The 57,671-nt window shown below is 35.4% G+C and carries 48 protein-coding genes and 2 tRNA genes (1 of these 50 running past the window's edge); 33 read left to right on the forward strand and 17 right to left on the reverse strand.

What is annotated here, in order from left to right:
- Positions 1-32: 32 nt before the first annotated feature.
- Both IRZ78_RS23640 and IRZ78_RS23645 read right to left on the reverse strand, forming a co-directional pair.
- Positions 33-107, reverse strand: a tRNA-Pro gene (locus IRZ78_RS23640).
- Between the two features lie 93 nt (positions 108-200).
- Positions 201-284: transfer RNA gene (locus tag IRZ78_RS23645), tRNA-Ser, on the reverse strand.
- Between the two features lie 239 nt (positions 285-523).
- Between IRZ78_RS23645 and IRZ78_RS23650 the strand changes: the two genes are divergently transcribed.
- The 3 genes from IRZ78_RS23650 to IRZ78_RS23660 all read left to right on the forward strand — a co-directional run bounded on the left by IRZ78_RS23650 (position 524) and on the right by IRZ78_RS23660 (position 3,616).
- Complete coding sequence (locus tag IRZ78_RS23650) at positions 524-1,702, forward strand: acetyl-CoA C-acyltransferase (protein ID WP_194619583.1); 1,179 nt, start codon at positions 524-526, stop codon at positions 1,700-1,702.
- Between the two features lie 67 nt (positions 1,703-1,769).
- Positions 1,770-2,531 (forward strand): C40 family peptidase, encoded by a 762-nt coding sequence (locus tag IRZ78_RS23655; RefSeq protein WP_194619585.1) that lies wholly within the window; start codon positions 1,770-1,772, stop codon positions 2,529-2,531.
- 26 nt (positions 2,532-2,557) lie between these two features.
- Positions 2,558-3,616, forward strand: coding sequence for an SMI1/KNR4 family protein (locus tag IRZ78_RS23660; protein WP_194619587.1), 1,059 nt, complete (start codon positions 2,558-2,560; stop codon positions 3,614-3,616).
- A 58-nt stretch (positions 3,617-3,674) separates the two neighbouring features.
- Here IRZ78_RS23660 and IRZ78_RS23665 read toward each other — a convergent pair whose 3' ends face one another.
- Positions 3,675-4,520 carry an AraC family transcriptional regulator gene (locus IRZ78_RS23665; protein WP_194619589.1) on the reverse strand — a complete coding sequence of 282 codons (846 nt, stop codon included), beginning with the start codon at positions 4,518-4,520 and terminating at the stop codon, positions 3,675-3,677.
- Between the two features lie 120 nt (positions 4,521-4,640).
- Here IRZ78_RS23665 and IRZ78_RS23670 point away from each other — a divergent pair, with 120 nt between their 5' ends.
- The 4 genes from IRZ78_RS23670 (at position 4,641) to IRZ78_RS23685 (ending at position 7,874) form a co-directional block, all read left to right on the forward strand.
- Positions 4,641-5,627, forward strand: coding sequence for an aldo/keto reductase (locus IRZ78_RS23670; RefSeq protein ID WP_194619591.1), 987 nt, complete (start codon positions 4,641-4,643; stop codon positions 5,625-5,627).
- A 354-nt stretch (positions 5,628-5,981) separates the two neighbouring features.
- Entirely contained in the window at positions 5,982-6,584 is a 603-nt protein-coding gene (locus IRZ78_RS23675; protein WP_194619593.1) for an NAD(P)H-dependent oxidoreductase, read from the forward strand.
- 19 nt (positions 6,585-6,603) lie between these two features.
- Positions 6,604-6,882 (forward strand): putative quinol monooxygenase, encoded by a 279-nt coding sequence (locus IRZ78_RS23680; RefSeq protein WP_194619594.1) that lies wholly within the window; start codon positions 6,604-6,606, stop codon positions 6,880-6,882.
- An 8-nt stretch (positions 6,883-6,890) separates the two neighbouring features.
- Positions 6,891-7,874 (forward strand): zinc-dependent alcohol dehydrogenase family protein, encoded by a 984-nt coding sequence (locus IRZ78_RS23685; protein ID WP_194619596.1) that lies wholly within the window; start codon positions 6,891-6,893, stop codon positions 7,872-7,874.
- Positions 7,875-7,970: 96 nt separating this feature from the next.
- On the opposite strand, the gene IRZ78_RS23690 is transcribed toward IRZ78_RS23685, so the two are convergent.
- A complete protein-coding gene (locus tag IRZ78_RS23690) occupies positions 7,971-8,678 on the reverse strand; it encodes a class I SAM-dependent methyltransferase (RefSeq protein WP_194619598.1) in 708 nt (235 codons plus the stop codon).
- 216 nt (positions 8,679-8,894) lie between these two features.
- On the opposite strand from IRZ78_RS23690, the gene IRZ78_RS23695 reads away from it, so the two are divergent.
- Together IRZ78_RS23695 and IRZ78_RS23700 are read left to right on the forward strand one after the other, a co-directional pair.
- Positions 8,895-9,779 (forward strand): LysR family transcriptional regulator, encoded by an 885-nt coding sequence (locus tag IRZ78_RS23695; RefSeq protein WP_194619600.1) that lies wholly within the window; start codon positions 8,895-8,897, stop codon positions 9,777-9,779.
- Between the two features lie 360 nt (positions 9,780-10,139).
- Positions 10,140-11,420 carry a DUF2130 domain-containing protein gene (locus IRZ78_RS23700; protein ID WP_194619602.1) on the forward strand — a complete coding sequence of 427 codons (1,281 nt, stop codon included), beginning with the start codon at positions 10,140-10,142 and terminating at the stop codon, positions 11,418-11,420.
- Positions 11,421-11,721: 301 nt separating this feature from the next.
- Here IRZ78_RS23700 and IRZ78_RS23705 read toward each other — a convergent pair whose 3' ends face one another.
- From IRZ78_RS23705 to IRZ78_RS23715, 3 genes are all read right to left on the reverse strand, one after another.
- Complete coding sequence (locus tag IRZ78_RS23705) at positions 11,722-11,940, reverse strand: META domain-containing protein (RefSeq protein ID WP_347349848.1); 219 nt, start codon at positions 11,938-11,940, stop codon at positions 11,722-11,724.
- 15 nt (positions 11,941-11,955) lie between these two features.
- A complete protein-coding gene (locus IRZ78_RS23710; RefSeq protein WP_194619606.1) occupies positions 11,956-12,093 on the reverse strand; it encodes a hypothetical protein in 138 nt (45 codons plus the stop codon).
- Between the two features lie 113 nt (positions 12,094-12,206).
- Positions 12,207-12,989: an META domain-containing protein gene (locus IRZ78_RS23715; protein WP_194619608.1), complete on the reverse strand. Its 783-nt coding sequence runs from the start codon at positions 12,987-12,989 to the stop codon at positions 12,207-12,209.
- A 267-nt stretch (positions 12,990-13,256) separates the two neighbouring features.
- Here IRZ78_RS23715 and nirB point away from each other — a divergent pair, with 267 nt between their 5' ends.
- From nirB to IRZ78_RS23765, 10 genes are all read left to right on the forward strand, one after another.
- Complete coding sequence (gene nirB, locus IRZ78_RS23720; protein WP_194619610.1) at positions 13,257-15,770, forward strand: nitrite reductase large subunit NirB; 2,514 nt, start codon at positions 13,257-13,259, stop codon at positions 15,768-15,770.
- 259 nt (positions 15,771-16,029) lie between these two features.
- The gene (nirD, locus tag IRZ78_RS23725; protein ID WP_194619612.1) at positions 16,030-16,407 is read left to right on the forward strand and encodes a nitrite reductase small subunit NirD; all 378 of its coding nucleotides are present in this window, start codon (positions 16,030-16,032) and stop codon (positions 16,405-16,407) included.
- A gap of 224 nt (positions 16,408-16,631) precedes the next feature.
- Positions 16,632-17,216, forward strand: coding sequence for a DUF4202 domain-containing protein (locus IRZ78_RS23730; protein WP_194619615.1), 585 nt, complete (start codon positions 16,632-16,634; stop codon positions 17,214-17,216).
- Between the two features lie 61 nt (positions 17,217-17,277).
- Entirely contained in the window at positions 17,278-19,083 is a 1,806-nt protein-coding gene (locus IRZ78_RS23735; RefSeq protein WP_194619617.1) for an ATP-binding protein, read from the forward strand.
- A 618-nt stretch (positions 19,084-19,701) separates the two neighbouring features.
- Positions 19,702-20,361 carry a response regulator transcription factor gene (locus tag IRZ78_RS23740; protein ID WP_194619619.1) on the forward strand — a complete coding sequence of 220 codons (660 nt, stop codon included), beginning with the start codon at positions 19,702-19,704 and terminating at the stop codon, positions 20,359-20,361.
- Positions 20,362-20,371: 10 nt separating this feature from the next.
- On the forward strand, positions 20,372-20,815 hold the full coding sequence (locus IRZ78_RS23745) for a hypothetical protein (RefSeq protein WP_194619621.1): 444 nt from the start codon (positions 20,372-20,374) through the stop codon (positions 20,813-20,815).
- Between the two features lie 76 nt (positions 20,816-20,891).
- Positions 20,892-22,370, forward strand: coding sequence for an MFS transporter (locus IRZ78_RS23750; protein ID WP_194619623.1), 1,479 nt, complete (start codon positions 20,892-20,894; stop codon positions 22,368-22,370).
- Between the two features lie 104 nt (positions 22,371-22,474).
- Positions 22,475-23,737, forward strand: coding sequence for an alginate export family protein (locus IRZ78_RS23755; protein ID WP_194619625.1), 1,263 nt, complete (start codon positions 22,475-22,477; stop codon positions 23,735-23,737).
- A gap of 200 nt (positions 23,738-23,937) precedes the next feature.
- The gene (locus IRZ78_RS23760) at positions 23,938-24,561 is read left to right on the forward strand and encodes a class I SAM-dependent methyltransferase (RefSeq protein ID WP_194619627.1); all 624 of its coding nucleotides are present in this window, start codon (positions 23,938-23,940) and stop codon (positions 24,559-24,561) included.
- A 257-nt stretch (positions 24,562-24,818) separates the two neighbouring features.
- The gene (locus IRZ78_RS23765; protein ID WP_194619629.1) at positions 24,819-25,589 is read left to right on the forward strand and encodes an alpha/beta hydrolase; all 771 of its coding nucleotides are present in this window, start codon (positions 24,819-24,821) and stop codon (positions 25,587-25,589) included.
- Between the two features lie 76 nt (positions 25,590-25,665).
- Here IRZ78_RS23765 and IRZ78_RS23770 read toward each other — a convergent pair whose 3' ends face one another.
- The gene (locus tag IRZ78_RS23770; protein ID WP_194619631.1) at positions 25,666-26,376 is read right to left on the reverse strand and encodes a Crp/Fnr family transcriptional regulator; all 711 of its coding nucleotides are present in this window, start codon (positions 26,374-26,376) and stop codon (positions 25,666-25,668) included.
- A 183-nt stretch (positions 26,377-26,559) separates the two neighbouring features.
- Here IRZ78_RS23770 and IRZ78_RS23775 point away from each other — a divergent pair, with 183 nt between their 5' ends.
- From IRZ78_RS23775 to IRZ78_RS23785, 3 genes are all read left to right on the forward strand, one after another.
- Positions 26,560-30,078: a nitrate reductase gene (locus IRZ78_RS23775; RefSeq protein ID WP_194619633.1), complete on the forward strand. Its 3,519-nt coding sequence runs from the start codon at positions 26,560-26,562 to the stop codon at positions 30,076-30,078.
- 150 nt (positions 30,079-30,228) lie between these two features.
- A complete protein-coding gene (locus IRZ78_RS23780; RefSeq protein ID WP_194619635.1) occupies positions 30,229-31,659 on the forward strand; it encodes a rubredoxin in 1,431 nt (476 codons plus the stop codon).
- A gap of 377 nt (positions 31,660-32,036) precedes the next feature.
- A complete protein-coding gene (locus IRZ78_RS23785) occupies positions 32,037-32,675 on the forward strand; it encodes a hypothetical protein (RefSeq protein WP_194619638.1) in 639 nt (212 codons plus the stop codon).
- A gap of 191 nt (positions 32,676-32,866) precedes the next feature.
- Here the strand turns inward: IRZ78_RS23785 and moaA are convergent, their stop codons facing one another.
- From moaA to glp, 9 genes are all read right to left on the reverse strand, one after another.
- Complete coding sequence (moaA, locus tag IRZ78_RS23790; protein ID WP_194619640.1) at positions 32,867-33,874, reverse strand: GTP 3',8-cyclase MoaA; 1,008 nt, start codon at positions 33,872-33,874, stop codon at positions 32,867-32,869.
- Positions 33,861-34,775 (reverse strand): bifunctional molybdenum cofactor biosynthesis protein MoaC/MoaB, encoded by a 915-nt coding sequence (gene moaCB, locus IRZ78_RS23795; RefSeq protein WP_194619642.1) that lies wholly within the window; start codon positions 34,773-34,775, stop codon positions 33,861-33,863. The genes moaA and moaCB overlap by 14 nt, the downstream gene beginning before the upstream one ends.
- A complete protein-coding gene (locus IRZ78_RS23800) occupies positions 34,768-35,205 on the reverse strand; it encodes a molybdenum cofactor biosynthesis protein MoaE (RefSeq protein ID WP_194619644.1) in 438 nt (145 codons plus the stop codon). The genes moaCB and IRZ78_RS23800 overlap by 8 nt, the downstream gene beginning before the upstream one ends.
- A gap of 103 nt (positions 35,206-35,308) precedes the next feature.
- Complete coding sequence (locus IRZ78_RS23805) at positions 35,309-36,379, reverse strand: HesA/MoeB/ThiF family protein (protein ID WP_194619646.1); 1,071 nt, start codon at positions 36,377-36,379, stop codon at positions 35,309-35,311.
- An 11-nt stretch (positions 36,380-36,390) separates the two neighbouring features.
- A complete protein-coding gene (locus IRZ78_RS23810; protein ID WP_194619648.1) occupies positions 36,391-36,627 on the reverse strand; it encodes a MoaD/ThiS family protein in 237 nt (78 codons plus the stop codon).
- Entirely contained in the window at positions 36,627-37,418 is a 792-nt protein-coding gene (cobA, locus tag IRZ78_RS23815) for a uroporphyrinogen-III C-methyltransferase (protein ID WP_194619650.1), read from the reverse strand. The genes IRZ78_RS23810 and cobA overlap by 1 nt, the downstream gene beginning before the upstream one ends.
- 5 nt (positions 37,419-37,423) lie before the next feature.
- A complete protein-coding gene (locus tag IRZ78_RS23820) occupies positions 37,424-37,996 on the reverse strand; it encodes a molybdenum cofactor guanylyltransferase (protein ID WP_194619652.1) in 573 nt (190 codons plus the stop codon).
- 175 nt (positions 37,997-38,171) lie between these two features.
- Positions 38,172-38,918, reverse strand: a complete 747-nt coding sequence (locus IRZ78_RS23825) for a sulfite exporter TauE/SafE family protein (protein WP_194619654.1) — start codon at positions 38,916-38,918, stop codon at positions 38,172-38,174.
- A gap of 155 nt (positions 38,919-39,073) precedes the next feature.
- Positions 39,074-40,246, reverse strand: a complete 1,173-nt coding sequence (gene glp / locus IRZ78_RS23830; RefSeq protein WP_194619656.1) for a gephyrin-like molybdotransferase Glp — start codon at positions 40,244-40,246, stop codon at positions 39,074-39,076.
- Positions 40,247-41,380: 1,134 nt separating this feature from the next.
- Between glp and IRZ78_RS23835 the strand changes: the two genes are divergently transcribed.
- The 11 genes from IRZ78_RS23835 to IRZ78_RS23885 all read left to right on the forward strand — a co-directional run.
- Positions 41,381-44,512: a TonB-dependent receptor gene (locus tag IRZ78_RS23835; RefSeq protein WP_194619658.1), complete on the forward strand. Its 3,132-nt coding sequence runs from the start codon at positions 41,381-41,383 to the stop codon at positions 44,510-44,512.
- 16 nt (positions 44,513-44,528) lie between these two features.
- Positions 44,529-46,001 (forward strand): RagB/SusD family nutrient uptake outer membrane protein, encoded by a 1,473-nt coding sequence (locus tag IRZ78_RS23840; protein ID WP_194619660.1) that lies wholly within the window; start codon positions 44,529-44,531, stop codon positions 45,999-46,001.
- Positions 46,002-46,040: 39 nt separating this feature from the next.
- Complete coding sequence (locus tag IRZ78_RS23845) at positions 46,041-47,597, forward strand: arylsulfatase (protein WP_228520604.1); 1,557 nt, start codon at positions 46,041-46,043, stop codon at positions 47,595-47,597.
- 42 nt (positions 47,598-47,639) lie between these two features.
- A complete protein-coding gene (locus IRZ78_RS23850) occupies positions 47,640-49,568 on the forward strand; it encodes an arylsulfatase (protein WP_194619664.1) in 1,929 nt (642 codons plus the stop codon).
- A 64-nt stretch (positions 49,569-49,632) separates the two neighbouring features.
- Positions 49,633-50,184, forward strand: coding sequence for a DUF1254 domain-containing protein (locus tag IRZ78_RS23855; protein WP_194619666.1), 552 nt, complete (start codon positions 49,633-49,635; stop codon positions 50,182-50,184).
- Between the two features lie 250 nt (positions 50,185-50,434).
- Positions 50,435-51,028, forward strand: a complete 594-nt coding sequence (locus IRZ78_RS23860; RefSeq protein ID WP_194619668.1) for a DUF1214 domain-containing protein — start codon at positions 50,435-50,437, stop codon at positions 51,026-51,028.
- A gap of 367 nt (positions 51,029-51,395) precedes the next feature.
- On the forward strand, positions 51,396-52,472 hold the full coding sequence (locus tag IRZ78_RS23865) for a sterol desaturase family protein (protein WP_194619670.1): 1,077 nt from the start codon (positions 51,396-51,398) through the stop codon (positions 52,470-52,472).
- 4 nt (positions 52,473-52,476) lie between these two features.
- Positions 52,477-54,429, forward strand: a complete 1,953-nt coding sequence (locus tag IRZ78_RS23870; RefSeq protein ID WP_194619672.1) for an alkyl sulfatase dimerization domain-containing protein — start codon at positions 52,477-52,479, stop codon at positions 54,427-54,429.
- Positions 54,430-54,439: 10 nt separating this feature from the next.
- On the forward strand, positions 54,440-55,159 hold the full coding sequence (locus tag IRZ78_RS23875; RefSeq protein ID WP_194619674.1) for a rhodanese-like domain-containing protein: 720 nt from the start codon (positions 54,440-54,442) through the stop codon (positions 55,157-55,159).
- Between the two features lie 318 nt (positions 55,160-55,477).
- Complete coding sequence (locus IRZ78_RS23880) at positions 55,478-57,094, forward strand: sulfatase-like hydrolase/transferase (protein WP_194619676.1); 1,617 nt, start codon at positions 55,478-55,480, stop codon at positions 57,092-57,094.
- 229 nt (positions 57,095-57,323) lie between these two features.
- On the forward strand, positions 57,324-57,671 hold the beginning of the coding sequence (locus IRZ78_RS23885; protein ID WP_194619678.1) for a putative sulfate exporter family transporter. The gene runs 915 nt beyond the window's last position; 348 of the gene's 1,263 nt are visible here — the first part of the coding sequence; it begins with the start codon at positions 57,324-57,326; the stop codon falls past the right edge of the window.

Here is a 57,671-nt window from a genome sequence, read left to right on the forward strand (position 1 = left end):
ATTTGTTTTAAAACTTTATGGCAAAGTTTTCGTCGGGGTGGCAGGATTCGAACCTGCGGCCTCCTGCTCCCAAAGCAGGCGCGATAACCGGGCTACGCTACACCCCGAGCTTTATTTTAAATTTTGTATCACTGTCAATCTAATCAAACTTAGATAACGATAACTGGATTAAGCTAAAACCCAAAAAGCAAATTATTAAGCGGAGAGACAGGGACTCGAACCCTGGCGACGGTTACCCGTCGACAGATTAGCAATCTGCTCCATTACCGCTCTGGCACCTCTCCAAGCTCAAGAAACGTGTTCTGTTTTGCGGTTGCAAATGTAAGACAACATTCCATATCTCACAACTATTTCTGCGCTTTTTTTAATCTTTTTTCAATCTTTTTTTTAAAACACTTAACAATCAAACAAATAGAATTAACAAAAAATTCATATTAAATTTAAAATCCAATCGAATTGCCCCAAAATTTGAATTTATTCAAATAAAGAGTAAATTTGCTTGATTAACTAATATTAACAGAAAATGAACAAAAGAGTTGTTATCGTTTCTGCCGTTAGAACACCTATCGGAAGTTTCATGGGAGGTTTATCTACCGTACCCGCACCAAAATTAGGTGCTGCCGCTATTAAAGGCGCACTTCAAAAAATTAACCTTGACCCAAAATTAGTTGATGAAGTATTCATGGGGAATGTGGTACAAGCAGGAGTTGGACAAGCTCCCGCACGTCAGGCTGCACTTTTCGCAGGTCTCTCTGAAGAAGTTGCTGCAACAACAGTAAACAAAGTTTGTGCCTCAGGAATGAAAGCTGTAATGTTTGCTGCTCAGGCCATCGCTTGTGGTGATGCTGAAATTGTCGTTGCCGGTGGAATGGAAAACATGAGTTTGATTCCACATTACGTACAAATGCGTAACGGAACTAAATTTGGCCCTGCTACAATGCTTGACGGAATGCAGAAAGATGGTTTGACAGATGCTTACGATAATAACGCAATGGGAGTTTGCGCTGATTTATGTGCGTCTGAATACAACATTAGCCGTGAAGAACAAGACAATTTTGCCATTCAGTCTTACGAAAGAAGTGCAAAAGCATGGGATGCCGGAAAATTCGACAACGAAATTGTTCCAGTAGAAGTTCCGCAAAGACGTGGCGAACCAGTTATTGTTTCTAAAGATGAAGAATACACCAATGTAAAATTGGACAAAATCCCTTCTTTAAGCGCAGTTTTCACCAAAGACGGAACTGTTACGGCCGCAAACGCCTCAACAATCAATGACGGAGCTGCAGCTTTGGTTTTAATGTCTGAAGAAAAAGCAATCGCATTAGGATTAAAACCCCTAGCCTACATAAAAAGTTATGCTGATGCTGCTCAGGAACCAAAATGGTTCACAACGAGCCCTGCAAAAGCATTACCAAAAGCCTTAGACAAAGCAGGAATTGCAATTGGCGATGTTGATTATTTCGAATTCAACGAAGCTTTTGCCGTTGTTGGATTAGCCAATTCAAAAATCCTTGGTCTTGATAACAATAAAGTAAACGTAAATGGCGGAGCTGTTTCATTAGGCCATCCCCTAGGATGTTCGGGAGCAAGAATCATCGTAACTTTGCTAAATGTTTTAGAACAAAATAATGCCAAAACCGGAGCTGCTGCAATTTGCAACGGTGGCGGTGGCGCATCAGCAATTGTTATTGAAAGAGCTTAAATAATATTAAATTTGGAGTTGTTTATAAATCAAACAACTCCAAATTTTCAACTAATAAATTACCTAAATGTTCGGAATTTGCAATCTAGCCATAGTACCCGTTCGATCTGAGCCAAGTGACAGAAGTGAAATCGTTACACAACTTTTGTTTGGTGAACATATCGAGATTTTAGAACGCCAAAATCAATGGGCCCGAATAAAAATACAATTCGATGACTACGAAGGTTGGGTCGATTCGAAACAATATCAGGTAATTTCAGAAGCAAATTATAATCAGCTAAGCAATGACGCCATTATTCTTAATGCTGATTTGATTGATTATATCAGCGCACCCGAGAATTTATTATTACCAATTCCGCTTGGTGCGTCTTTATCCTTTTTAAATAATAACGAAATCAATACTGCTAATTTCGAATTCGAAGGCACAAAAACAAGTGGCGTAAAACCTAAAAGCGCTTTAATAAATACCGCTTTCATGTACTTAAACGCACCCTATCTTTGGGGCGGAAAAACACCTTTTGGCATTGACTGTTCAGGTTTCACACAAATGGTCTACAAACTAAACGGATACAAAATTCACCGCGATGCTTCACAACAAGCACTTGAAGGAGAAGCTTTAAGTTTTATCGAAGAAAGCGAAGCAGGAGATTTAGCCTTTTTTGATAATGACGAAGGAAACATCATTCACGTAGGCATTATTATGGACAACAATTACATCATTCACGCAAGTGGAAAAGTCCGCATTGACCGTTTAGACCACTTAGGAATCTACAATCCAGAAACAAACAAACACACTCATAAGCTACGTGTGATAAAGAAGATCATTTAATACCATTATCCCTAAAACCTAACCTTTTGGCAAAATTTTCATTATCTAAAACACATTTTCAAATAAATGAAGTTTCTATTGAGTTCCCTGTTGAGATTGCTATTTTAGAAAAAGTTCTTGGAGATTATCGATTAAAAAAGAGTAAACATAACTATGTTTATACCTGGGATGCCCATGGTATTATTGCATTTTCTAAAGAAGGATTAAAAGCAGAGAATTTATTACTTGATTTAAATTATGGCACTTATGATTACTGCTCAAAACAGCCATTTTCAGGAGAATTTATATTTGAAGATCAAAATCTATTTGAATTTTATGCAGCCAATAAAAAGCAACTTGTAAAACTTTTTAAAGGAGATGACAGTGGCGCTTTTATTCTTAATGGCATAAGCGTTTGGTTCAATAAAGAAAATGATACCATAACAGCGATCGACATAGCTGCATACGAGGAAAAAATTAAAAAGCCTCAACTGCCTGTTGACAAAGAATTTAAACAATTCGAATTTCTATGGCAAGAATGGATCATTGAAATCAATAAAATTATTGAAGCAGACAATCGTTATTACAATCTCACAAATGGCATTTCTGCAGAAGATTTAAAAGAACATTCCCTTTTAGAAGATGAAATTACAATTCCGCCGGCACTTCAAAATTTTTACAAAGTTCAAAATGTAGAATACGATGCCGTAACTTCTGCTTTTCAGTTTTTAATCAGTGATTGGACGTATGATCTTATTCCGTTTGAGGACATTAAGGAAGAATGGAATTCGATACAAGATTTACAATTTGACCAAGACGACCTTCCGGAACAGGAAATAGATTTTGAAAAAATCAAAACCAACAACTATGCAAATCCAAAATGGATTCCTTTTGCAACCGGACGAAATGGAGATTATTTACTATTTGACACAGATCCCGCCACAAAAGGAAAATTCGGCCAAATCATAGAACTTCAAAACGAATCCTGGGAACGAAACATCGTGGCTGAATCTTTAGAAGAGCTTCTAAAAAATGAAATCAACAACCTAAAAACCGGCAAAAACCAGCATTTCGATTTTATAATCGGCAAAGAAGAAATAGATTAAAAAAAACCGCGACAATCCGTGTTTTCGCTTGCGAATCCGCGTGATCCGCGTGCTAAATTTACGCACTGACACGAATCACTTTTCGAAACTCCGAAGGACTATTCCCTCTCTGTTTCTTAAAGAACTTATTAAAGTGGCTTTCATCGGTAAAACCAAACTCATACGCAATTTCATTAATACGTTTATCACTAAACTGCAAACGATGTTCGATCAGTTTCGTTTTATAATTACTTATATATTGCTGCATTGTTTCATTGGCATGCTTCTTAAAATAACGGCCTAAATACGTATTCGAAATCCCAAAATAATCACTAATCGATTCCGCTTTAATCCTTTCAGGATAGTAAATATTATTCTGGATGTATTGCAAAATATCCATCGCTTTAGCCTCACAACCAATATTTACCTGCTCTGGCAAATACTTTGCAATGTTGCGCGCCACAATAATAATCAAAGTATTCACCAATTGCTGAATCAACTCCTTATTATAAACATCTTTATCCTGGCGTTCGCGAATAATCGCTTCCACCATCACTTTTACCAGACATTTATCAGCATCATTCTTTAAAATACAACCCGGCTGATGATTCGCATTTTGTAGAATATATTCTAAACGCTGAATATTCTCATTCTGCAAACTCGAATTCTTCAAATAAATATCATTAAACCTTAAAAAGAAAAACTTCGTTTTTGTTTCAATCGTAAAATTATGACAATCCTCAGGCGTCAATAAAAACATATGTCCCGCATCATACTCAAAAATATTTTTGTTGATACATTGCCTTCCCGTTCCTTCCAGAATATAAACCAGTTCAAAGAAATTATGACGATCTCCAACATCTGGATATTCATCCAGAGTTTCAAAGGAAACAGTAAACGGCTCGTATAAATTTTCTTTCTTCATGACGTTCTTTATTAATTCGGCTACAAATTTACATAAAAAAGACAAATATATACAACTTAAAGCTCTTAAAAATGGTATAATTTTGCCAAAAAAAAAATTAAAGTATTAAAATATAATATTATGGAATATAGAAAATTAGGCAACACAGAACTTGAATTATCAACTGTTACATACGGTGCATTTGCCATTGGCGGAAACATGTGGGGCGGAAACGAAAAGAAAGATTCAATCGATTCTATTCACGCTTCAATCGATCATGGCGTAACTACAATTGACACTGCTCCTTTCTACGGATTCGGTTTAAGCGAAGAAATGATTGGCGAAGCCCTAAAATCACAAGACAGATCAAAAGTACAATTATTAACCAAATTTGGTTTAGTTTGGGACGGAAGCAACAACGGAAAAGGAGAATTCTTTTTTAATGCCCAAGACAACAGAAAAGAAATCCCGATTTACAAATACGCATCAAAAAGCAACATTATCAAAGAAGTCGAAGACAGTTTAAGACGTCTTCAAACCGATTATATTGACTTATTACAAATTCACTGGCCAGACTCCACTACTCCAATTCACGAAACTATGGAAGCCTTGGAAACCTTAATAAAACAAGGAAAAATCAGAGCAGCCGGAGTTAGTAATTATAGTGCAGATCAAATCAAAGAAGCGCAAAAAACCATTCAACTGGCATCAAACCAGGTTCCGTACAGTATGCTAAATCGCAGTATCGAAGCAGATTTAATACCATACACAACTGCAGAAAATATCGGAATCATTGCTTACAGCCCGATGGAAAGAGGTTTGTTAACCGGAAAATATTTCACAGACAACAAACTAAAAGACAACGACCACAGAAACGGATATTTCGGTCAGTTTGATCTTCAAAAAGTAAAAACTTTAGTCGAAGAATTAAGCTCATTGGCAAACACAAAACACATCTCAATTTCACAATTAGTATTGCGTTGGACTACTTTACAAAAAGGAATCACAATTGTTTTAGCCGGAGCAAGAAACGCAGAGCAAGCCATTTCAAACGCAAAAACATTGGATTTTGATTTATCAATTTCAGAATTAGATTTTATTAATCAGGCTATTGCGAAAGTAAAATAATCGCATTCTTAAAAAATATTTAAACACATAGAAACATAGCCAATAGGAATGTATAAAGGCGTTTCACTTATTTAAATTCACATAGCTGTAACGAAAAGCCTGTTATGAGCTTTGACAAAGCTTGTCACTCACTGTGTGTTAGAAACTAGTTTCTTTTTACATTCTCTAAACACAAAGCAAAAACCTATGTTTCTATGTGTTTAAAATTCTACGCAATAAATAAAAAACAATAAAAATAATTAGGGTGTGTCCCAAGGGCCGGGCTATTCATTACAATCTTTTATGCCGAACCCCGGCACAAAAAGATTTCCACTTCTATCCCTCACACTCACAAATTCATAAGAAAACAAAAAAATGAAAAAAATATTCATCATCAACGGAAGTCAAAATTTTGCGCATTCAGGCGGAAAATTCAACGAAACCGTTACCGACTGGACAATCGAATACTTAACCAACAGCAAGCAATTCGAAATAAAAACAACCGACATCAAACAAGATTTTGATCTTGATGAAGAAGTAGAAAAATTCGTTTGGGCCGATGTAATCATTTATCACACACCAGTTTGGTGGTTTCAATTACCTAATCTTTTCAAAAAATACATCGATGACGTTTTTACAGCCGGACACAACAAAGGAATTTACAAAAGCGACGGAAGAACCCGAACAAATCCAGATATTAATTACGGAACCGGCGGACAATTACACGGTCGTAAATACATGCTTACCACAAGCTGGAATGCGCCTGCAGCCGCTTTTACACTTCCGGGAGAATTCTTCGAAGAAACATCTGTAGATGATGGAGCGATGTTTGGCTTTCATAAAATGAATAAATTTACAGGTATGGAAAAATTAGACGGTTTCCACTTTCACGACGTTGAAAAAGGTGCAACTGCAGAAAACATTGACATCTTTAAAGAAAATTACACCAAACACTTAGAAAAAACTTTTAACTTCTAACCTTTAACTTTTTACAATTATGATCTCAATTACAGCATTATTTAAAAGCAAACCCGAAAATATAGAGCAATTACAAAGCATGCTTAATCATTTGGTGACCGAAACCAGAAAAGAAGCAGCTTGTGTACGTTACGACCTTCATCATTCTGAAAATGTTTTTATCATTTGGGAAGAATGGCAAGATCAGCCAGGTCTTGACATTCATAATAATCAACCCTATTTATTGGATTTTATTGCCAAAAGCGAAAGTTTAGTTTCAACACCAATTCAGGTTTACAAAACGTTTCAAATATTATAATTCAAAAAATGAAAGCACTTTTCACAAACACATACGAATCTGATTTTGTAACTACAGAAACAGCAAAACCAACTCCAAAAAAAGGAGAAGTTTTAATAAAAATTCACGCAAGTGGCGTAAACCCTATCGATAACAAAATCAGATTAGGACTTTCGCCTTATGCATCTCCTGTTTTACCAGCTATTTTAGGAACAGATCTTGCCGGAGTTATCGAAACAATTGGCGAAGGCATTACTAATTTTAAAGTTGGCGACGAAGTTTACGGACTTGCCGGAGGCGTTCTTGGAGTTCAGGGAACTTTAGCCGAATACACCGCTGTTGATGCAGATTTATTGGCCATAAAACCAAAAAACCTAAGCATGAAAGAAGCTGCTGCAATTCCGTTAGTCTTACTTACCGCCTGGGAAGGTCTGATTGACAGAGCTAAAGTACAAAAAGGCGATAAAGTTTTAGTGCATGCCGGAGCTGGCGGCGTTGGTCATATGGTAGTTCAGCTTGCTAAAATTTTTGGCGCCGATGTTTATGCAACCGTTTCTGAGCAAAAATCAGCAATTGTAAAAGGATTTGGAGCAACACCAATTGATAAAAACACTCCCGTGGAGAATTATGTAAATCAATATACAGACGGAAAAGGATTTGATCTTATTTACGATACACTTGGTGGTCAATCACTTGATGATTCTTTCAAAGCCATTCGTCATTACGGACAAATTGCCAGTTGTTACGCTTTCGGGACACATACTTTAGCCACGAGTTCGCTTCGTTCTGCCAGTATTCATGGTGTTTTTGTTTTACGCCCGATGATTGGTAATGAAAATGAAGGAAGAAAACATCACGGAGATATCCTAAAACAAACCACAAAACTAATCGAAGAAGGAAAATTAAAACCTTTAATCGACCCTAGAAAATTCACTTTAGACAACGCTATGGAAGCGCATAAAGCTGTAAGTGATGGTTCTGCAATTGGTAAAATTGTTGTAGATATCGTTTAAGTTTTTTTTTTGCCACGAATTACACTAATCAACACGAATTTATTTACTCTTGATGCTTTAAAATTAGTGCAAATTCGTGAAATTGGTGGCAAACTATTATTTAATTCCGCCAAAAGCGCCAAAACACATATTCTTATGTAAAATTTCAACGCTTTTAAAACCAACTTTTTTCATTAAATCCAATTGGTAATTCATTGATCTTGGCGTATCTTCTTTTTCGATATAATCAAATACATTCTGGCGATATTCTGCCCCGCCAATACCTTCTAAATAATCACCATAACGCTGCCAGGTATATTCATTCAATAATTCGGTATCCTGCGTAATTAAGTCCGAAATCATAAAACATCCTCCCGGTTTTAATAATTTGAAAATCTTAGCAAAAGTCGTTTCCCAATCCTGATCATCACGCAAATGATGCAAAACAGCTCCCGCCAAAATAATATCAAAATGATTTTCCGGTAAATCGACTTCACGAATATCACCCTGCTTCACTTCTACACTTCCATTCGTTGCTTCCGACACCCTTTCAAAAGCCCTGTCTAGCATTGGCAAACTCAAATCAACTAAAGTACAATTCAGAGTAGGTGTTTTAGACAACATTTTCAAAGTATAATTTCCCGCTCCACAGCCAATATCCAAAACAGCTGAAGCATTCGGAACAATCCTTTTAGAGGCTTCTGTAATTAATTCTAAGGATATTGTCGCATCAATTGTCGCAACCTGTCCTGTTTCTAAATTCGAAAATCGTTCGACGTCTTTATCGAATCTTTCTTTGATTTCTGTGATAGTTGATTTTTTCATACCTTTTTATTTTGGGTTTAACGCAGATTTTAAAAAGATTAAAGCAGATTTAAAATGATCTTTTATTTTTAAATCGGCACAATTAAAAAATAAATTTGCGTCAATCAGCTTAAATCTGACAAAATCTGCGTGAAACAATTTTTTATCAAAACTACCACTTTGATATATACTTCAAAAATACTTATTTTGTCAATTATTAATACCTAATAAGTATTTATGGAATTAAGACACTTGAAATATTTTTTGGCTGTAGCCGAAGAATTAAACTTTACCAAAGCGGCTGAGAAACTTTTTATTTCTCAACCTCCTTTAAGCCGGCAAATCATAGAACTGGAAGAAGAAGTCCAGGCGCGTTTATTCATCCGGAACAATAAAAAAGTAGAACTCACTGAAGCCGGAAAATATTTCGAAAAAGAGGCACGAGAACTTTTTCACAATCTGGAACGCATTACTGTGAAAACAAAAAAAATTGCAGAGAATGTTTCTGGAGAATTCAGGATCGCCTACATCAGTTCTATTTATTCTTCTGTAATTTCAGATTTGATTAAACATTTAAAAGATCAATTTCCATATGTCAATTTCAAACTTTTTGAAGTCTCTACAACCAAACAAATTGACGCTCTGGAACAAGGCAAAATTGATTTGGGAATAATTCGATCTCCCATAAAATCTCCTAAAATAAAATCGCAATTGTGGTTTCAGGACGGATTTTCGGTAGTTTATAATAAGAGTTTAATTCAAATTAATTCCGAGATAGAAATCCCGAACCTGAAAGACGAAACTTTTGTATTCTTCAACAAAGATTATGCACCGCATTATCATGAGGTTTTGTTAGAATTATGTGCCTTTTATGGCTTTACACCAAAAGTAGTTCATGAATCGAACAATATCAACTCAATTGTACAATTGGTTAAAAACGGATTAGGGATTTCGATTGTTCCATCAAATATTGCCAAAAATAATCACGATCCGGATATAGGCTTTATCGAATTAAAAAAAGTCAATTTATATACCGATGTTTCATTAATTACTTCAAAAGAAGACAATTCAGAAATCACAAAATCAGCCGTTGATTTTTTATTGCATTTTTCTAAGAAGTAAATTTGCCACGAATGGCACGAATTAATTTAAAACGATGGAAATCCGTAAAAGTTAAATTTTAAAAGAATTTAAATTGCATGCTTTAAAAATAATCGCGCAATCCCGATAGCTATCGGGAGCAAAAGTGCAAAGTTTTTTGTTTCACGCAGATTTCTCAGATTTAGGTAGATTTTTTTAATCCTTCTAATCTTTATAATCTGTGGCTTTAAATTAATTCTTTGCGACTTTGAGATTAATATAAATTCGTGAATTTGTGGCTAAAAAAATTCCTTACAATTTATCACACGAATCTCAATCATAAAAAGAGAACTTTTAAATACCTTAGCAGATTATTACATTACCTAAATAAAATCAATAAAAATGGCAGAGCAATCTTCAATTCAGTGCCCAAATTGCGGAACAACTATCGATGTAAATGACATTCTAAAACATCAGTTAGAAGATAGTATACGTAAAGAATTTCAACAAAAGGCAAATGCTCAGGCCAAAGAACTGGAACTTAAAAACGAGCAATTCGAAAAAGCAAAAACCGAATTTGAAGCCAAAAAGAAGCAGGAAAATGAACTTTTTGCAGAACGTTTAGAACGTGAAAAAAAGGTAGCCGAAAAAGAAATTACCGAAAAATTAAAAACCAAACTCGACGAAGAAAACAAAGATCGTTTGCTTTCTATGGAAAAAGAACTTTCTGAGAAATCAGAAAAACTTCGTGAACTAAATAAAATGACAGGCGAAATTGCAAAGCTACAGCGTGAAAAACTGGAGATGAAAGAAGCAATCGAAGCCGAAGCTCAAAAACAATTGAACGCTACTTTGGTACTCGAGCGTGATAAAATTCGTAAGCAGGAAGAAGAAAAAAATGAGTTAAAAATCAAAGAATACCAAAAACAATCCGACGATCAAAAAAAGCTGATCGAAGAAATGAAACGCAAGCAGGAACAAGGTTCTATGCAATTGCAAGGCGAAGTAATGGAGTTAGCGATCGAAGAATGGCTGGCAAATAACTTTCCGCTTGATAGTATCGATGAAATTAAAAAAGGCGCAAACGGAGCCGATTGCCTTCAGATTGTAAATACCCGCGAATTGCAAAATTGCGGTTCAATTTATTATGAAAGCAAGCGTACAAAAGCGTTTCAACCCGCCTGGATTGAGAAATTTAAAAATGACATTAGAACAAAAAGAGCCAATATTGGAGTTTTAGTTACTGAAGTGATGCCTGCCGGAATGGACAGAATGGGAATGCGTGATGGAATCTGGATTTGTACCTATGAAGAATTTAAAGGTTTAAGTGCTGTTTTACGTCAGTCGTTAATTCAGATTAGTCAGGCCGTTCAGGCGCAGGAAAACAAAGGCGATAAAATGTCGATGTTGTATGACTTTTTAACCAGCAATGAATTCCGTCTGCAGATTGAAGGAATTGTAGAAGGTTTCACACAAATGCAAGGCGATCTTGATGCCGAAAAAAGAGCGATGCAGCGTATCTGGAAACAACGCGAAAAACAAATCGAAAAAGTGGTTCACAATACATTAGGAATGTACGGTTCGATTCGTGGTATCGCCGGAAACGCGGTTCAAACTGTGAGAGCTTTAGAGTTGGATTTTATTGAAGAGGATAAAGAAGATTCTAAAGAATTACTTGAATAGCAACGTGAAATGGCACGCGGATTAGACGGATTCGCTAAAGCGAAAACGCGGATTTACACGGATTTTTTATATTTATAATAATTAAACACAATATTTGTCATTGCGAGCAACGAAGCAACCTCACTAATAATAATCACTTACTGATTTAGCAAATGAGATTGATTCGTTCCTCGCAAAAACAAAATTATGCAAAAAAAGGCTTCCACTATTAATTAGTCGAAGCCTTTTATATTTAGTTCGCTTTTTTGAAAACCATTGTAGGTCCAAACTGATTCGAAAGCGATAACTTATCATTATCAATTTAATAGCTTGTTGTTGTTTTCAATAACTTTACAAATTCTTCTTCTTTTTTAGCCGTAGAACACTTTTTAGTTTCTGATGTAAGATTCAGGAACTGAATTTCTTTTGAACCTTTAGAGAATAAATTTCCATTGATCGCATTACATTCTGTAGAGCCACTAAAAGTTGACAATTTTAATTCAATCTTTGGAACATTTTTCTGAAAATCGGCTGAAGTTATTTTCTTTTCGTTTAATTATTCCAAAGTCCAGGTTTGTTGTATTTTCTTTTCAATTGTCTTTGAAGTCACACTTGTTGCTGTATTTCCTTCTTTAGTAGATTTACAGCTGTATGTTAATGAAACAATAATAAATAACATTAAAATCCTTTTCATGTAAAATATATTTTATACGTTTTATTTTACAAAAATAATTTTACAGACTATTATAAAAGGAAGCTACAAGTTATTCTTTAATCATATTAAGACATATTTTATTCGCTACAATCTCAATCCACTTTTCTAAAAACCAAAAGTTTTCCTGAAGGATTAGACAAGGTCAATCTGTTATCTCCAATAGAATACGTGGTGGTACTTTGCAGTGCTTTTGTAAATTGATCTTCTTTATTTCCCGGCGCACAAGCCATCATAGTTGCCGCTACTTTAGAGAATCTTAGCACATCTTTTTCATAAAAAATACTGCCACTGATGGCATTACAGCCACCGTAACCCATAAATTTATTTTCTGATGAATTGATTTCAATCCTTGGCAATTCCTTTTGAAAATCGGTTACAAAAACTTTAAATCCGTTTAATTCCTCCAGAACCCAAATATCGTGCAGACGATAATCGGTATTATAATTTCCGCATCCGCTTAATTTTGTAAAAGTAAGTTCGCTATTATTTTTAATTTCAACTGAAACTTTATAAGGAGAGATTACACCCGACATCGAATTTTGACATTCTAGCTGCTGAATCGTAATTGTCGCAGTTGATATTTCATTACTTACCTTATACATTTTCACATTAGCATCCATTGCCTTTATTGCTTCGGTTGCAGGGAAAACAAGTTTTTCTTTTCCAGAAATTAAAGAAGTAAACTCAATATTCTCATTCCCCATTTTTATTCCCCAAAAAGGCTCGTTTCCGGTTCCTGTAAAGTAATATTTCATCTGATCTTCCTGAGTTCCGTATTCAGAAGCAGTTGTTGTAGTATCTGAAATTTTGCCCGCTGTAGATTTACAACCTACTATCAATGATAGTAATAGCAAAAAGAAAAGTGATTTTTTCATAGAATTTATGTTAAGAATATTCCCTTTAAATAAAACACATATAAAATTCTTATGAATTTACGACATTTTTTGGAAATCCTTATTTAGAATCTTTTCAAATTTATAGCAACTATAACTTTCTTAATTCTTTGAAAACCCGCACTACGTAAAAGATTACGATAAAATACGTAATTACAAACGCATTTTTATTCTAAAAAAACAAAATATTAAGTAATCAAATAAGTATAAATACTTATATTCGCATAATAATACTTAATTAAAGAAATCATGATAAGAGTAATAGTAGTTGGAAACGGCATGGTTGGTTATAAATTTTGTGAAAAATTCATTGCAAAATCAGGACAGGAAAAGTATCAGATAACCGTTTTTGGCGAAGAACCAAGACGTGCTTACGATCGTGTTCACTTAAGTGAATACTTTGGCGGAAAAACTGCAGACGATTTATCACTCTCAACAACCGAATGGTACTTAGAAAATAATATTACTCTCAACACATCAGAATTAATTACAGATATTAATCGTACAGAAAAAACAGTACACACCCATTTAGGAAATACACATACGTACGATTACTTAGTACTGGCAACAGGATCCTCTGCTTTTGTTCCGCCAATTGACGGAGTCGAAAAAGAAGGTGTTTTTGTGTACAGAACCATCGAAGATTTAGATGCGATTATGGGGTACGCCAAAAAAATAAAACAAAAAGGTGCAACAGAAGCTGCTGTTTTAGGCGGTGGTTTATTAGGACTGGAAGCTGCAAAAGCTGTTCGAGATTTAGGTTTGAATCCGCATGTAGTAGAATTTGCTCCGCGTTTAATGCCAAGACAATTAGATAAAGGCGCAAGCGATATGCTGCAATCTAAAATCGAAGAATTAAATATTGGTATTCATCTTAACAAAGCCACGCAATATATTGACGGAACGACATGCATAACAGGAATGATGTTTGCCGATAACGAATTATTAAAAGTAGACATGTTGGTTATATCTGCCGGGATTAAACCTCGCGACGAACTGGCCCGCGTTTCAGGACTTGAGGTGGGTTTACGAGGCGGCGTTGTGGTAAACAATCAAATGCAGACATCAGATCCTTCTATTTATGCAATTGGTGAAGTAGCACTTTACAACCAAAACATATACGGACTTGTTGCTCCCGGTTACGAAATGGCCGATGTTGCGGCTGAACAAATCTTAAAGGGTTCTAAAACCATGAGAGAAACTATCGATATGTCGACACAATTAAAATTAATTGGCGTTGAAGTAGCGAGTTTTGGTGATCCTTTCGTAGAAAATAATGATGTAACTGCCATTATCTACGAGAATAAACTAAACGGAATTTACAAAAGAATCAACGTTACCAAAGATTCTAAAACCTTATTGGGCGGAATTTTAGTTGGAGATTCGAGCGATTACAATTCTCTTTTTCAGATTTTCAGTAATGCCATGGCGCTGCCAAAAAATCCTGAAGATTTAATTTTAGGTTCCAGAGACGGTTCTGAAGGTTCAAGTCTGGGAAGCGTTATGGATTTACCTGATACAGCTGTAATTTGTTCTTGCGAAAATGTTACGAAAGGTGCTATTTGCTGTTCACTTTTAGACGAAACCTGTTCTAATTTTTCAGATGTTGTCAAACATACCAAAGCTACTTCTGGTTGCGGAGGCTGCAAACCAATGGTTTCTGATTTGGTAAAAGCCACTCAAAAATCTCTTGGTAAAGAAATAAAAGATGTGATCTGTGAGCATTTTAGCTATACACGTCAGGAATTATACGATTTGGTAAAAATTAACAAATACGAGAATTTTTATGAAGTAATTGATCATCATGGCAAAGGCGATGGTTGTGAGGTTTGCAAACCTGTCGTAGCTTCTATTTTCTCTAGTATTTATAATGATACTGCGAATAAACACCTCACAACTCAAGATACAAACGACAGATTTTTGGCCAATATTCAACGAAACGGAACCTATTCTGTAGTACCAAGAGTTGCCGGAGGCGAGATTACTGCCGAGAAACTAATCGTAATTGGCGAAGTAGCCAAAGAATTCGATTTATATACTAAAATTACCGGAGCACAACGTGTCGATTTATTTGGCGCGCATTTGAGTGATTTGCCAAAAATCTGGAAAATCTTAATCGATAATGGTTTCGAAAGTGGTCACGCTTACGGCAAATCGCTTCGAGCCGTAAAAAGCTGCGTTGGAAATGCGTGGTGCCGTTACGGAATGGACGACAGCGCCGGATTTGCAATAGAACTCGAAAACAGATACAAAGGCATTCGTTCTCCTCATAAATTAAAAGGCGGTGTTTCGGCTTGTATTCGCGAATGCGCAGAAGCCCGAGGAAAGGATTTCGGATTGATTGCCGTTGAAGGCGGCTGGAATTTATACATCGCCGGAAACGGTGGTGCAAACCCAAAACACGCTGTTTTATTAGCCGAAAAAATCGACAAAGAAACAGTTATCAAATATCTCGATCGTTTTTTAATGTATTACATACGTACAGCTGGACCGCTAATCAGAACTGCAACCTGGTTAGAAAAACTGGACGGAGGTTTAGAATACCTAAAAGAAGTAATCATCGAAGACAGCTTAGGAATCTGTGAAACCCTTGAAGCCGAAATGCAGACTCTCGTAAATACGTTTGAATGCGAATGGAAACAAGTGCTGGAAAAACCAAGATTATTAAAACGTTTCAACCACTTTGTAAACTCTGAAGAGAAAGACGACAATGTTGTTTTTGTTCCGTTAAGAGATCAAAAAGCGCCAAAAGCTTGGACTTAACTTTATAAATAATTTTTCAACACATAGAAACATAGAATAATTGAACTTAAAAAAGGCGTTCCACTTGCATTAACACACATAGCTTTCAAAGATTTTTAATTTTTAATTCTCAATTTTTAATTAAACAATTCAGCTCCAAAAAAAAGAAAAAAAATATCACAAAACGTTTGCTGTCCTCTTTCCCTCTTTTTTACTGCGCCATCAAACTCTCTTGATTGTAAAAAGAGGGATAAGAAACAGAAACACAAAACTTATCAAAATGGAAGAAATCTTAAATCAATACGAAACAGTTCATCCAAACGATGCAACAATTTGGTTCAAAGCCGGAAAAGTAGAAGATTTCCCTACCAATCGTGGCGGTTGCATCAAATACAAAAACAAACAAATTGCCATTTTTAATTTCGCACGCCGCAACGAATGGTACGCTTGCCAAAATGCCTGCCCGCATAAAATGGAAATGGTTCTCGCAAGAGGCATGACAGGATCTACAGATGATATCCCAAAAATTGCCTGTCCAATGCACAAAAAAACATTCTCATTAGTAGATGGTTCTAACCTAAATGGCGATGATTATAAAATAGCAACTTACCCTATTAAAGTGATTGAAAACGAAGTATTTGTAGGTTTTACAGATTAATTAATTTCCAGACTAAAACAATTTAAACACATAGGAACATAGCCTTTAGAAACCCTAAAAAGGCATTTCACTTGCATTAACAAACATAGCTATGTGTTAGAAACTAGTTTCTTTTTAATTTTCTTTTTTCTTAAAAAGTCAAAAACCTATGTTTCTATGCGTTTAAAAATTAAGCTTTATTAGTTAATTATGTATCTTTGAAATTCTATTATCTTACCAAAAAAATGAACACACCTTTTCAAAAAGCAAGCGAATGGATTGATGCTGAAAACGCACAGGATCCGAATATCGAAATCGACCAGAATACCGAATATCCAAAGGAATTATTGTACTCCAACAGAATGTACGAAAGACTGATGCAGTTTGAACCTGAAGCTTCAGAACAAATTCAGATTGCCTCAAAAGCACAGCACATTTGCCGATGGAAAGTCGCTCGCGAATCCTACCCAATGGATCGTGTGGGTTATTTGAGATGGAGAGAAGACCTGAAAAAATTTCACGCCAAAACCACCGCCGAAATTTTAGAAAAAGCAGGATATAATCAGGATTTTATCGATCGCGTTTCTTTTTTAATCGAAAAGAAATTATTGAAGAAAGATGCCGAAACTCAATTGCTTGAAGACATAATTTGTCTGGTATTTTTAGAATATTACCTGGATCCGTTTGTTCATAAACACGATGATGAAAAACTAAAAAACATCATCAAAAAAACCTGGGATAAAATGTCTGACAAAGGACATCAGGAAGCCTTAAAAATTAATTATTCTGAAGAAAATCTCAACTTAATAAAAGCCTCTTTAGGATTGTAATCTGAGGATGAAATGAGCTAAAGACGAATTTCATTTTCCGATAAAAGACAAATCTCTTCGAATGAAAAAAAGCAATCAGGAAGCTGCAGATAAAATCAATTTCAAAAATTTACGCCGTTGGTATTTTTTTGCCCTCTGGACTATTGCTATAACCGTTATTCTAAGCCAGATCCTGGTTCAGTACAATTTAAAACAACAATTAAGCGATTCTAAAATCATAAACATTTCAGGCAAACAGCGAATGCTGAGCCAGAAAATTGTAAAAGAAGTTTTGATTTTAAATTATGTTTCAGACACCGTTTCCCAAAAACAAATTTTGCATTTAAAGAATGTTCTCGAACTCTGGAAAACCACTCAAAATGCACTTGAAAATGGCAACGACAGTTTAGCTTTCCCTAAAGAAAAAAGCGAAACCTTAAATAAATTGTATGCCGAGATCAATCCGGTTTTCAGCACTATCAGCCAATCGACAGATTCTTTTCTATTAAACTTAAAACAAAAAAGCAATTTAGCCCAGAATCAAAAACTGGTTCAGACGATCCTGAAAAACGAAGGGCTCTTCCTTTCAAAAATGAATCGAATTGTAAGTCAGTACGATCTTGAAGCCCACGAAAAAGTAACCGAACAACGCAAAATAGAATATTGGATTTTTGCCTTTACACTTTTCGTTTTGCTAATGGAGTTTTTCTTCATCTTTAAACCTACCAACAAAAAAATAGAAAAACTGATTGCCAAACTTTTATCTTCTGAAAAGAAAGCTTTAAAACTCGCTTATGACACTGAAATTATTAGCGAAATAAAAGAAAACTCTGTAAAAGAATTAAAGTCCCTGAATTACGCCATGGAAAATACGCTGCTGTATTGCCGTATTGCACCCGATGGCTCGATTATTCATATTGGAGAAAAATTTGCCAAACTTTTAAATTATACCCGATTCTCCTCTGATAAAAAATTCTCTGAAGTGCTAACAACCGACGAGAAAGAACAACTCAATATTGACCGAATCATCTTTGAGAAACACAGAAGTGGCTGGCAGGGCGAAATTAAAATCATCAATAAAGAAGCCCAGACTTTTTGGCTTGATTTGTCTATGGTTCCAGTCACAATCAAAAAAGAAGAATCAGAACTTTTAATAATTTGTTTCAATATTACCGAGCGTAAAAAAGCACAGCGCGAAGTCGAACGTCTGAATATCGAAAACAGCACCGAAAAAATCAATCAGCAAAAAATCATTTCGAGTAAAATCGTTGAAAATCAGGAAAACGAACAAAACCGAATCGCAAAAGAAATTCACGACGGAATTGGGCAAATGCTTACCGGATTAAAATTTAGTCTGGAAAGTATCAATCTCGACGACAAAGAAAAATCAGCTCAAAAAATAGAATACCTAAAGAAACTATCTCTTGACATTATAAAAGGCGTTCGCACCGCCACTTTCAACTTAATGCCTCCGGAACTCAGCGATCACGGCATAGTTTCCTCTTTGGCAAAACTTACCCAGGAACTTTCTAAACTAACCGGAAAAGAAATTCTGTTTTACAACAAAACCGACTTTAATCAGCGTTTAGATTCTCTAATCGAAATCAACATTTACCGACTAACACAGGAAGCCATCAATAATGCCATAAAATATGCCGAATCATCGCATATAATTGTCCAGCTTTCGCACAGTAATACTTTGTTAAGCATTATCGTAGACGACAACGGAAAAGGCTTTGATATTCATGCCGTAGACAAAAAACGCAATAGCGAATCCGGAATGGGATTATTGTTTATGAAAGAGCGAATTCAATACGTAAACGGTCGCGTATTTATTAATTCTATTCCGGGCGAAGGAACGAGAATTACTTTTAATATTCCGATTTAGAAAAAGGAAATTCCAAATTCCAATTACACACAATCTTGTCAGGCTGAGCGAAGTCGAAGCCTCGAAACGTAAAATCTATCAAATAATAATAATTTGGGCGAGACACCATCCCGATAAGAGGGCAAATTTACTTTGCGCTTATTCGCCCTCTTACAGGCATGCTGTCGGGCTATCCGGTCCACTGCAGCGGATTCCTCTTATCCCTCTCGCGGCAATCGCTTTCAAAAGAGCTTCTGATTTACTCAAAATTTACCAGAAATGATAAACTTCATGAAAAAACTTTGTCAAAGTTCAGCGCAAGACGATTCGCAATCTTATCATCCTGAGCCAAGTCGAAGGAACACAATCTTAATCACCAATCTTTGATAAATGAATAATGTAATTCGCAGCAAACTTTGTCAAAGTTCTAAACTTTGACAAAGTTCAACCCAAGACCATCTCAAATAGCAACATATAACTTATGATATGATTCATTTTTTAATGATATTTTAATGTTGGCTTTAATATTAGAATTTGCAATTTTAAAAATTTAGAAATTAAAATCTAAAAATTACGTATATTAGCGTCTTCTTTGTAGATGAATATACGTAAAAATCCAAAATAAAATTTAAGTAAATTATGAGTAATATCATTCGTGTAGTACTGGCAGATGATCATGTTTTTGTAAGAGATGGAATTAAATCATTACTTGAAAACGAAGCAAACATCGAGGTTGTAGGAGAAGCAATCGATGGTGCAGATGCTCTTGAAGTGGTTGCAACCAGCAAACCTGATTTACTTATAGTAGATATTCGTATGCCTAACTTAACCGGTATCGAGGTAGTAGAAAAACTTAGAGGCGAAAATAATAATGTAAAGATAATCATGCTTTCTATGCACGAGTCTGAAGAATACGTATTAAAGTCTATAAAAGCCGGAGCCGATGGTTATTTATTAAAAGGATCAAGCAAAGAAGAATTCCTAAAAGCACTGCATACCGTTGCTGCCGGCGGAAAATATTTTAGTGGCGATATTTCGTCTATATTAATTAGCCAATTAACCAACTCTTCGACATCATTAGAACCGAAACAAAGCTTGTCCGAAGAAATGATGATTACCAAAAGAGAAAAAGAAATCCTCACACTTTTATTGTCCGGAAAAGGGAACAAAGAAATCGCTGAAGCACTTGATATCAGTAAGCGTACTGCCGAAGTACATCGTTTTAACTTAATGAAAAAGTTAAAAGTTAAAAATTTAATGGAACTTTCGAATAAAGCGACTGAGTATTCTTTACTGTAATAACTTCTCAATGAGAAACCTATTAAAATTTACTCTTCTAATTTTTATCTTAAGCCTAAAAACTTATTCACAAAATTGTTCTGATTCAATTAGAAAAAACTGGAAATATTTTAAGCTAAAATCAAACACACAAGCCTTTATAGTTGATCACTTGCCGAGTCCTGCATTATGTGGACCACTTGCTTTTGCTTCTGTTACCATAGTAAAGACAGAAGATGGAGAAACTTTTCGTGTCTTAGATTTATGCAATTCCAAAACTTATACAACTCATCAAAAAATCAAAATAATTCCAGGTATTAAACCAAAATTTAATGTAATATTTCTATCACAATCTGTAATAAAACAGAATGCTGACAATAAATTAGAACCTGAATACGATTATAAAATTCTAAAAACAACTTGGGCTACAATAGAGCAATATAAGTCAAATAAAAATGTACGTATAAATACGTAATTATTTTTCAAAAACTGTGTTTTAGCAGTTTTTAACTAAGTTATAGTACTTATTTTTATCAAAAATTATAAGTGCTATGAAAACTACAAACTCATTATCTCAATCTCACAAAATTTTAATTTTGAACACATTGGCATTTACAGTGTGTTTTGCCTGCTGGACACTAAACGGTGTTTTAGTAACCTTTTTAGTCGATAACGGAATTTTTCACTGGAGCGTTGTTCAGGTGGGCTGGCTTCTGGGTATTCCCATATTAACCGGTTCGATCATGCGTCTGCCAATTGGAATTTTAACGGATAAATATGGCGGAAAATACGTTTTTTCACTTTTACTCCTCCTCTGCTCGATTCCTTTATTTCTGCTTCCTTATGCCGACAGTTTTTTTATGTTTGCTTTATTGAGTTTTTTCTTCGGAATGGTCGGAACAAGTTTTGCTGTCGGGATTGGATATACCTCGATTTGGTATCCAAAAGAATGGCAAGGCCGTGCCCTGGGAATCTTCGGGATGGGGAACGCCGGAGCCGCAATAACCACTTTTCTCGCACCTTCCTTATTAAATTATTTCTCTGTTGATGATCCTGAAAATGGCTGGAAAATATTGCCTGTTATTTATGCCATCTCACTATTGGTCATAGGAGTCGCTTTTTTAATATTCGCCAAAAACAAAAAAATAGAGAACAATACTAAAAGCGTTTCTCAAATGCTGGGTTCTTTAAAATCAGCCCGGGTATGGCGTTTTGGAGCTTATTACTTTTTAGTATTCGGATGTTTTGTGGCTTATTCGCAATGGTTATTACCTAATTTCATGAATGTCTATCAAACCAGTTTAGTTATGGGCGGTTTATTTGCTACTCTTTTCAGTTTACCATCAGGGGTAATTCGCGCTTTTGGAGGATATTTATCAGATAAATTCGGAGCCAGAAAAGTGATGTATTGGGTTTTGAGTTCATCAGTAATTTTAAGCGCTTTATTGATGATTCCAAAAATGGAAATCACCACTACCGGACCAGGCGTTCTAGCCACTAAAAAAGGTACTATAACTTCCGTTTCAAATAGCAACATTAAGATTGGAGAAACGGATTTTACCGTTGCGCAAAAGAAAGAAGATGTAAGCGAAAGCGCCATTTTCCCAACCAGTACCTCCTGGCAGCAAGTCGTGGTCGAACAAAACCAGACTGTAAAGAAAAAAGAACTTTTAGCGAAAGGAATTACAGTGATTAAATTCGATGCAAATATGTGGGTCTTTCTGGTTTTGGTAATACTAATTGGAATTTCGTGGGGAATAGGAAAAGCGGCAGTTTACAAACATATTCCGGAATATTTCCCTACCGAAGTTGGCGTTGTAGGCGGTATGGTGGGCATGATTGGCGGTTTGGGCGGTTTCTTCGGACCAATCATTTTTGGATACCTTTTAACAGCAACCGGAATCTGGTCCAGTTCCTGGATTTTTATTCTCATTTTTTCTGCTGTCTGCTTAATATGGATGCATTACACTATAACTAAAATTATGAAAGAAAAATCACCAATATTCGCAAAAGTAATTGACAGACAATAAATTAAATAAAAATTTCAGAACAAAAAATAAGCATTAACATGATTTTCACCATATATAACGAACTATTTTTCTTATAATCTTGCTGATATTCAAAGAAACCAATTATGAAAAAACTACAATTAATTCTACTTTTATTACTAGTAGGAATAAGCTTTGACATTCAGGCGCAGGAATTTGATGCAAATTTGCAATTAAGACCACGTTTTGAATATCGTAACGGATATAAGACTCTTATACCAGAAGGAAAAGAAGCCACTTCGCAAATCTCACAACGTTCCAGATTAAATTTTAATTACAAACAGGATCAATTATCTGTAAAATTAACTTTACAGAATGTAAGAACATGGGGAGATGTGGGAACAACTGCAACTTCAGATAAAAATGGTGTAGCCGTTTTTGAAGCCTGGGCGCAATATGATATCAGTGAAAAATGGAGCGCAAGAGCCGGTCGTCAGGTTCTTTCATATGACAATCAACGTATTATGGGAGAAATTGACTGGTTGCAACAAGGACAAAGTCACGATGCTGTAATGATTTCGTTCCATCCAAAAAACCATCAGCTTGATCTGGGATTTGCCTATAACTCTGATGCCGAAAACAATTTTCAAACTCCTTACAAAGTAGGTAATTGCAAAGCGATGCAATACGCATGGTACCATACTAATGCAGACAAATTAGGTATTAGTTTATTAGTTTTGAATACAGGTTATGAATATGCTAATCCTGCACAAAAACTACTAGTTGACTACAAACAAACTTTTGGAACTTACCTGACTTACAAAACCAAAAAAACTGACAGTAACTTAAGTTTCTACGGTCAAACCGGAAAAAGTACAGACAATCAGGTTAGTGCATGGGATGGTGCAGTAAACTTTGCATATGCTATAACAGATTCATTTAAAGCTGGTGTTGGTTACGAATATTTATCAGGAAAAGATACAAATGAGGGAAGTACAGTAATCAAATCATTCAATCCTATTTTTGGTACTAACCACGCATTCAACGGTTACATGGATTATTTCTATGTTGGTGGTGGTCATCAAAACAGTGTTGGTTTACAAGATGCTTCTTTGAAATTCAATTACAATGTAAAAAAATGGCAATTTGCATTAATGCCACACGTATTCTTATCTGCTGCTGATGTAGTGGTAGCAAATAAAAAAATGGATTCTTATTTAGGAACTGAGGTTGACTTTACAGCCGGATTCAATTTCAAAAAAGATATCACACTTACAGGAGGATATTCTCAAATGTTTGGTACCAAAACTTTAGAAGTTCTTAAAACTCCTGGATATGCAGGACATACCAACAACTGGGCATGGTTAATGATTTCTGTAAATCCTAGAATTTTCACCTGGAAAAAATAGTTAAACTTTAATAATAACAAGATAATTTACCCTTTTTCTCTTTTAGAAAAAGGGTATTTTTTTGTTTTCTATATCAAGGACATTTACTCTTATAATTGGGTATATTTGATGTACAAATAACTAAATCTTTCTTATTTACCTAAAAAAATAATCAGTAAAGCATCTCTTGATGCAATCTTAAATCTTAATAACAAAAAACAATGAACGACACCTGGACAGACAGATGGAACGACCGCTACAGCAACGAGGAATTTGCTTACGGCACAGCACCCAACAATTTTTTAAAAGAACAATTAGAGAAACTAAACTCAGGAACTATTCTTTTTCCGGCTGAAGGCGAAGGTAGAAATGCTGTTTTTGCAGCCCAATTAGGTTGGAAAGTCTCCGCATTTGATATTAGTGCCGAAGGAAAAAACAAAGCCCTTAAACTAGCTGAAGCAAATAATATTGTAATTGATTACCAAGTTGGAGAACTGGAAACCCTTAATTATCAGGCTGAACAATTTGATGTAATTGCATTAATTTATGCACACTTTCCGGCAGCGATTAAATCATTCATTCACCAAACATTAGAAACTTATTTACGTAAAGATGGATACATCATTTTTGAAGCTTTCAGCAAAAAACATTTAGAATATCTGGCTATAAACGATAAAGTTGGCGGACCAAAAGATATTGAATCCCTATTTTCTATTGAAGAAATACAATCTGATTTTCCTGATTATGAAATCATTCAGTTAGAAGAAAAAGAAATCGAATTAAACGAAGGTCTGTTCCATAACGGAAAAGGTTCTGTTATTCGATTTGTTGGAAAGAAAAAATAAGCTTTCTAAAAACGTTTCGTAGAGATGTACAAAAAAATTACTACTGTACATCTCTACACCATTTTACCCTCTAAAACAGTAACTAACTACAATACAGCTATTTAAATTAAAGCCAATTGCTAAAATAAAAACTTTTATTTGTATTTTAGTACAAAAAAAAGAAACTATCTACAAGCGGCAACCTATATTAAAAAGGTTGTTTATCATTTTGCATTGCCCTATTCTAAAATTAGTATCAATTTTAAATAACCTTAATAATGGCAAAATCAAAAACAATTGTATTAGTACACGGGATGTTCGTGAATGATAGTACCTGGTCAGAATGGAAAAATTACTATGAGCAAAAAGGATATACAGTATATGCTCCTGCAAATCCCGGACACGATGGCAATCCTGCAGCACTTCGGGAAAATATACATCCGGAACTTGTTGACACAGGCTTTATAGATGTAGTACAGAATATTGCAAAACTGATCGATACCTTACCCGAGAAACCACTTGTAATTGGACACTCCATGGCGGGATTAGCGGTACAAAAACTGATTGATTTAGGCAAAGCTGATGCCGCAGTAAGTATTAATGGAGCACCTCCTAAAAATGTTTTACCTCCATTTTCTACAGTAAAAATCGTTTGGCCGGCAGTAAACTTCTTTTCCAGTAAAGGCTATTATTTAGGATCTAGAGACTGGTACAACCGGGCCTTTTTTAATACACTCCCAAAATCTGAACAAGACAAAGCTTACGATCTTATCGCTGTTCCCGAAAGCAGAAAAATTGGCAGGGAGACCTTATTGAAATCTTTCTCAAATGCCGATTTTAAAAAACCACATCAGCCTATTTTATTTATTGGTGGCGGAAATGATAATATATTTCCGCAGGCCTTAACCAAAAAAATTGCCTCCCAATACAAAGATCCCAAAAGCAGAGTTGATGTAAAAATTTACGATAACAAAAGTCATTTTATCTGTGGCGAAAAAGGTTGGGAAGAAATCGCAGATTACATATTAAATTGGTATTCTAATTTATAAATCTCACAAAAGAGACGTACAAAAGAAATATACTATTGTGCGTCTCTAAAATTATAAGTAATACTACTTAATCAATTTAAATAGCAAAATATTTATGTTCCATAATTTCAGATCGTAATTCAGGCATAGCCAAAATTCCTATTTTTTTCCCGACAGTTTTAATGAGCATTTCTTTTTTTAGATTCGAAAGTACACGAATGGCCTGCTCTTCTGTAGTTCCTGCAAAATCAGCAATTTCTTTTCTGGAAAGTTCAATATCAATTAAATCATTGGTTTGACCAAACTTACGATGAATGTACAGCAACAAATCAATTACACGTTCGCGCACATTCATATGAGCAATTTTACGAATGTTGTTCTCACTTTTATTGAGTTCATCAGCATAAAATAACATTAAAGCATAGGTAAATTCAGGAATCTTCTGAAGAATTTCCAACATCGTTTCGTTGCTAAAATTACATAAAACGGTATCTTCTAAGGCAGAGGCACCAATCAAATATCTACTGCTCGTTCCAAATCCGCGGAAGCCAATTGTGTCTCCATTTTTTGTTAACCGAACAATTTGTTCCCTCCCGTTTATGCCGGTTTTTATTGTTTTGACTTTACCTGAACAAATAAAGTACAATCCTTTTATGAGATCGCCTTCTTTAATAAAAGAATTCGATTTTTTACAAACAAAAGTTTCTTTCCTTAAAACATATTCTTTCATCTGTTCTAAATGCAAATGTTTCTTAATAAAACAATTTTCGTTGATACAGTTATAACAAATAGGTTGCTCTTCTTTCATGAGTTCAAATTTTATGCATGGTACACTAAATTGTTGTTCCTCTTTTATTTGAATCAAAAGTAGAAAAATAAATTATAAAAATAAGTATTTATACGTAAAAATACTTATTTTTGTTTAAGAATAAATAAGTGAATTATTTAGATCCAAACAGATTTCATTAGTTATTACTTAAAAAAAACTGTGATGCAAAATACCAAAATCAAAACTACCTGTTCGTATTGTGGCGTCGGCTGTGGTATAATCGTAACTAAGGATGCCAAAAATGGCGTAATGGTTACGGGCGACAAAGACCATCCTGTCAATAAAGGAATGTTGTGTTCTAAAGGAATGAATTTGCACTACGTAGTCAATGACACTTCAGACAGGATTTTATATCCCGAAATGCGCGGCAGTAAATCCTATCCTCTGGAACGTGTAAGCTGGGATACTGCACTTGATCGCGCGGCAGCTGTTTTTACTTCTATCATAAAAAAACACGGTCCTGATAGTGTTGGATTTTATATTTCGGGGCAATGTTTAACCGAGGAATACTACTTAGTAAACAAATTGGTAAAAGGCTTTTTGAAAACCAATAATATCGACACGAATTCGCGTTTGTGCATGAGTTCAGCCGTTGTTGGCTATAAAAAAACTTTCGGAGAAGATTCTGTACCCATTGCTTATGATGATATCGAACTTGCCGATACGTTCCTTATTACTGGCGCCAACCCCGCCTGGTGTCATCCTATTTTATTTCGAAGAATAGAAAAACATAAGGAGAAAAATCCAAAAATAAAAATCATTGTTATTGATCCCAGACGCACGGATACAGCTGCTTTTGCCGATTTGCATTTGCAGATTATTCCGGGATCTGATATAATATTGTATCATGCCATTGCCAAACGTATCATCGAAAAAGGCTATGTCGATCATGATTTTGTAAAAAACAATGCCGAAAATTTTAAACAATACAAAGACTTAGTTTTAAGTACTTCTTTAGAAAAAGCTTCCAAAATTTGTGGTATTTCGGTTAATGATATTAAACTTGCTGCCGATATTATTGGCAAAGCCAAAGGTTTTATTTCGCTTTGGGCAATGGGACTGAATCAAAGCGCTGTTGGCGTAGATAAAAATACCGCTTTATTGAATTTGTCTTTATTAACGGGACAAATAGGAAAACTGGGTTCAGGGCCATTTTCGTTAACAGGACAACCCAACGCAATGGGCGGACGGGAAGTTGGCGGAATGGCGACACTTCTGGCGGCACATAAAGACATTGCAAATCCGGAACATCGAAAAGAAGTGGCTGATTTTTGGGGCGTCGATGCAATATCAGACAAACCGGGTTTAACCGCAACCGAAATGTTCGAAGCCTTGGAATCTGGAAAAATGAAGGCCGTCTGGATTATCTGTACCAATCCCTTAGTTAGTTTACCCGATTCCCGCCGAATCGAAAAAGCGTTACAAAATGCCAAATTTGTCGTGGTTCAGGATATTTCGCATAATGCAGATACTTCAAAATATGCCGATTTATTATTGCCTGCCGCTGGTTGGTTAGAAAAAGAAGGTACGATGACCAATTCTGAGCGTCGAATTTCTTATTTGCCAAAAGGGATTAACGCACCTGGCGAAGCACTTTCGGACATTGAGATTTTAATTCGCTTTGCTAAAAAAATGAATTTCAACGGTTTCAACTTTAATAGTGCCGAAGAAATCTACAAAGAACATTGCGCACTAACTAAAAATACCAACATCGATATCTCGTTCTTAAATTATCATCGCTTAAAAACCGAAGGTACTTTTCAATGGCCAGTTCCGGATTACGGACATCCTGGAACTCCCCGACTTTTTACTGATAAAAAATTCTATACGCCATCACAAAAAGCGATTTTCAATTTACCAACGGCTATAGAAAATACATCCGAACAGCCTAATGCTCAGTTTCCGTTTATTTTAACTACAGGACGAGTTCGCGATCAATGGCATACGATGACCAAAACCGGAAAAGTATCCAGATTGATGACACATACTCCAAGTCCGGTTTTAGAAATAAATCCAATCGATGCTTTTAAAAATGATATTAAAAATGGAGATATTGTCGTTGTGTCGAGCAAAAACGGAGAAGTTCGCGTAAAAGCAAAAGTTACAGATGCTATCAAAGAAAAAGTTCTTTTTTTGCCAATGCACTGGGGAAAACAACTAGAAAATGACCTGAACAGAACTAATAATTTGACCAATACGGTAGTTGATCCCGTTTCTAAAGAACCTGATTTTAAATACACCACAGTCAATATTTCCAAATATGTAAAACCGTTTCAGAAAATTGCTATTGTGGGCGCCGGAGCAGCTTCTTTTAGATTTATTCAAAATTATCGTGAGTTCAATCAAACAGATGAGATTGTAGTTTTTTCAAATGAAGTAAACCCGTTTTATAATCGCGTTTTACTTCCGGAATATATGACTGGCGAATTTAGCTGGGAACAATTGCTAAAAGTAAAAGATGGTGAGGCTTTAAATAAATTAAAAATCACGATGAATGCCAATGTGGCAATCACTAAAATCGATTCTCATAAAAAAACAATAACAGACAGTCAAGGCAAAATACATACATATGATGCTTTGATCATGGCAACAGGAAGCCGTCCCTTTATTCCTGAAAACACACAACTGCACCTTCCGGGCAGATTTACCGTAAGACGTAAAGAAGATGCAGATCGTTTAAAAAAACATCTTGACAGCACTAATTTACCGCCCGAAGAACAACACGTTGTCATAATTGGCGGAGGTTTATTAGGTCTGGAACTGGCTGCTGCTTTAAAACATAAAAAAGTTAAAACAACCATTGTTCAAAGAGCTTCTCGTTTGATGGAACGTCAATTAGACCGAATTTCAAGTAAATTATTAGCAGAAGAAGTTCAGCTTCGTGATATTCAGATCTATTTTGATAATGAAGTCAGTACGGTTTTTGAAACCGATAATCCGAATGAAATAGAAATTGCCTTAAAAAGTGGCAGAATCATCACCGCAAATGCTATTGTTTATACGATTGGAACAATTCCGAATATCGAAATTGCCAGAGAAAGCGGTCTTGCCTGCGGACGCGGTGTAAAAGTAAACCAGTATTTGCAGACCTCAAACCTTGATATTTTTGCTATTGGAGAAATCGCCGAATTCAACAATAAGTTGTTCGGAATCACATCTGCCGCCGAAGAGCAAGCGGATATTCTGGCTAACTTTTTAGCAGGTGATATCAGCAGCTTTTACAAAGGTTCTATTTTAATGAATATTCTGAAACTGGAAGATATTAACCTGTGTAGCATTGGTGATATCGAAATTCCGGAAAACGACGATTCGTACGAAGAGATTATTTTTGCCGATCTTAAAAAACGCTATTACAAAAAATGTATCGTTAAGGACGATCTTCTTGTTGGCGCCATTTTAATGGGAGATAAAAATGAATTTGCCGAGTTTAAAACCATGATCGAAAGCAAAATCGAATTGTCAGACAAACGAAATTTATTACTGAGAGGAAGTTCAAATGCAAAACCAGTCCTAGGAAAATTGGTTTGTTCCTGCAGTCAGGTCGGAGCCGGAAATATAGAAGAAACGATAAAAAGCGGTGTAAACAATTTTACGGATTTATGCAAAAATACAGGTGCAGGATTAGGTTGTGGTAGCTGTAAAACTGAGGTTAAGGAGATATTGGCGAAGTGTAAAGTTTAGTTTCAAGTTACTTTGAACATAAATTTTACCACAGAGGTCACAAAGGTTTTTGCGGTTAAATCAAAACAATACAAAAACCTGACCCGAGGCTAAAAGCCGAACAGACAAAGCAAACAAAAAAAAACTGAAACCTGAAACAAAAATAAAGATATGGAACTAACAAGATTAATAGTAAAAGGAGGCGTTATTTCCCCGGGAGAATTAAGAGAAGTAGTCAATATGGCGATGGATCAGGGTTTAGATTCTATTTCCTTTGGTTCAAGGCAGGATATTATTTTCCCAAAAGGATTTAAAACCTTAGATAAAGAGCAATTAGGCAAGCATCACTTTGTTTTTCCGGAGCAAAAAAGCGGCAATAATATTGTTTCTTCCTATCTTTCTACAGATATTTTTAGAAATACCAATTGGCTTACCGGCAATAAGTTTTTGTACATTCTGGAGCAATTTAAAGAGCAGCCGCGATTAAAAGTCAATATCAACGATCCCAAGCAACAACTTGTTCCTTTGTTTACCGGACATCTTAATTTTATTGCTTCGGAACACGAGGATTATTGGTATTTGTACATTCGTTTGCCTAATTGGGAACGTATGGAAGTATATCCCATCCTCATTTACAGTTGGGATATTGCGCAATTTTACTATGAAATCGAAAAAATTACAGCCGAAGAATCTATTGGTATCGATATGATATTTGCGCTTGTTAGCGAAGCTTTAGACACCAATAATCGAACAATCGACAAGCCATTGAATATTCCGTTTTATCCATTTCCTTATTATGAAGGTATGAATAGAATGGGAATCGATCAATATTGGCTGGGTTTATATTGGAGAAATAATTTATATGATCTTGGTTTCCTGAAAGAAATGTGTGATTTGTGTTTTGATTGCAAAATTGGAAAAATATGCATCACGCCCTGGAAATCTTTTATTGTAAAAGGAATCCCGAAAGATCGAAAACTGGAATGGGAAAAATTCCTGGGTAAACGAGGTATCAATGTGCGCCATTCTTTATTAGAGCTCAATTGGCATTTACCTGTGGCGGTAGAATGGGCTTTGAATCTTAAAACCTATCTTGTTCGAACACTTGATCAATTTGATATCAGTACTTACGGACTCACTTTTGGCATATCAGAATACAATCGCGACGGCCATTATTTTACATCGATTGTGGTCGAGAAAAATGAGTTGCCTAAGGATCTTGAATCCATTAAAATAAGAGATACTTATAATGTTTTGTATGCAAAGAACTTCGACGCCAATACACGCGAATATGTTGTGCATTCCCAAGATATCGACAAACTCGAACTCCCTACCATATTAATTGAGCTTAGTCGAAAATATTTTGAAGAACTCGGAAATTCTGTTTCTGAACCAACAGAAAATCCACAGAAAAAAGAAAAACCACAAGTAGACATTTACCAATGTCAGGAATGCTTAACACTCTATAAATCCGAATACGGAGATGAAAGTCAGGGAATTCCAAAAGGGATTTTATTTACCGATTTAGCAGAAAGTTATTGTTGTTCTTTATGCGAAGCTCCAAAGAGTAATTTTAAAATTTTAGAAATTGTCGAGAATTAAACTAACTGATTTCACTAGTATTTTCAGGAGCTAATCCAGCTGTCCGCTATATCTTTTACTTTTTAAAGAAAAAAGTAAAAGATATAGCGGACAGCTGGGCTAAGGCACTCGTTTCCAAAAGAAAAATCAAGTAAAACTATCACTTATCATTCTTTCATCTTTACAAAGTAATTTACATTATTTCTCAAGTAGAATTGTTAAGAGATTTTATACTTTTATTTTTAGCAAAAACCCAACATATTAAAAATAAACACCTTATAGTTAATTTTTAAGCAAAAACTTAACATTGGCGGACTTGTTTTATGTTTATCTTTACTTAACTGTTAATTAACAATTTAGTTACATTGTAGCAATTACTTATCTAAAAACGCATCAATATGGAAAACGAGAATGAAAAAATTACCCAGGAAAAAACTGATTCACCAACACCTGAAAATACCCAGCCTGTTACAGAAAATAAAAAACCAGTAAATACACCGGCTACAAAAACACCAGTTCGCAGAACAGCACCAGTTAAACCAACAACGGCTGCAAAACCTGTTACGCCAGCATCTACAACGCCAAAAGCGACAACAAAAACAGCTGCAACAACTTCTCCAAAACCTGCAGTTCGAAGAGCTCCGGCAAGAAAAATTACTCCGGCAGCTATCGAAAAAACAGAAGAAATAACAACTCCAAAAGTAACGATCAAAGAACCAGCAAAAAAACAGCCGTCAGAAAATAAAACTGATGACGCAGTTGCAACAAAAGGAGAAAGTAAAAAAGATAAATCAACAGATAAAAAGAAGAAAAAAGTGAAAGACAAAGACAAGGAAAAAGAGAAAAAGAAATTAGCTAAGAAAAAAGATCAGGCTAAAAAAGACAAAAAGAAGGAAAAAGCTAAAAAAGCAAAACAAAAAGCTGCTGCCAAGAAAAAAGAAAAAGCGAAAAAAGCTAAGGAAAAAGCAAAAGCTAAAAAAATAGCCAAAAAGAAAGCGAAATCTAAGAAAAAAGACAAAGCTAAAAAGAAGAAATAATTTAGAAAGAAGGTTTGACTTGAAAAAGTTAGACTTTTTTTATTTGACAAAAACTCATTCCTATAGTTTGTCATTTCGAGGAACGAGAAATCTCCACAAGAAGCTCGACAAAGATTGGGTTTTCGTTGCGGAGTTACTTGCGAAGATTTCTCGTACCTCGAAATGACAATATTGCGTAAACTCCAAAAGAGCTATCCCCCAATCGCAATCATACTACGATTATCAAAGTGAAGTTTAGGATCGTCTATTTCTTCGAGCGTAACCATTCCTGCTCTGACTTTCTTTTTACTTTTTATAGATTCAGAAATCAAATTAGTAATCGATTCTCCATTCCTTAAAGCGGTAAGTAAATCGGTTTCGGAATTAGAGAAAAGGCAATTCTTGATTTTTCCGTTTGCCGTAAGACGAATTCTGTTGCAGCCATCACAAAACGGATTTGTAATAGAACTTATGATTCCAAAATCGCCCTGAAAATCTTTTATTCTATAAGTTCTCGCCGTGAAGTTTTTTTCGTCTTCGAGTTTCTGAATTTCTTCAGAAGAGAAAGTTTTCTCCAGTTCTGATAAAATTTCGTTTTGAGAAATCATTTTACTTCTGTCCCACTCGTTTCCTGCAAAAGGCATAAATTCGATAAAACGAACTGATAAAGGTAAATGCTGCGTTAATTTGACAAAATCTATAATTTCATTTTCATTAAAACCTTTCATCAAAACTACATTTACTTTTACCTTAAAATCATTATTCAAAAGCAAATGCAAATTATCAACTACTTTCTCAAACTGATTTCTAAGCGTTACAGAATGAAATTTGGAAGAAACCAGCGTATCAAGACTCAAATTGATTTTATTGATTTTGTTTTGCTTTAAAACATCAATATGGCGATCAATCAAAATACCATTTGTAGTAATCGAAAGAGCAACTCCAAGCGTGGCTAATTTTAAAACAATCTCAGAAAAATCTTTTCGCAAAAGCGGTTCTCCTCCTGTTAATCTAATTTTATCAACACCATTTTCTACGAAAGTCCGGGCGATCGAAAAAATCTCATCGGCCGTCATTAAACTGGCTTTTGAAGATAATGCGATTCCTTCAGCAGGCATGCAATACGTACAACGCAAATTGCATTTCTCTAACAGCGAAATACGCAAATAATTGTGTTTTCGCCCAAAATCATCCGTTAAAATGGTTTTAGAGGGTATCATGATTTTTTCCTTTTAAAATATGAAAAACATGCAATACATGAGGAAAAACAGCATCCATAGATTCTCTGGCTCCGTTTGTTGATCCCGGCAAAGCCAAAATCAAACTTTTTCCTAATGTTCCTGCAACTGTTCTGGACAACATCGCATACGGCATTCTTTGCTGGCCATAATTGCGAATCGCTTCTTCAATTCCCGGAATTCTGCTTTCCAGTAATGGCGATAAAGCTTCGGGCGTAACATCTCTTGGTGATAATCCTGTTCCTCCCGTAAAAATAACCAACTGATGTTCTTTGGCAAAAGCCTTAGTTTTTTCCTGAATAATATCTAATTCGTCAGGAATAATTTCATAATGCGCCGTTTCAACTCCGCAGGCATTCAATTTTTCTACGATGATTTTTCCGGAACGATCTTCCTTATCACCTGCAAAAATAGAATCAGAACAAACAAAAACTGCTGCTTTGATTACATTCGAAAATTTATTTTTGAAAGATGATTTTCCACCCTCTTTATTAATTAATTTAATAGTCGAAATTTCGATTTCTTTATCAATCGGTTTTAGCATATCATACATCGTCAACGCCACTATCGATGCTCCGTGCATGGCTTCAACCTCGACGCCTGTTTTGTAAACTGTTTTTACATTAAAGATAATTTCGATCGTTAGATCCTCAATTTTATAGTCAACCGAAGTAAACTCAATTGGAATAGGATGACAATCCGGAATCGATAAATGCGTATTTTTTACTGCGAATAACCCTGCTGTTTTCGCCATTTCGAACACATTCCCTTTTGGCACCAGATTATTCACCACAGCATCAATTGTTTCTTGTTTACTTACTTTGACAATTGCTGTTGCTGTTGCAGCTCTTAAGGTGTTTATTTTATGCGTAATATCAACCATTAGTATTTTGTTTCCAGGTGAATGTATCGTTTTCAAACATTTCTTTACCAAAGATTGGCACATCGGTTTTTATCCAGTTTACAATAGCTTCTGTTGCTTCATAAACTTGTTTGCGTCGCGTTGCCGAAACAAATACAAATAAGCAAATTTCACCTGCTTTTACCACTCCTAAACTATGGTAAATGTGCATACAGGTCAAGTCGAATTTAGCAAATGCTTTTTCGCGAATTGTATACAATGCTTCATTTGCCATATCAGTATAAGCAGTATAATCGATTGCTACAACCGTATTATCATGAATAACATCGGCACGAACTTGTCCTAAAAAAATATTATGTGCCCCAATCGTATGTTTCGATTGATGTTTAGCAATCGACTCGGCTATAAATTCAGGAGCAATTGGCCCTTCTACAAATACATTTTTACTCATTTTTTATTTTTTTTCCACAGATTAAAGGATTTAAATGATTTTTCGTTTTACCACGAATTTCTTAGACTATTTTCAATAATCATTTGAATCCTTTAATCTGTGGCTATATTTTTATCTCTTTCAACAATTGCTTCATTGCCAAAGCACCACCAGCAATACTTTTTATATTTTTAAATTGATGTCTCTCCAGCAATTCTGCTGCAATTTTACTTCTGATTCCGGATTGACAGAAAATGTAAATTGTTTGGTTTTTGTCCAGTTTTTCAATTTGATTTTCAAAATTCATTAAAGGAATCTGGATTTGATTCTTCAAATTGATTTTTGGTAATTCATCACTATTTCTAACGTCTAGAAATAAAACCTCATCATTATTGATTTGATCCAAAAGCGAGTGAAAATTTACCTCTTCAATTTGATTTTCTTCTTTATATTTTTTATCAAAAATCTCTTTGTTCATCAATTGAACATCCCTTTTATCAAAGTCATATTTTTGCTGTTCATTATTCAAAATATTATACACTACTATTTTACCACTCAAAACTTCTCCAGTTTCCAAAATCATTTTGATGACTTCGTTTGCCTGAAGCATTCCGATAATCCCAACTGTAATTCCGATTACTCCGGCATCTTCACAACTGGCTGATTGTGTATTTTCATCCGGATATAAACATCTGTAAGTGGGTCCGTTTTGATAATTAAAAACCGAAACCTGGCCTTGAAATCTAAAAATAGATCCGTAAACCATAGGTTTATTAGTTATCAAACACGCATCGTTTATGAGATATTTAATTGCAATATTATCCGTTGCATCAACAATAATGTCATAATTTTCAAATAAGGAAATAGCATTTTTTCCAGATAATTTCTCCGTAATCGCAGTCACTTTTACAAGCGGATTCAATTGGGTAATCATCAATTTCGCTTCCTCTGCTTTATATTTTCCAACAGCCGAACTTTTATAAATCACCTGACGATGCAAATTCGAAATTTCGATAACATCATCATCAACAATTCCTATTTCGCCAACGCCGGCCGCAGCTAAATATGGCAATATAGATGCGCCCAAACCTCCTGCTCCAATAACCAGAACTTTAGCTTTAGATAATTTATCCTGACCGTCCTCTCCTATTTCAGGAAGTATTATTTGCCTGTTATAACGTGCTGTTGTATTCATACAAACTCAATTTATCCTCCTGCAAAAGGCGGTAATAAGGCCACGATATCACTTGTTTGCAACTTGTAATCTGCTTCTTTTGGTAGAATTTTTTGGTTTACTGCCACGCTAAAAGATATAGATTCAAATCGATATTTCTCCTCTAAATTCTGCAATAAATCCTGCAGTGATAATTCAGAAGAAGCTATCTTTTCGAAACTACATTTCGTTTTTTCAGCTACAGCACCAAAATATTTAATCTCAATCATTATTTTAAATTTAAATTCTGAAAAATAAATTCATCTTCAAAATGTTCCTGAAAATAAGAAGTCAGACTTGAAGTGTTTTTTACTACCTCACCAATGACAATAATTGCCGGTGACGAAATTTTATTTTCAGCTACTAATTTACTAATTGAACTTATCGTTCCTACTACTTTTTGTTCGCTATTTTTAGTACCGTTCTGAATAATGGCTATGGGCAAATCATCTTGTCTATTTTGCTGATAGATCGCAATGATTTCCTCTAATTTATGCATTCCCATCAAAATAACCACCGTCGCATTCGATTTTGAAGCTAAATGAACATCTTTAGACAATTCATGATTAGAAGTTGTTCCTGTAATTACCCAAAAACTTTCGGCAATTTGTCGCTGTGTCAGACTTATTCCAACCGAAGCCGGAACTCCTAAAGCAGACGAAATTCCCGGAACAATATTGCTTTCTAACCCAAATTGTTCTGCATATTCAATTTCTTCACTTCCTCTGCCAAAAATAAACGGATCACCACCTTTTAAGCGTACTACATGACCATAACGATTTGCCATCGAAACAATCAATTCGTTAATCTGATCCTGCGTGTAAGCGTGGCAACCTAATCTTTTACCCACAAAAACAATTTCTGCCTTTGTCGCATATTGCAATAACTCTTCATTGACAAGCGCATCGTATAAAACAACATCAGCATTCTCTAAAGCTTTTATTGCTTTTAATGTAATTAATTCAGCATCGCCAGGACCTGCGCCTACAACAGTTAATTTTGGTATTTTTAAATTTCGCATAGCTTTTAACTTAAATTGATATTCAGGTCGTTTAATTCGTCAACGGAATTAATATTGGTCAGATGAAAATTTTCACTTTCTTCTATCGTGATGATTTGATGCGGAATTTTCGCTATTAAATTCATCATTTTTAAATCGTCATTATCAATTGCGCTTTTGATAACGGGTAATACTTTTTTAGAATAAATTCCAATTAAGGGATGCATTCTGCTTTCAGAAGCAAAAACGGTAATTTCAGCTTCCTGATTGTGTTTCGAAATTAATTCTGATAATAATTCAGTCGAAATTAACGGAATATCACAACTCAGAATCAAATTGAATTCTGTTTCAGAATTTGTTAAAGCCGTATAAATCCCTCCCAAAGGCCCTTTATCAGTAATTATGTCGGGTATTTTTTGGTACGGTAAATAATCGTATTCCTTATTATTTGTTATTAATTTTATAGTCAATGTAATGGGTAAAACTGCTTTAATAATATGTTCAATAAATGGTTTATTCTGAAACAGAACCAATCCTTTCTCTGACTGCATTCGGGAGCTTTTTCCTCCACAAAGAATAAATACTGTTAAAGCTTCCATATTTAATCATTTATAATTATAGCTTTTTAACACATAGAGTCATAGCTTTTCAGACTGCTTAAAAGTCGTTTCACTTTGCATGAATACAAATAATTATGTGATAACGTGTTATCATTATGATCTTTCCGCGAACTATAAAATCTATGTTTTGATGTGTTTAAAATTTAAACTCATTTTAGGGAAAGATCAATTTTATACTTGCCATTAATATCACAGTTCCTAACACAAATTTTAATGTTTTATTAGAGAAATAGCCACTTCCGTAAAATCCGCCTAAAACTCCTCCAATAACTGCAATAGGAACCAAATAAAAACTCTCCATCGGGATTGTTTTTCCTCCTAAAAAGAAACCTAACATACCTGCAAATGAATTCACAAAAATGAATAAACTTGATATTGCTGCAGACTCTTTTACCGTTGCCCAGCCCAAGAATAAAAGGATCGGACTCAGGATAATTCCGCCACCAATTCCTAACATTCCAGACAATAAACCTATTATAAATCCTATTGCCAATGCAAAGGGCAATTTAATCTCAACTGCTTCTTTTTCTTTAAAATTAAATACCCCAAACAATCTAAGTGCTGCAAAAACCAATACAATACCTAGAATAATTTTATAAATTGTACTATCCAAAGTCACAAAACCTCCAATAAATGCAGCCGGAACTGAAGCAATTGCAAAAGGATAAAAAAGTTTGGGCTTGAAATAATTCATCCTGTAATAAAAGAAAAACGAAATACTGGACACAAATAAATTCAACAGCAAAGCCGAAGGTTTCATAATTGCCACCGGGAAAGCAAAAATGGTCATCAAAGCCAAATAACCCGATGCGCCGCCATGTCCTACACTAGAATACAAAAAAGCAATAACAATTAAGGCGAAGCTGAATAATAGCATATTTTCGGAACTAAGAAGACTCATAATTTTTGTTTCAGGTTTTTATCTTTTTGTTTCAATTTTTCTTTGTTTCACCTTTATGCTGTATGTTTAAATATACATAATGCATTTCAAACTCTTACTCATTTTTCTATTCTCTCTAATCTTTATTTTATCCTTTTTATTCTATCCTTTAAAATCTAATCTATTGGTAAAATAGTCACCAGTTGTCCTTTTTTTAAGCTTTCCACATCATTTGGAACCACTAATAAACTATTGGCAATTGCAAAAGTATTTAGCATTGCTGAACTCTGACCGTCTAAAACGGTAACATGGGTTTGATCATACAAAGCTTTTAAAAATAATGTTTTTCCCGTTGTATTGGTAAGATTATCATTCAATTTTCGAAGCATTTTCTTTAAATGAATATCTGAAAATCCCATTCTGTTTTTGATTGCCGGACAAACATAAATATAAAAATTAGTTAATGATGAAGCCGGGTTTCCAGGTAAAGCAAAAACTAAAGTATCATTTTTAGATCCAAAAAACATTGGTTTTCCGGGTTTCTGGTTGATTTTATAAAAAAGTTCCTGTACATCGTTCTCTAATAAAGCTTCTTTTACAAAATCGTAATCGCCAACAGAGATTCCTCCAGAAATTAAAACGATATCATATTTCTTTAAAATTTCTTTTAATGCCTTTTTAGTGGCTTTGAGATTGTCTTTTACTTTATAAACTTTGGTTTTATTCACGCCAATTGTCTGAAGCGCAGCCTGCAACATTACCGAATTACTTTCGTAAATTTTTCCTTTTGATAATTTCTTACCAGGTTTTACTAATTCGTTTCCCGTTACTAAAATCGCCACTTTGGGCTTTTTATATACCTCAACTTCAGTAATTCCTAAACAGGCTAAAAAACCAATAGCCGCAGGTGTAATTAAAGTATTCGCCTTAAAAACAACTTCTTCTTCGCCAATTTGCTCTCCTTTATTGCGAACATTTGTATAACGTTCAGGCATTCTGGTAATTAAAATGGAACTTTCAGTAGCCATTACGTGCTCCTGCATAATTACAGTATCAGCATTATCAGGTACATGGGCGCCTGTAAAAATCCTCACCGCTTCATTTTCTTTCAGTTTTATTTTTGAATGATCTCCGGCTTGTGAAATACCTACCACATCATATTGATGTTTTTCGCTATGAATAAATGCATAACCATCCATTGCCGATTGACGAAATGGCGGCATTGCAATTGGAGAATAAACTGTTTCTGCCAAAATATATCCTAGTGATTTACTCACCTGAATTTTCTGAACTGGCATATTAGTGCTATTCTCTGCAATAATTGATAAGGCTTCTTCGACTTGAATCATGGTGGCTATTTGGTATATAAACAAAAAATACTTATTACAAATATAAGTATTTTTACTTAGTTTAAATCATTAGTAATCTAAAACTTTAAAATAATATAAATTTAAGCTTAATTCTTGATATACTTCCAGAAAAAACAACAAATAGCTTGTTGTTGTGTTTAATAAATTTTATTTCGCTATTTTTCTCCTGAAATTTCCCAATAGCAAATATACATCCATGCAAATCCGATAAAAAAAGACTGCAAAAGCTGTAAAAGCAGGTAATAAAATTTCTTTACTATTATCTTTCTACCTAGTTAATTACTATTTTTTTCTTACAAAATTACATCTTCAGAAAGCAATATTTAATCCGAAAATTACGTATCTGGTTCTAAATTAGTCAATAGTAGACTTTTTTGAAGCGTTTTTTAATTGGGTCGGCCTTTCAAAAACTAGAAAATCAAGTATAAAATACTACATTTTTAATCTGATAGTGGATACTTTTTTAACATTTGTTTTAGATCATCAAAAAACTCAATGCTTTTATTTTCAACACATTAAACCACTAACATCACTTATAAAATTGCATATTTTGCTACCGAAGTGAAAAAAAATGAACAAATTTTTGGATTTTATTATATTAAAATTAACTTTGTCTATAGGATTAGTAGAGTATAAAAATATTTGAAACCATAAAGAATTATATTTTGAAAACAACTGAAAGCATAGCGTATTACATTCTTCCTAAAAAATATACTTATAACGCAGTCTGTTATATGTGCTTCTGTTGCTAATTCTTAGCTTTTTTTTTGTTCACGTTCGAGATCTCTTTTTCATCGAATCGATTTAAAAGACGAAATTTAAAATACACCACTAGATTACTTACCAAAATTACACAAATCTGTTTGATACCTTAATTTGTATCAAAAGGATTATTGAAACTGTACCTATAAACTAAAAGAAAATAACTAATAACTAAAAAAACAAAGATGAAAAAAATGCAAAGTTGTTGTTGTAAATAAAAAAAGCCATTTCTGCGGCAACAGAAATGGCAAGGCTTAAAGAACATTTATCACTAAATCAAGAATACCATTAGAGAGTTGAAAAATCAACTTTCAAGGCCTCTTGTTAATTACTTAAAACCAGTACAAAGAAATGAAAAATTTTTTAAAAATAAACTCATTACTATTTCTCCTGCTTGTCACGGCAGGAATTAATGCCCAAAATACAACACCGCTTATACAGTCTAAGCTCGATGGAACTGTAGTAGATGACCTTACCAATCAGCCTATTATTGGGGCTTCTGTTATTATAAAAGGAACAACACACGGTGTTCAGACCGATGCTGAAGGAAAATTTTATTTTCAAACCGGTCAAAAATTCCCTTATACTTTAATTGTAAGCTATATTGGATATAAAAAAGCTGAAATAATCGTAGATAAAAATCCAATTACAATTAATCTTAAAGAAGAACGCCAGGAATTAGAGGAATTGGTTGTTGTTGGATACGGCTCTCAAAAGAGAAAAGACATTACAGGTTCTGTAGCCTCTGTTGCTAAAGCAAATTTATCTCAAGTAACCTCATCTGCTGATAACCTCTTAAGAGGGGCAATTCCGGGAGTGGTAGTTACACAAAGTTCGGGCCGTCCGGGAGCTTCATCAAGCGTGCGTATTAGAGGAGGAAACTCGATCACGGCAGGTAATGAACCTCTTTATGTTGTAGACGGAATATTGATTTATAATGATAACAATAATAGTACAGCAGGAGTTACCAATGCCGGTGCAACAGTCAATGTTCTCTCGACTATAAACCCCGCGGATATTGAATCTATTGAGGTATTAAAAGATGCTTCGGCAACTGCCATTTACGGATCACGTGGTGCAAATGGTGTTGTTATCATTACCACCAAAAAAGGAACAAAAGGACAGGATAACATTTCGTACCAGGGTTATTTTGGATTCCAGAATGTTTCGAAAAAATTACACTTAATGAATGCCAGCCAATGGGCAAGCTTGCGCAATGATGTTCAGGCTAGTATTGGTCAGGCTCCGTCTTTTTCTGCGACTCAGATAGAAGCTTTTAAAACATCAGGAAGTTATGACTGGCAGGATGCTCTTTTTAGAACTGCGGCTCCTGTACAAAATCATCAATTATCATTTTCAGGTGGAGATGAACGCTCACGATATGCTATTTCAGCAGGATATTTTCAACAGGACGGAGTTGTAATTGCATCAGATTTTAAAAGGATTTCGCTGCGTGTTAATTACGAAAGAAATTACTCTGAGAAGTTTAAATTTGGAGTGAATGCCAACTACAGTAATTCGATTTCTAATGGTGTGGGTACTAATGGCGGTGCTACTGCCGGAAGATCTCCAAACCCACTAGTTGTGGCTCTGTATCAACCTCCGGTAGTACCTATTAAAAATGCTGACGGGAGTTATAATTTAACCAATAATCCTTATGCAACTGCTGTTAACGGTATTATAGCCAATCCTATTAATGATTTGGTAAGTACAACCAACGAAACTAAAATAAACAGAATATTAACCAGCTTATTTGGTGAATATAAAATTACTAAAAAACTGGTAGCAAAAGTAGCGGTGAGCGGTGATGTTATCGATACAAAACAAAATTATTATGCTCCATCTACCACTACTGCCGGAGCAGGAACAAAAGGATTAGCCTCTGTTGGAGATCGTTTGGTAAGTTCTGTATTGAATGAAAACACGTTGAATTACAATACTACTTTTGGCCAAAACCATAAATTCTCCGCTTTAGGAGGATATACGCTTCAATACACACAGGGTGAAGTGGTAAATGCCGGAGCCAATACGTTTGTAAACGATGCAAATACTTATAACGCCCTGCAAGATGGTGTTCCGGTAAAACCGTATAGCGACGCATTTGAAAGTGTCTTGAAATCATGGTTAACCAGAATAAACTATTCATACAAAGGAAAATACAACTTTACTTTATCTGCACGTGCCGATGGTTCATCACGATTTGGATCAGAATCTCTTTGGGGTTATTTTCCTTCAGCAGGGTTTTCATGGAATATTACCGACGAAGATTTTGCTAAAAATATTAAAGGTGTTACTGAAGCCAAACTTAGAATTACAGCGGGAACAACAGGAAACCAGGAAATTGGAAATTACCTTTCTTTAGCTCAAATGGGCTCTGTAAATTATGCTTTTGGAGGAACATTACAAACAGGTTTAGCCCCTACCCGACTGGCAAATCCGGATTTGAAATGGGAAAAAACAAATCAATATAATGTTGGTTTAGATTTATCACTATTAGACCGAAAAATTAATTTTGTTTTTGATGTGTATTACAAGAAAACAAACGACTTACTAATCAATGTACCTATTCCGCTTACTTCAGGTTATGCTACGGTTCTTCAGAATATTGGTGGAGTTGAAAATAAAGGTATTGAAATTGGTTTAACAACAGAAAATGTAAAAACAGAAAATTTCTCATGGAACTCCAATGTAGTGTTCTCTGCCAACAGAAACAAAGTAGTTTCGATAGGAAATGGAGTTGACCAGTTCTTTCCTGTGGTACCAAACGGATCTTTATTGCAACAGCAACCTGTAACGGTAAAAGTAGGATTGCCTCTTGGAACTTTCTGGGGGTATAGAACCAACGGAATTTTCCAGACTCAGGAAGAAGTAAATACCCAGCCAAAAATTAACAGTTTGGCCAATACAAAAGTGGGAGACAGAAGATATGTCGACACTAACGGTGATGGTGTAATTAGTGCACTTGACAAAGGTAATCTGGGAAGTTCTCAGCCAAAATTTGTTGGAAGTTTCAGCAACACCGTGTCTTATCGTGATTTTGATCTTAATTTCTCTTTTCAGGGATCGTATGGCGGAAAGATATTTAATGCTTTAAATCAGCAATTAGAAATTTCTACTCTTGGAACAAATGCTAATGTTACGCTGGAAGATCGCTGGACACCAACTAACCCAAGCAATGAAATACCTAGAGCGACAAGTTCTCCTCTTGGAATCGTTTCTGAACGTTATGTAGAAGATGCTTCTTTTTTAAGATTAAAATTAATCACTTTAGGATACACATTGCCTAAGAGCGCTTCTCAAAAATTAGGAGCCAAGAGCATTAAATTCTATGTATCTGCTGAAAATTTAATTACATGGACAAAATATACTGGTTACGATCCAGAGGTAAGTTCATACGAACAAAACAATTTATATCCCGGAATTGATTTTGGTTCTTATCCAAACTCTAAAACATTCATTTCGGGTCTGAACATAACTTTCTAAGTAAAATATATATACAATGAAAAAGATTATAATAACAATATTATTTAGTGCCGGTTTATTTGCATCGTGCACAGATTTAGAGGTAACACCTACCTCTTTTGTTACCGAAGATAAATATTTTAAAACACAGGATGATGCTGTTGCAAGTGTAACTGCTGTCTATGCTTCTTTAAGTCTTGATCCGGGAGAACAAAGTTTATTTGGCAGAAACCTCTATTTCTTAACAGATATGGCTTCTGACTATGCTGCAGCAGGTGTTTCGGCAACAAATCCTCAGGTAAGAGCTTTGAGCAGTTTAACCCATGATGCAACTTCTGATCGTGTTCAGGTTGCTTGGCGTCAAATTTATAACGGAATCAACAGAGCCAATGTTTCTATCGATAATATCCCTAAAGTAACAGGAAACGAAACGGTTAAAACACGATTAATTAATGAAGCAAAATTCATTAGAGGCTTGCTTTATTTTCAGGCAGTTCGTCTTTGGGGTGGAGTTCCAATTGTTTTGCATGAGCCAACATCTATACAATTAGAAAGCTTAAAATCAAGAAGAGAAACCGTAGATGCTGTTTACACTCAAATTATTTCAGATTTAAATGCTGCCGAAGCTTTACCAGCCACTTATCCTACAAGTGATGCAGGGCGTGCAACATCAGGAGCTGCAAAAGCAATTTTAGCCAAAGTATACCTGACTAGAAAAGATTATCCAAATGCCATTTTAAAAGCCAGAGAAGTAATTAATGGGGGTTATGGATATGCCCTTTTTGAAAGTTTTCAGGATATTTTTACTAAAACAAAAAAGAACGGAAAAGAACATATTTTCTCTGTTCAGTTTGAGCCTAATCAGGCAGGAAACGCATCAAGCGGAAGTACTTTTCAATCTACATCATTTATAGGATTTACTGCTACTGAACCGGCAGATATCATATCAGATGTCGCTTTGTTTTATGATATTTATGCAGCTGGTGATACCCGAAGAGATGTAAGTTATGCAAAGACATTACCAATTCCGGGAACTGCAAACACTTATACTTTTCCAAAACCCATCTTTAAAAAATACATCGATTTTACCAATTTGGCTACTCCTGGTAATGTAGCCATTAACTTCCCGATTATTCGTTATGCAGATATCTTATTGTCTTTAGCGGAAGCGATAAATGAGCAGGGAACACCAACGCCAGAAGCTTACGAACTGATCAATCAGGTAAGAAGAAGAGCTTTTGGAAAACCAATTACAACACCCGATGCATCTGTAGATTTATCAGGATTAACACAAACTACTTTTAGAGCTGCTATTCAGGAAGAACGCAAAAAAGAATTTGTACAGGAAGGACAACGCTGGTTTGACCTGGTTCGTTGGGGAACTTTGGTTACCGAAGTGAAAAAAGTAACGGCAAAAAACTCTGTTTCAGAAAGAAATAATCTATATCCGATTCCGCAAAGCGAAAGAAGTATCGATCCGGTTGGTTTGCCACAAAATCCTGGATATTAATAAAAGCCTTACATACCAGTAAATAAAATGATTAAAAAAATGTTCATCCTCGCCCTATTGGTTGTTGCACAATCCCCACTATTTGCACAAGAAAAGCAACCTAACATCATCGTCATTTTGGCAGATGATTTAGGCTTCTCAGATATTGGTACTTTTGGCTCAGAAATTAAAACTCCAAACCTGAATAAACTCGCTAAAAACGGGCTTATTATAAAGCAGTTTTACAATGCAGGACGTTGTTGCCCTTCCCGGGCTTCGTTGCTCACAGGTTTATATCCGCATCAGGCAGGCGTTGGGGACATGGTTCAGGACAAAGGATTTCCGGCTTATCAGGGATATTTGAACGAGCATTGTATCACAATTGGGCAAGCACTCAAACAGGCAGGATACAGTACTATAGTTTCAGGAAAATGGCACGTTGGTTTAGTACCATCAGCCTTGGCGGTGAATAGAGGGTTTGATGATTCTTTTACTTTACAAAACAATGGAAGCAGTTATTTTAACTCGCAACCTTTATATAACGACGGAAGAAAAGTCACATTTATGAAAGGAGATAAAGAAATTATTCGCACGGATACCTCTACTTATCTGACTCAGGAAATTACCAATTTCGCTATTAGTTCTTTAGAAAAACAGCGAAATCAGCAACAGCCTTTTTTTCTTTATTTGGCGTATAATGCCCCGCATTGGCCTATTCAGGCTTTACCGGAAGATATTGCAAAATACAAAGGCAAATACCTCGAAGGCTGGGATAAATTGAGAGCACGCCGTTTTAAGAAATTAAAAGAAACAGGAATCATTGATAAAAACTGGGACTTATCGAATCGTTTTGAAAAAGTGCCGGATTGGGAAAAACTAAGTGCCGAAGAAAAAGACAAATGGGATACCCGAATGGCAATTTACGCGGCCATGATCGACCGAATGGATGCCGGAATTGGAGAAATCCTGCAGAAAGTAAAATCGTTGGGAGAAGAAGATAATACGCTGATTCTTTTTCTTTCAGATAATGGAGGAAGTGCCGATGAGGTAAAAAACTGGACTTATGTTACACAAAAAAACGGAACTCCAGGTTCAGTTACATCAATTGACAGTTACGAAAGCCCGTGGGGAAATGTGAGCAACACGCCTTTCCAATTATTCAAAAAGAATACCCACGAAGGCGGTATTGCTTCTCCTTTTATTGCTTATTATCCAAAGCATATTAAGGCAGGTACCATAAGCAACAGAGTAAGTCATGTGATGGATATTTTTCCAACTCTTTTACAGTATGCCAGTTTTGAATATCCGGCTACTTTTCAGGGAAAAAGTCTCACACCCTTAGAAGGTATTGGCCTAAAAAAAGAATTTGAAGGACAACCATCTGATACGCATGAAGCCTTGTTTTGGGAACATGAAGGCAGCAAAGCAATAAGAAAAGGGGATTGGAAAGCAGTAGCCGAAAACAATCAGCCCTGGGAATTGTACAATCTTGCTGCAGACCGGACAGAGACAAAAAATGTAGCAAAATCAGAACCAAAAATACTTCAAAACCTGATTGAATTACATCAACAATGGTCTGTAAAAGTAGGTGTGGAAGATTGGAATAAAATAAAATAGTTAAACAGTGATTACGCATTAAATAATTAAAAATTTAATCTAATGAAAAAATTAAAATTTAATAGTACAATCAAAGGTTCACAAAAAGGGCTTTTGATTACTGCATTGCTTCTTGCACAATTAGGTTTTGCTCAGGAAAAACAAAATGCAGATTTCAAAGGTGTTATTGGTAAAACACTAGCCGATTCTAAAGAATATTGGCCAGATCCCGTAAAAGCTCCTGCAGGCTCGCCAAATGTTGTTTGGATCTTACTGGATGATGTAGGTTTTGGAGCTTCAAGTGCATTTGGAGGTTTAATACAAACCCCAACTTTTGATAATTTGGCCAATAATGGTCTACGATATACCAACTTTCATACAACAGCCATTTGTGCTCCTACCCGTGCAGCACTATTAACCGGAAGAAATTCAGGAAGAGTTCACGTTAGCGGTTTCTCTCATACCATTTTATCAGCAGGATTTCCGGGTTGGGATGGTAGAATTCCATCAGATAAAGGAACAATTGCCGAGATTTTACGCGAGAACGGATACAACACTTTTGCCGTTGGAAAATATGGTGTAACGCCAGATGAAGATGCAACAGATGCCGGACCATTTGACAGATGGCCAACCGGAAAAGGATTCGATCATTTTTACGGATTCCTGGGTTCTCAAACAGATCAATATAATCCTGATTTAGTAGAAGATCAGGTTCATATAAAACCAGACGGAAGACATTTAAACGAATTGATTACAGATAAAGCAATAAGCTTCATTCAGAAACAACAAAAAGCGGCACCGGGAAAACCATTCTTTTTATACTATGCACCGGGAGCAGCACATGCACCTCATCAGGTTGCTACAAAATGGAGTGATTCTTATAAAGGAAAATTTGACAAAGGATGGGATGCATATCGTGAAGAAGTAATTGCCAACCAAAAGAAATTGGGCGTGATTCCTGCAAACGCTGTATTACCGGAACGTAACCCTTTAATTACAGACTGGAAAAAATTAACTCCGGACCAAAAGAAAGTATACGCCCGTTTTATGGAAGTGTATGCCGGATTCCTTACTTATACGGATTATGAAATTGGAAGAGTGGTCAATTATCTAAAAGAAAGCAATCAGTTAGACAATACCGTAATTTTTGTTGCAATTGGTGATAACGGAGCGAGTAAAGAAGGAACCACAGAAGGAACAATCAATCAAAGTTTATTCTCTCAAGGTGGTTCTGATGATGAAAACCTAAAGAAAAACTTAGCCAACATCGACGAAATTGGTACAGCAAAAGGTCTTAATACCAATTATCCTCTGGGATGGGCTCAGGCAACAAATGTTCCTTTTAAAAACTGGAAACAAGATGCACAATCAGAAGGCGGAACCCACAATCCGTTAATTGTTTTTTATCCAAAAGGAATTAAAGAAAAAGGCGGAATCAGAAATCAATACAGCCATGTAACCGATTTATTGCCTACTACACTGGATATTGCAGGAATTAAAGCTCCTGAATATATCAAATCAGTAAAACAGGATATTATTCAGGGCTCTTCTTTGTATGCTTCTTTAAATGATGCTAAAGCAGAATCATTGCACAAAGTTCAGTACTACTACATTTTTGGCAACAGAGCAATCTATAAAGATGGCTGGAAAGCCGGAGCAGCACATTTACCGGATTCTTTTGCTGTGAAAAAAGCCTTAGGAAAAAATGAAAAACCTGCCGAAAGCAATTTTGATAACGATGTTTGGGAATTGTACAACTTAAACGAAGACTTCAACGAGCGCAATAATGTGGCTAAAAAATACCTTGAAAAATTAGCCGAGCTTAAGCAATTGTTTGATGAACAGGCCAAAGAAAATAATGTTTATCCGCTTATCGACTGGCAAGATGTTTATAACAGACGAATTCATAATAACGGAGCTGATAAAGGTAAAACGCTTCAGGATTTAGTAAAACAAGTCACTAAATCGGGAGATGCCGGAAGTTCTAAATAACATATGATTTTAAATCCTGAAAGCTTTAAATCATTGCAGGATAATAACTTATAATAAATAAATTATGGCAGCAACAAAACCAATTTTAAAAAAAGGCCTATTCGCCTTGATTCTTGTAGCAATTGCAGTAAGCTTTTACTACCTGACGATTTGGGTAACTCCTTATTATGTGCAAAAAAAGTTTGCAGAAAAAAGTCTTGGCGTTATCAATACTCCTCAATTTGGAGATCAGCCCAATGATGAAAACAGCCGGGTAATTCCGCTACCAAATCCTGACTTTTTGTATTCGACAATCAATTATGATTTGAAAGATGATGTATTGAAAATTTCAGGGATTGTTCCGGATTCTACTTACTGGTCTATTTCGGCTTATCAGGAAAACACCACTAATTTCTTTGTAGAGAACGAAGAAAAGGTAAAAGCCAAATTCGAATATTATCTGGCGCCTGAAGGAAGTACATCAGAAGTATTGAAGAATATTTCGAAAGAGAAAATCATTTATAGTCCAACGACAAAAGGATTGATTCTGTTTCGTTATTTAGTTTCTAAAGCGTATCCGGTAAAAACATTGGCGGAATTTCAGCATGGTGTTACGGTAGAGAAGTTAGGGAGATAAGCTTTGTCATGGTACGCAGATGACACGGATTTGCTATGTAAAGACGCGGATTTAAACGGATTTTTTTATTTTAATTCCAAAAAACGTCATTATTAGCAACGAGGGATCTCAATGAGTAACCTGACAAAGATTGGCTTAGCCCCGATAGAAGTGGAAATCCTTTTGTGGCGGGGTCCGCCACAAAAGATTGGAACGAATAGCGGGATTAGCTCCTAAAAAAACAAAACATTCAACTTAAAATCAAATAAAGATGGCTTTAAATCAAAAAATTAAAAAGATAGGACTTGCAGTAGCACTGATCATTCTGGCTATCGTATTCGGTAGCGCCGTTGGTGTTTATAATATTAAATCCGGCAAAAGCGATTCGCAACGCATCATTGGCAACTGGCAGACTGTCGATAAAGACAAAGACCTCAACTCGGCCGATTTGCTAACCATTGCACAAGTGGCAGTTTACGGACCTTATGCCTTAACAAAAAAAGAAGTTATCTATTTAAGCACTCATACAGATAGTGAAGGAAATGCGATAGATCCTAAAGCTGATTATGTAATTAGCGGGAAAAAACTGGATGCTAAATATTGGAGTATCACGGCGTATGACCAAAATGGTTTTTTAATTAAAAACCCAATCAACAAATACAGCTATAATCTTGAAGATATAAAGTATGAAGCGGATAGTACTTCGTATAAAATCAATCTTTCGGGAACTGAGAAAAAAGAAAACTGGCTGCCAATCAACAATGTTCAAAAAACAACTCTGATCATTCGTTTGTACTTGCCTTCGGAAAAACTAAGAGATAATTTAACGATGGAGACGCTTCCAAATATTCAAAAAGTAAAATAATAATCAATAGATATTATAACAAATATTGAAAAAATCAATAAATAAAACTCTATTAAATCCATAGAATTAAAGTATTATTTTATTTATTTTTACATTTATCAAAAACACACTGATTTTCAATAGAGTTATAAACATAAAAATTAGAAATCATGAAATCGCCACTAAAAAAAGTTTGTGCAAACAAACACCAATAAAAAAAGGCGATTACATATTTGACAACTAAAAAATAAATTTCACAAATATGAAAAGAGTTGACTTTGAAATTATAGGAAAAAAAATCATCGTGGGAGCGATTGTTTTTTTAGTTCCGCTAGTGATTTTGGCGGGAGGTTTAGCATTAATTAGTAATTTTTTAAAATAAGATATCATGGCAATAATAGATCACAATTCAAGAGGAAGACTAATAAGAGATTTAAGTATCAGTTTCGTAATATATTCACTACCGGTAGTGGCAATATTTCTTTATTTTAAACTGACAAATGGTGCTATAATACAATCGCACCTTACCTTACCCTCCTTTTTAGAATTTACAAAACCTGCTTTCGAAAACATTCGTACCTGGGGATTAACTGTTTTCATGTTGGTTTTGGGAGTTATAGAATTTACAGCCGGTTTATACGATGACGAATGGACGGGTGAGGAACGCAAAATAGATATCGTTTGTTTCTTAGCACCAAAATTACTTTTACCACCGGTAATTGCCTTTTTCAGCTTAACAGCATTGCCTTATTTGATTCCGAATTTAGCCAACTCCCTTTCATGGGTTCCGTTTTGGGGAGGCTTTTTCCTAATCGCAATCGCCGATGATTTAACGCAATACTGGTACCACCGTTTGCATCATCAGGTTCCGTTTTTATGGAGATTTCACAGAACGCATCATTCAGCTCCGTATATGGGAATGGCAATGGCATCGAGACAAAACTTTATTTATACTGTTTTCTTTTCTCAAATTTATCTAACGGCTACCTTGACGTATTTAGGTTTAGGATTACCGGCATTGTTTGTTTTGGTGATCAAAAGTTTCATCACTCTTGGAGCACATTCAAGTATCAAATGGGATAAACCTTTTTACAAATACAGAATATTACATCCAGTTGCATGGGTTCTGGAACGCTTGATTTCGACTCCTGCAACGCATCACGCGCATCATGCAGATACTAGCGGAGATGGTGTTGGACATTTTAAAGGCAACTTCGGGAACATGTTTTTCCTTTGGGATGTAATTTTTGGAACAGCTTTAATTACGCGTAAATATCCAAAATCTTACGGAATGAAATCATACAAACAAGAAGAGTGGTACGCGCAATTTTTGTGGCCAATATTCAAATCTAAAAAAGAAGGAAGTGCTTTGGCAGAAGGAGTTTTAGCAGTTCCTCTAAGAGCTAAAGCAGAAACAGTTATTGCTTCGAGTCCGATTTATCAGGAAGAACCGGTACAAGTATAAAAATATGAAAAAAAATAAAATAACGACACTGTTAATCGGTTTCACCATTGTTGCAAACGCACAAACGCCAAAACAGGCGTCAACTTTTACCCAAAAATCAAATGAGGCAGTATATTCGAAGTTAAACTTTGATGATACTGCCGATTTTACCGACGCCAAGAGAGGTTTTATCGCCACTCTTGCCGACGGGAAGATTCTTTCTAAAACAGGAAATGTTGCTGTAAACTTAAATGATTTTGCTTTTATAAAAGGAAAATCTCCGGCAACGGTCAATCCCGCTTTATGGCGTCAGGCACAACTCAACAACATCAACGGATTGTTTAAAATTACCGATGGCGTTTATCAGGTGCGTTCTTTTGATGTGGCTAATATTTCGTTTATCGAAACCAAAAATGGTTATGTCGTAATTGATGCCCTAACGATTGGTGAAGCTTCATCAGCCGCTTATGAACTAGTCAAAAAACACGTCGCCAACAAACCTATTCTGGCTGTAATTGTTACTCATAGTCATGGTGATCATTATGGTGGTTTGGAAGGTTTGGTTGCTGCAGAAGATATCAAATCCGGAAAAGTAAAATTTATCACGCCAAAAGGTTTCTATGAAGAAGCGGTAAGCGAAAATGTACTTTTAGGAAATGTAATGCGCCGAAGAGCCGGATATCAATTTGGTTTAAGCTTAGAAAGAAGCGCTACAGCTCAGGTTGATGTAGGATTAGGAAAACCGTTTTTAAGCGGAGGTTCTTCCTCACTTTTACAGCCTAATTTTGAAGTCGAAAAAACAGGTCAAAAAATTACGATTGATGGTTTGGATTTAGTTTTTCAGCTTACGCCGAATTCTGAAGCGCCAGCCGAATTAACGGTCTTTGCTCCTGCCCAGAAAATTTTTTTTTCTGCCGAAATTGCCAGTCACACTTATCATAATGTCCTTACACCTCGTGGAGCCAAAACCAGAGATGCCAAAGCCTGGGCAGGATATTTGGATGAAGCGATTGATTTGTTTGGAGACAAAACCGAATTTATCGTTCCGTCGCACACCTGGCCGGTTTACGGACATGACAAAGGAATTACTTTTCTGGAAAAACAACGAGATTTATACAAATATGTGCACGATCAAACCGTTCATTTGGCCAACAAAGGCCTAAATAAAGATGAGATTGCCGAAGAAATAAAACTTCCTGCCGAATTAGGCAAAGAATGGTACAACCGTGATTTTTACGGAACGGTAAAACACAATGCCAAAGCAACTTATCAATTCTACTTGGGCTGGTGGGATGGAAATCCTGCTAATTATGATAAATTACCACAAGTAGAATCGGCTAAAAAATATGTGGAATGGTTTGGCGGTGAAGAAGTCGCTTTGAAAAAAGCAACCGAAAGTTACCAAAAAGGCGAATACCGTTGGGTTGCCGAAGTTTTAAAACATGTAATCTTTGCCAATCCGGAGAATGTTGCTGCTAAAAATTTACAAGCCGATGCTTTCGAACAAATCGCCTATCAAAGTGAATCCGGAATTTGGAGAGATTTATATTTATCAGGAGCCAAAGAACTTCGCGAAGGCGTCATTGTTCCTAAAATCCCCGTAAATCGTGCCGCAGGATTTTTGTCTACACTAACTCCTGAAGCTATTTTCGATTATTTATCGGTTACTGTTGACGGAAGTAAAGCTTCCAGAAAAGACGTGAAATTGCGTTTCATTTTCCCGGAACTCAATAAAAATATTCTGGTTTATCTTAAAAACGGCGTTTTGCACCAAAGTCAAACCCGACCAAATGATAAAGCCGAATTTACCCTAACCATCCCAAAAGCCAAGTTTGTAGCCTTATTATCTAATCCTGAAACAGCAAGGGAAATTCTAACTTCAGATGGTGTTAGTTTTGAAGGTGATCCGTTTAAATTCAGAGAATTGGCCAGCACTTTCGAACCGGCAAATCCGTATTGGAATATTGTAACTCCATAAAATCAAAATCATGAAAAACAATATATTAAAAAGTAGTTTCGCAGCTGTATTTTTCCTTTTTACAGTAGTAGGGTTTTCACAAGATAAAGGCGCCAGTAGTGTTGTATTACTAGATGCTTTTTACGCCAAAATTAAAAACCAGAAAAATCCACAGATAATTGATGCCAGAGGTCCTGAAGAATTTACTCTAAACCATATTGAAGGTGCTTTAAATTTCAATCTTAAATCAGAAAATTACGAGAAATCTGTAGCAGCTTTAAATCCGTCGCAGCCTGTATTTATCTATTCTATTGCAGCTTACAGAAGCGGTCTCTTATCCACTGAATTAATCAAAAAAGGATTCTCTGAGGTGTATATTCTTGATGGCGGAATTGCAGCCTGGATTGGTGGCGGGAAACCTTTTTATTCGAATTTAAAGAGTAAATTATCCACGCCGGAATACAAAAAAATCATTGCCGACAATACCTATGTTTTAGTAGATATTGGTTCAAAATACTGCGCCACCTGCAGAACCGTAAAACCAATTTTAGAAAATCTGAGAACACAATACGGAGAGAAACTTAAAATTGTTCAGATTGAGTTAGAAGAAAGCCCACAAGTTATTGCCGATTTAAAAACGGTAAAGGTCTTCCCTACTTTGATCTTGTATCAAAATGGTAAAATTGTGTTCAAAAAAGATGGCTTAGGCGATTTGAAAAATGATGTTGATGTGGCTTTGGCTGCGAAATAATTTTTTTTCACGCAGATTCGGCAGATTGGGCAGATTATTATTTTAATCTACTAAATATTTTAATCTTTCTTTCGCAATCATAAGCGTCATTTTGTCATCCCGAGGAACGAGGGATCTCCGTTAGTAGCTCGCCAAAGATTGTCAATTTTGATTGCGGAGTTTCTTGCGGAGATCCCTCGTTCGGGATGAAAAAAATGCGCATAATAACTTTGAGTGCAAACTTTGTCAAAGTTTCAAACTTTGACAAAGTTGCCCCCTAAAAAATTAAGAGTTTCTATGCGTTCAAAAACAACATCCAAAATAAAAAAATAAAAAACCATGGCATTATCAAAAGCAAAAAAGATTATTCTCCCAATAATGGTATTAGTTTTTCTATTGGCAGTATTTTTATTCTGGCCCATCAACGCCGATGGAACTTTAATACAACCGGATAAAAAACTACTCGAAGGAAAAGCAAAATTTCTATCCGAAAAAGTTCCCGCAGACAGTTCCTTCAAAAAACCAAATATCATCATTCTGCTCGCTGATGATTTAGGAAAATATGATATTTCGTTATACGGAGGAAAATCGACTCCAACACCGCAAATAGATTCTCTGGCAGCCTCCGGAGTTACGTTTCAGGATGGATATGTTTCAGCTTCGATTTGTTCGCCATCTCGTGCCGGGATTATAACCGGGCGTTATCAGGAACGTTTCGGGCATGAATATCAGCCTGGAGATCGCTATCCAAAAAACGATCTGGAATATTATGGTTTCAAATATTTAATCAATACCAATAACTGGAGACTGAATGATAAAATCAATTACCCGAACGAAGCTTCGATTGCGACACAAGGGTTGCCACAATCTGAAATTACGTTCGCTGATTTGGCCAAAAGAGAAGGTTACAGCACGGGAATTATCGGGAAATGGCATTTGGGACACAACAAAGGATTTTTTCCTTTAGATCGCGGTTTCGGTTATCATTACGGTTTTTATCAGGCCTTTTCGCTTTATACGACAGAAGATGATAATCCGGATATTATCAACCATCACCATAAAGATTTTACCGATAAAATGATTTGGGGAAATGGCCGCGTTGGCATCGGACAAATTCGTCGTGATACCACGATCATTCATAACAAAGCGTATTTAACTGAAACATTTGCTGACGAAGCAGAAGCTTTTATTGATCGAAATAAAAACAAGCCTTTCTTATTGTACGTTCCGTTTAATGCGCCCCATACACCATTTCAGGTTCGTAAAAAATACTACTATCGTTTCCCAAATGTAAAAGACGAAAACAAACGTGTTTATTTTGCGATGATCAGCGCCTTAGATGATGCCGTGGGAAGAATCAGGGCTAAAGTCAAAAAAGAAGGTCTGGAAGATAATACTTTGATCATTTTTGCCAGCGACAACGGTGGCGCCGATTATACTTTTGCTACGACAAATGCCCCATTAAAAGCCGGAAAGTTTTCTCATTTCGAAGGCGGCGTAAATGTTCCGTTTGCACTTTCGTGGAAAGGAAAAATTAAACCGCATACGATCTATAAAACTCCGGTAAGTACGTTGGATATTTTCGCTACAATTGCTGCGGCGATTCATTCTGATTTACCAAAAGACCGTGTTTATGACGGAGTTGATCTTGTGAGTACTGTAAATGAAAACAAAGAAGCACACAAAACTTTGTATTGGCGTTCCGGCGATGCAAAAGCCATAAGAAGTGGCGATTGGAAACTAATCATCAGTGGAAAAACCCATGAAGAATGGCTTTATAATTTGGCTACAGACAAATCTGAAACAACAGATCTTGCTAAAAAAAATCCGTCAAAAGTAAAAGAATTACATCTCGCTTTACAAAATTGGGAAAAAGGTTTGGTAAAACCTTTATGGCCAAATCTAACGCATTATGAATTTGATTTTGGTAAACAAAAATATTTTGTCGATTTGTAATCCTTCTCATATCCTAACAGGTTTTTAAAACCTGCTAGGTATTTTAGGTTCAAAGTATAATAATAGCCAAATAAAAAGTTCGGCTAAAGCCAATGTCAATTACAAAATAATAACCTCCAGCTAAAGCTCGAGTCTATTCAAAAAAAAATATAAATTCTTTCCTATTTAATAACTCTAAAATAAATACCTAACAGGTTTTGAAAACCTGTTAGGATAACAAAATAATACAATGTCAACCCCAACCAAATCATTCAACATTCACGAAGACTGGACCGTCGTAATTCTCGGATTTATAATCATCGGGATTTCCCTTTTTATTTTTCTTCCCGAAGTTCCCGTTTTCAAATGGTCCACCGGATCAGATTTATTCCAGGATGTATTCGATTTAGCAAACCTAAAAATCCTCGGATTTCAATTTTTATACCTGATTTCTATCGGAACTTTAGGCGCGTTTTTGATCGGTAAATCGGTAAAATACTTTTTATTGGGCTTTCCTGTGGTTTATATTCTAACCGTTATCGCACTCATTATTGCAGGAAATACCGAAGTAAAAGGATTGAATCTTGAAGCTGTAATT

Origin of the sequence: Flavobacterium sp. CSZ, from assembly GCF_015350725.1 — a bacterium.
Lineage (GTDB): Bacteria > Bacteroidota > Bacteroidia > Flavobacteriales > Flavobacteriaceae > Flavobacterium.

Bases quoted from the DNA above. Each gene is read 5' to 3' on its own strand.
- moaA (WP_194619640.1), bottom strand. From the start codon at position 33,874: ATGATACCCTCTAAAACCATTTTAACGGATGATTTTGGGCGAAAACAC.
- IRZ78_RS23650 (WP_194619583.1), top strand. From the start codon at position 524: ATGAACAAAAGAGTTGTTATCGTTTCTGCCGTTAGAACACCTATCGGA.
- nirD (WP_194619612.1), top strand. From the start codon at position 16,030: ATGGAAGAAATCTTAAATCAATACGAAACAGTTCATCCAAACGATGCA.
- cobA (WP_194619650.1), bottom strand. From the start codon at position 37,418: ATGCGAAATTTAAAAATACCAAAATTAACTGTTGTAGGCGCAGGTCCT.
- IRZ78_RS23825 (WP_194619654.1), bottom strand. From the start codon at position 38,918: ATGAGTCTTCTTAGTTCCGAAAATATGCTATTATTCAGCTTCGCCTTA.
- IRZ78_RS23865 (WP_194619670.1), top strand. From the start codon at position 51,396: ATGGCAATAATAGATCACAATTCAAGAGGAAGACTAATAAGAGATTTA.
- IRZ78_RS23695 (WP_194619600.1), top strand. From the start codon at position 8,895: ATGGAATTAAGACACTTGAAATATTTTTTGGCTGTAGCCGAAGAATTA.
- IRZ78_RS23760 (WP_194619627.1), top strand. From the start codon at position 23,938: ATGAACGACACCTGGACAGACAGATGGAACGACCGCTACAGCAACGAG.
- IRZ78_RS23665 (WP_194619589.1), bottom strand. From the start codon at position 4,520: ATGAAGAAAGAAAATTTATACGAGCCGTTTACTGTTTCCTTTGAAACT.
- IRZ78_RS23755 (WP_194619625.1), top strand. From the start codon at position 22,475: ATGAAAAAACTACAATTAATTCTACTTTTATTACTAGTAGGAATAAGC.
- IRZ78_RS23775 (WP_194619633.1), top strand. From the start codon at position 26,560: ATGCAAAATACCAAAATCAAAACTACCTGTTCGTATTGTGGCGTCGGC.
- IRZ78_RS23805 (WP_194619646.1), bottom strand. From the start codon at position 36,379: ATGAATACAACAGCACGTTATAACAGGCAAATAATACTTCCTGAAATA.
- IRZ78_RS23680 (WP_194619594.1), top strand. From the start codon at position 6,604: ATGATCTCAATTACAGCATTATTTAAAAGCAAACCCGAAAATATAGAG.
- IRZ78_RS23655 (WP_194619585.1), top strand. From the start codon at position 1,770: ATGTTCGGAATTTGCAATCTAGCCATAGTACCCGTTCGATCTGAGCCA.
- IRZ78_RS23810 (WP_194619648.1), bottom strand. From the start codon at position 36,627: ATGATTGAGATTAAATATTTTGGTGCTGTAGCTGAAAAAACGAAATGT.
- IRZ78_RS23845 (WP_228520604.1), top strand. From the start codon at position 46,041: ATGTTCATCCTCGCCCTATTGGTTGTTGCACAATCCCCACTATTTGCA.
- IRZ78_RS23870 (WP_194619672.1), top strand. From the start codon at position 52,477: ATGAAAAAAAATAAAATAACGACACTGTTAATCGGTTTCACCATTGTT.
- IRZ78_RS23770 (WP_194619631.1), bottom strand. From the start codon at position 26,376: ATGAAAGAAGAGCAACCTATTTGTTATAACTGTATCAACGAAAATTGT.
- IRZ78_RS23685 (WP_194619596.1), top strand. From the start codon at position 6,891: ATGAAAGCACTTTTCACAAACACATACGAATCTGATTTTGTAACTACA.
- IRZ78_RS23840 (WP_194619660.1), top strand. From the start codon at position 44,529: ATGAAAAAGATTATAATAACAATATTATTTAGTGCCGGTTTATTTGCA.
- IRZ78_RS23875 (WP_194619674.1), top strand. From the start codon at position 54,440: ATGAAAAACAATATATTAAAAAGTAGTTTCGCAGCTGTATTTTTCCTT.
- IRZ78_RS23710 (WP_194619606.1), bottom strand. From the start codon at position 12,093: ATGAAAAGGATTTTAATGTTATTTATTATTGTTTCATTAACATACAGC.
- IRZ78_RS23735 (WP_194619617.1), top strand. From the start codon at position 17,278: ATGAAAAAAAGCAATCAGGAAGCTGCAGATAAAATCAATTTCAAAAAT.
- IRZ78_RS23785 (WP_194619638.1), top strand. From the start codon at position 32,037: ATGGAAAACGAGAATGAAAAAATTACCCAGGAAAAAACTGATTCACCA.
- moaCB (WP_194619642.1), bottom strand. From the start codon at position 34,775: ATGGTTGATATTACGCATAAAATAAACACCTTAAGAGCTGCAACAGCA.
- IRZ78_RS23745 (WP_194619621.1), top strand. From the start codon at position 20,372: ATGAGAAACCTATTAAAATTTACTCTTCTAATTTTTATCTTAAGCCTA.
- IRZ78_RS23880 (WP_194619676.1), top strand. From the start codon at position 55,478: ATGGCATTATCAAAAGCAAAAAAGATTATTCTCCCAATAATGGTATTA.
- IRZ78_RS23850 (WP_194619664.1), top strand. From the start codon at position 47,640: ATGAAAAAATTAAAATTTAATAGTACAATCAAAGGTTCACAAAAAGGG.
- IRZ78_RS23690 (WP_194619598.1), bottom strand. From the start codon at position 8,678: ATGAAAAAATCAACTATCACAGAAATCAAAGAAAGATTCGATAAAGAC.
- IRZ78_RS23700 (WP_194619602.1), top strand. From the start codon at position 10,140: ATGGCAGAGCAATCTTCAATTCAGTGCCCAAATTGCGGAACAACTATC.
- IRZ78_RS23765 (WP_194619629.1), top strand. From the start codon at position 24,819: ATGGCAAAATCAAAAACAATTGTATTAGTACACGGGATGTTCGTGAAT.
- IRZ78_RS23820 (WP_194619652.1), bottom strand. From the start codon at position 37,996: ATGGAAGCTTTAACAGTATTTATTCTTTGTGGAGGAAAAAGCTCCCGA.
- IRZ78_RS23835 (WP_194619658.1), top strand. From the start codon at position 41,381: ATGAAAAATTTTTTAAAAATAAACTCATTACTATTTCTCCTGCTTGTC.
- IRZ78_RS23855 (WP_194619666.1), top strand. From the start codon at position 49,633: ATGGCAGCAACAAAACCAATTTTAAAAAAAGGCCTATTCGCCTTGATT.
- nirB (WP_194619610.1), top strand. From the start codon at position 13,257: ATGATAAGAGTAATAGTAGTTGGAAACGGCATGGTTGGTTATAAATTT.
- IRZ78_RS23740 (WP_194619619.1), top strand. From the start codon at position 19,702: ATGAGTAATATCATTCGTGTAGTACTGGCAGATGATCATGTTTTTGTA.
- IRZ78_RS23860 (WP_194619668.1), top strand. From the start codon at position 50,435: ATGGCTTTAAATCAAAAAATTAAAAAGATAGGACTTGCAGTAGCACTG.
- IRZ78_RS23675 (WP_194619593.1), top strand. From the start codon at position 5,982: ATGAAAAAAATATTCATCATCAACGGAAGTCAAAATTTTGCGCATTCA.
- IRZ78_RS23800 (WP_194619644.1), bottom strand. From the start codon at position 35,205: ATGAGTAAAAATGTATTTGTAGAAGGGCCAATTGCTCCTGAATTTATA.
- glp (WP_194619656.1), bottom strand. From the start codon at position 40,246: ATGATTCAAGTCGAAGAAGCCTTATCAATTATTGCAGAGAATAGCACT.
- IRZ78_RS23780 (WP_194619635.1), top strand. From the start codon at position 30,229: ATGGAACTAACAAGATTAATAGTAAAAGGAGGCGTTATTTCCCCGGGA.
- IRZ78_RS23715 (WP_194619608.1), bottom strand. From the start codon at position 12,989: ATGAAAAAATCACTTTTCTTTTTGCTATTACTATCATTGATAGTAGGT.
- IRZ78_RS23750 (WP_194619623.1), top strand. From the start codon at position 20,892: ATGAAAACTACAAACTCATTATCTCAATCTCACAAAATTTTAATTTTG.
- IRZ78_RS23730 (WP_194619615.1), top strand. From the start codon at position 16,632: ATGAACACACCTTTTCAAAAAGCAAGCGAATGGATTGATGCTGAAAAC.
- IRZ78_RS23670 (WP_194619591.1), top strand. From the start codon at position 4,641: ATGGAATATAGAAAATTAGGCAACACAGAACTTGAATTATCAACTGTT.